Origin of the sequence: Limimaricola variabilis (genome assembly GCF_034371605.1) — a bacterium.
GTDB lineage: Bacteria > Pseudomonadota > Alphaproteobacteria > Rhodobacterales > Rhodobacteraceae > Limimaricola > Limimaricola variabilis.
The window spans coordinates 385,304-432,500 of record NZ_CP139691.1; the positions used below are offsets into that span (position 1 = coordinate 385,304).

The 47,197-nt window shown below is 68.6% G+C and carries 40 protein-coding genes and 1 riboswitch (1 of these 41 only partly in view); of the genes, 16 read left to right on the forward strand and 24 right to left on the reverse strand.

What is annotated here, in order from left to right:
- The first annotated feature begins 84 nt into the window (after window positions 1–84).
- The 3 genes from T8T21_RS01940 to T8T21_RS01950 are packed head-to-tail and all read left to right on the forward strand — an operon-like array spanning window position 85 to window position 1,734.
- Window positions 85–489: a flagellar biosynthesis regulator FlaF gene (locus T8T21_RS01940; protein ID WP_322336584.1), complete on the forward strand. Its 405-nt coding sequence runs from the start codon at window positions 85–87 to the stop codon at window positions 487–489.
- A gap of 1 nt (window position 490) precedes the next feature.
- Window positions 491–916, forward strand: a complete 426-nt coding sequence (locus tag T8T21_RS01945) for a flagellar biosynthesis repressor FlbT (protein ID WP_322336585.1) — start codon at window positions 491–493, stop codon at window positions 914–916.
- Complete coding sequence (locus tag T8T21_RS01950) at window positions 913–1,734, forward strand: DUF1217 domain-containing protein (RefSeq protein ID WP_322336586.1); 822 nt, start codon at window positions 913–915, stop codon at window positions 1,732–1,734. Before T8T21_RS01945 ends, T8T21_RS01950 begins: the two co-directional genes overlap by 4 nt.
- A 10-nt stretch (window positions 1,735–1,744) precedes the next feature.
- Here T8T21_RS01950 and T8T21_RS01955 read toward each other — a convergent pair whose 3' ends face one another.
- Genes T8T21_RS01955 through fliF form a run of 5 tightly spaced genes read right to left on the reverse strand, consistent with a single transcriptional unit; the run spans window position 1,745 to window position 6,380 of the window.
- The gene (locus tag T8T21_RS01955; protein ID WP_322336587.1) at window positions 1,745–2,827 is read right to left on the reverse strand and encodes a flagellar motor switch protein FliG; all 1,083 of its coding nucleotides are present in this window, start codon (window positions 2,825–2,827) and stop codon (window positions 1,745–1,747) included.
- Window positions 2,828–2,829: 2 nt separating this feature from the next.
- Window positions 2,830–3,636: a flagellar type III secretion system pore protein FliP gene (gene fliP / locus T8T21_RS01960; protein ID WP_322336588.1), complete on the reverse strand. Its 807-nt coding sequence runs from the start codon at window positions 3,634–3,636 to the stop codon at window positions 2,830–2,832.
- A gap of 8 nt (window positions 3,637–3,644) precedes the next feature.
- A complete protein-coding gene (locus T8T21_RS01965; protein WP_322336589.1) occupies window positions 3,645–4,004 on the reverse strand; it encodes a FliM/FliN family flagellar motor switch protein in 360 nt (119 codons plus the stop codon).
- A complete protein-coding gene (locus tag T8T21_RS01970) occupies window positions 4,001–4,651 on the reverse strand; it encodes a FliH/SctL family protein (RefSeq protein ID WP_322336590.1) in 651 nt (216 codons plus the stop codon). Before T8T21_RS01970 ends, T8T21_RS01965 begins: the two co-directional genes overlap by 4 nt.
- 1 nt (window position 4,652) lies before the next feature.
- Entirely contained in the window at window positions 4,653–6,380 is a 1,728-nt protein-coding gene (gene fliF, locus T8T21_RS01975) for a flagellar basal-body MS-ring/collar protein FliF (RefSeq protein ID WP_322336591.1), read from the reverse strand.
- A 142-nt stretch (window positions 6,381–6,522) separates the two neighbouring features.
- Here fliF and T8T21_RS01980 point away from each other — a divergent pair, with 142 nt between their 5' ends.
- From T8T21_RS01980 to T8T21_RS01995, 4 genes are read left to right on the forward strand one after another with little or no spacing between them, the layout of a single operon-like run.
- Window positions 6,523–7,083: a flagellar basal body-associated FliL family protein gene (locus T8T21_RS01980; RefSeq protein ID WP_322336592.1), complete on the forward strand. Its 561-nt coding sequence runs from the start codon at window positions 6,523–6,525 to the stop codon at window positions 7,081–7,083.
- Between the two features lie 13 nt (window positions 7,084–7,096).
- Window positions 7,097–8,053 (forward strand): flagellar motor switch protein FliM, encoded by a 957-nt coding sequence (locus T8T21_RS01985; protein ID WP_322336593.1) that lies wholly within the window; start codon window positions 7,097–7,099, stop codon window positions 8,051–8,053.
- Window positions 8,037–8,417, forward strand: coding sequence for a flagellar motor switch protein (locus tag T8T21_RS01990; RefSeq protein WP_322336594.1), 381 nt, complete (start codon window positions 8,037–8,039; stop codon window positions 8,415–8,417). The genes T8T21_RS01985 and T8T21_RS01990 overlap by 17 nt, the downstream gene beginning before the upstream one ends.
- Window positions 8,414–9,061, forward strand: a complete 648-nt coding sequence (locus tag T8T21_RS01995) for a MotE family protein (RefSeq protein WP_322336595.1) — start codon at window positions 8,414–8,416, stop codon at window positions 9,059–9,061. The genes T8T21_RS01990 and T8T21_RS01995 overlap by 4 nt, the downstream gene beginning before the upstream one ends.
- A 4-nt stretch (window positions 9,062–9,065) precedes the next feature.
- Here T8T21_RS01995 and flhB read toward each other — a convergent pair whose 3' ends face one another.
- From flhB to flgB, 8 genes are read right to left on the reverse strand one after another with little or no spacing between them, the layout of a single operon-like run.
- Complete coding sequence (gene flhB, locus T8T21_RS02000; protein WP_322336596.1) at window positions 9,066–10,187, reverse strand: flagellar biosynthesis protein FlhB; 1,122 nt, start codon at window positions 10,185–10,187, stop codon at window positions 9,066–9,068.
- A gap of 9 nt (window positions 10,188–10,196) precedes the next feature.
- Entirely contained in the window at window positions 10,197–10,952 is a 756-nt protein-coding gene (locus tag T8T21_RS02005; protein WP_183474968.1) for a flagellar biosynthetic protein FliR, read from the reverse strand.
- Between the two features lie 4 nt (window positions 10,953–10,956).
- Window positions 10,957–13,056: a flagellar biosynthesis protein FlhA gene (flhA, locus tag T8T21_RS02010; RefSeq protein WP_322336597.1), complete on the reverse strand. Its 2,100-nt coding sequence runs from the start codon at window positions 13,054–13,056 to the stop codon at window positions 10,957–10,959.
- Window positions 13,057–13,063: 7 nt separating this feature from the next.
- Entirely contained in the window at window positions 13,064–13,885 is an 822-nt protein-coding gene (locus T8T21_RS02015) for a lytic transglycosylase domain-containing protein (protein ID WP_322336598.1), read from the reverse strand.
- Window positions 13,882–14,151 carry a flagellar biosynthetic protein FliQ gene (locus T8T21_RS02020; protein WP_183474971.1) on the reverse strand — a complete coding sequence of 90 codons (270 nt, stop codon included), beginning with the start codon at window positions 14,149–14,151 and terminating at the stop codon, window positions 13,882–13,884. The genes T8T21_RS02015 and T8T21_RS02020 overlap by 4 nt, the downstream gene beginning before the upstream one ends.
- 37 nt (window positions 14,152–14,188) lie before the next feature.
- Window positions 14,189–14,512 carry a flagellar hook-basal body complex protein FliE gene (locus T8T21_RS02025; RefSeq protein ID WP_183474972.1) on the reverse strand — a complete coding sequence of 108 codons (324 nt, stop codon included), beginning with the start codon at window positions 14,510–14,512 and terminating at the stop codon, window positions 14,189–14,191.
- A gap of 13 nt (window positions 14,513–14,525) precedes the next feature.
- Window positions 14,526–14,936 carry a flagellar basal body rod protein FlgC gene (gene flgC, locus T8T21_RS02030; RefSeq protein WP_183474973.1) on the reverse strand — a complete coding sequence of 137 codons (411 nt, stop codon included), beginning with the start codon at window positions 14,934–14,936 and terminating at the stop codon, window positions 14,526–14,528.
- A 14-nt stretch (window positions 14,937–14,950) separates the two neighbouring features.
- Complete coding sequence (gene flgB / locus T8T21_RS02035; protein ID WP_322336599.1) at window positions 14,951–15,394, reverse strand: flagellar basal body rod protein FlgB; 444 nt, start codon at window positions 15,392–15,394, stop codon at window positions 14,951–14,953.
- Window positions 15,395–15,412: 18 nt separating this feature from the next.
- Here flgB and fliI point away from each other — a divergent pair, with 18 nt between their 5' ends.
- Entirely contained in the window at window positions 15,413–16,807 is a 1,395-nt protein-coding gene (fliI, locus tag T8T21_RS02040) for a flagellar protein export ATPase FliI (protein ID WP_322337442.1), read from the forward strand.
- An 82-nt stretch (window positions 16,808–16,889) separates the two neighbouring features.
- On the forward strand, window positions 16,890–18,143 hold the full coding sequence (locus tag T8T21_RS02045; RefSeq protein WP_322336600.1) for an Hsp70 family protein: 1,254 nt from the start codon (window positions 16,890–16,892) through the stop codon (window positions 18,141–18,143).
- A gap of 64 nt (window positions 18,144–18,207) precedes the next feature.
- Here the strand turns inward: T8T21_RS02045 and T8T21_RS02050 are convergent, their stop codons facing one another.
- The 5 genes from T8T21_RS02050 to T8T21_RS02070 all read right to left on the reverse strand — a co-directional run bounded on the left by T8T21_RS02050 (window position 18,208) and on the right by T8T21_RS02070 (window position 22,879).
- Window positions 18,208–19,188, reverse strand: coding sequence for a branched-chain amino acid ABC transporter permease (locus tag T8T21_RS02050; protein ID WP_407660088.1), 981 nt, complete (start codon window positions 19,186–19,188; stop codon window positions 18,208–18,210).
- A complete protein-coding gene (locus tag T8T21_RS02055; protein ID WP_322336601.1) occupies window positions 19,188–20,075 on the reverse strand; it encodes a branched-chain amino acid ABC transporter permease in 888 nt (295 codons plus the stop codon). The genes T8T21_RS02050 and T8T21_RS02055 overlap by 1 nt, the downstream gene beginning before the upstream one ends.
- Window positions 20,076–20,147: 72 nt before the next feature.
- Window positions 20,148–21,350, reverse strand: a complete 1,203-nt coding sequence (locus tag T8T21_RS02060) for an ABC transporter substrate-binding protein (RefSeq protein WP_322336602.1) — start codon at window positions 21,348–21,350, stop codon at window positions 20,148–20,150.
- Window positions 21,351–21,393: 43 nt separating this feature from the next.
- Window positions 21,394–22,137 carry an ABC transporter ATP-binding protein gene (locus T8T21_RS02065; protein ID WP_407660089.1) on the reverse strand — a complete coding sequence of 248 codons (744 nt, stop codon included), beginning with the start codon at window positions 22,135–22,137 and terminating at the stop codon, window positions 21,394–21,396.
- A complete protein-coding gene (locus T8T21_RS02070) occupies window positions 22,130–22,879 on the reverse strand; it encodes an ABC transporter ATP-binding protein (RefSeq protein WP_322336603.1) in 750 nt (249 codons plus the stop codon). The genes T8T21_RS02065 and T8T21_RS02070 overlap by 8 nt, the downstream gene beginning before the upstream one ends.
- Window positions 22,880–23,199: 320 nt before the next feature.
- Between T8T21_RS02070 and T8T21_RS02075 the strand changes: the two genes are divergently transcribed.
- Both T8T21_RS02075 and T8T21_RS02080 read left to right on the forward strand, forming a co-directional pair.
- Complete coding sequence (locus T8T21_RS02075) at window positions 23,200–23,772, forward strand: TRAP transporter small permease subunit (RefSeq protein WP_322336604.1); 573 nt, start codon at window positions 23,200–23,202, stop codon at window positions 23,770–23,772.
- A gap of 1 nt (window position 23,773) precedes the next feature.
- A complete protein-coding gene (locus T8T21_RS02080; RefSeq protein WP_322336605.1) occupies window positions 23,774–25,159 on the forward strand; it encodes a TRAP transporter large permease in 1,386 nt (461 codons plus the stop codon).
- Between the two features lie 81 nt (window positions 25,160–25,240).
- On the opposite strand, the gene T8T21_RS02085 is transcribed toward T8T21_RS02080, so the two are convergent.
- Window positions 25,241–26,326, reverse strand: a complete 1,086-nt coding sequence (locus T8T21_RS02085) for a TRAP transporter substrate-binding protein (protein ID WP_183474983.1) — start codon at window positions 26,324–26,326, stop codon at window positions 25,241–25,243.
- 196 nt (window positions 26,327–26,522) lie between these two features.
- Here T8T21_RS02085 and T8T21_RS02090 point away from each other — a divergent pair, with 196 nt between their 5' ends.
- Entirely contained in the window at window positions 26,523–31,667 is a 5,145-nt protein-coding gene (locus T8T21_RS02090; RefSeq protein ID WP_322336606.1) for a DUF4011 domain-containing protein, read from the forward strand.
- A gap of 150 nt (window positions 31,668–31,817) precedes the next feature.
- Window positions 31,818–32,780 carry a DMT family transporter gene (locus tag T8T21_RS02095; RefSeq protein ID WP_322336607.1) on the forward strand — a complete coding sequence of 321 codons (963 nt, stop codon included), beginning with the start codon at window positions 31,818–31,820 and terminating at the stop codon, window positions 32,778–32,780.
- Window positions 32,781–32,831: 51 nt separating this feature from the next.
- On the opposite strand, the gene thiC is transcribed toward T8T21_RS02095, so the two are convergent.
- From thiC to T8T21_RS02120, 5 genes are all read right to left on the reverse strand, one after another.
- Window positions 32,832–34,643: a phosphomethylpyrimidine synthase ThiC gene (gene thiC / locus T8T21_RS02100; RefSeq protein ID WP_322336608.1), complete on the reverse strand. Its 1,812-nt coding sequence runs from the start codon at window positions 34,641–34,643 to the stop codon at window positions 32,832–32,834.
- Between the two features lie 76 nt (window positions 34,644–34,719).
- Window positions 34,720–34,850: riboswitch (TPP riboswitch) on the reverse strand.
- Between the two features lie 29 nt (window positions 34,851–34,879).
- Window positions 34,880–36,691, reverse strand: coding sequence for a 4-alpha-glucanotransferase (malQ, locus tag T8T21_RS02105; protein WP_322336609.1), 1,812 nt, complete (start codon window positions 36,689–36,691; stop codon window positions 34,880–34,882).
- Window positions 36,692–36,763: 72 nt separating this feature from the next.
- Window positions 36,764–38,989 (reverse strand): 1,4-alpha-glucan branching protein GlgB, encoded by a 2,226-nt coding sequence (glgB, locus tag T8T21_RS02110; RefSeq protein ID WP_322336610.1) that lies wholly within the window; start codon window positions 38,987–38,989, stop codon window positions 36,764–36,766.
- Window positions 38,986–42,264, reverse strand: coding sequence for a maltose alpha-D-glucosyltransferase (treS, locus tag T8T21_RS02115; RefSeq protein WP_322336611.1), 3,279 nt, complete (start codon window positions 42,262–42,264; stop codon window positions 38,986–38,988). Before treS ends, glgB begins: the two co-directional genes overlap by 4 nt.
- Window positions 42,264–44,297, reverse strand: a complete 2,034-nt coding sequence (locus T8T21_RS02120) for an alpha-1,4-glucan--maltose-1-phosphate maltosyltransferase (RefSeq protein WP_322336612.1) — start codon at window positions 44,295–44,297, stop codon at window positions 42,264–42,266. Before T8T21_RS02120 ends, treS begins: the two co-directional genes overlap by 1 nt.
- 194 nt (window positions 44,298–44,491) lie before the next feature.
- On the opposite strand from T8T21_RS02120, the gene osmF reads away from it, so the two are divergent.
- The 3 genes in view from osmF to T8T21_RS02135 are tightly spaced (at most 8 nt apart) and all read left to right on the forward strand, a layout consistent with a single transcriptional unit that may run on beyond the window.
- Window positions 44,492–45,403 carry a glycine betaine ABC transporter substrate-binding protein OsmF gene (gene osmF, locus T8T21_RS02125; RefSeq protein WP_322336613.1) on the forward strand — a complete coding sequence of 304 codons (912 nt, stop codon included), beginning with the start codon at window positions 44,492–44,494 and terminating at the stop codon, window positions 45,401–45,403.
- Window positions 45,404–45,411: 8 nt separating this feature from the next.
- On the forward strand, window positions 45,412–46,560 hold the full coding sequence (locus T8T21_RS02130) for an ABC transporter permease (protein ID WP_322336614.1): 1,149 nt from the start codon (window positions 45,412–45,414) through the stop codon (window positions 46,558–46,560).
- Window positions 46,557–47,197, forward strand: partial view of an ABC transporter ATP-binding protein gene (locus T8T21_RS02135; protein WP_322336615.1) — the 5' portion only. 319 nt of this gene lie beyond the right edge of the window; the window shows 641 of its 960 coding nt (coding positions 1–641); the start codon lies at window positions 46,557–46,559; the stop codon falls past the right edge of the window. The genes T8T21_RS02130 and T8T21_RS02135 overlap by 4 nt, the downstream gene beginning before the upstream one ends.

Here is a 47,197-nt window from a genome sequence, read left to right on the forward strand (position 1 = left end):
CGTCTGCGCGATCCTTGAGACCTGTCCGCGTCCGCCGCCCACACCCCCGCCAGAAGCGCGGGGCCAAGAGCGAGAGCAGAACGCATGAGCATCGCCGCCTACAAGACTACCATCCGCGAAAGTGAAACACCTCGGCAGATCGAACGCCGGGTGCTGGCCGGGGTAACCGGCCGGCTTTCTGAGCGGGCCGAAGCCTTTGACCGGGCCGACGACTTGATTACCCGTAGCACGCTGCTTGGCGGCGGACTGCGCGAGGATCTCGCCCTCAACCAGAAGATCTGGACCGAACTGAAACACGATCTTGTTCAGCCTGGCAACGCGCTGCCAGCCGAGTTGCGGGCCGGACTGATTTCGTTGGCCCTATGGGTTGACCGTCAGACTGTAACCGTATTGGGCGGAAAGCCGGGGATCGCCGCGCTGATCGATATCAATCGCTCGATTATCGCTGGTTTGGCGGGGCAGGCCCCATCGGCTGCGGAGGTTGCGTGAGATGGCTCTCAAACTAACGTTGCGGCCAGACGAACGGATCGTCGTCAATGGCTGCATGATGCGCAATTCCTCGCGTCGCCATGTGCTTACTATCGAGAGCCACGCTGACGTGGTGCGAGGTCACGACCTTCTAGATGAGGACGCGCCCGTGACGCCGGTGACGCGGGTCTACTACCTGATCCAGAATGCGCTCATCCATGCCAAGCTGCGTGGCGATCTGGTACCAATCATCCAGCGCGAGCTGGCAGTACTGGCGACGACCTTCGGTCACCCCAGCCTCGGCCATGTGTTCAACGCGGCGAATTTCATCAGCACCGGCGATTATTACAAGGCAATGCGCGAGTTGCGGCCCGTCATCGAACACGAGGGACAGCTGTTCGAGCACCTCGCCGCCTCCGGTGAACCCACCCCGATGGCGGCGGAATGATCTCACTATCGGGTATGAATGCCCGAATGGGTCTTAGCTTGGTGGACGCTACCCGCGACCGCCAAGAAGAGCTGATTCGTAACCAGCCTGAGCACAAACGTGCGATCGCAGCTTTCGAGGAACGGATCGGCAAAGTTCAGACGGTTGATCAGCTGATGGAGGACCGCGAGCTCTACGTCTTCGTGATGAAGGCCTTCGACTTGGAGGACCAGATCTTCGGCAAGGCGATGATCTCCAAAATCCTTAAGGGCGACAGCAGCGACCCTAAGGCACTGGTCAACAGGCTCACCGACCCCCGTTTCAAGGAGATGCACAAGGCGCTAGGTTTCACAGATGAGGGCACCAATAACATCAAAACTTTCGCCGCCTCCTGGCGACGAGAGATGGTGGACCGTTATGTCGGGCAGCGCTTCGAGAGCGCCCAGACCGAGCAAAACGCGACAGTGGGTACTGTGCTCGAATTCCGGCGCAAGGCAGGGGATATCAAGAACTGGTTCGACGTGCTCAAGGATGCCGAGCTGTCGGAGTTCATGCGCACCGCGCTCGGCGTGCCGAGCCAGAGCGCCGGGCTCGACATCGACAAGCAGGTTGAGCTGCTCAAGACCAAGTTCGACCTCACCAAGCTCAAGGACCCTGTCGAACTCGAAAAGCTCGAGCGGCGCTACGTGGCGATCTCCGACGCCAAGGCGGGGGTGCAATCCTCATCCAACGCCGCGCTGACGCTGCTGAACGCCGCCGTCAGCGCCGGGGCCGGGGGGCAGTTCACCCCGATCACCATCGACATCACGGCGATCACGGCGCTGCGCAAGGGCTACTGAGCCCGGCCCCTCATTCGAGGATATCCTCCTCCTCGTCGCCGGCGCTCGGCAGCTCGATCGAGCCTTCCTCGGCGAGTTGGCGGGTGTAGTCGACGATCATCGTCTGCGCCGCGCGCGCGTCGCGGCCCCGGACCGGGCCCATCGTGTTCATCTCGTCGAGCAGCATGTCGCGCGCCCGCGCGGTCAGCGCGTCGAGGAAATGCTCGCGCATCTCCTTGGAGGCGCCGCGCAGCGCCAGCGGCAGCGTGTTGCCGGTCAGACCGCGCATCACCCGTGCCAGGCTCTGTGCATCGAGACGGATCAGGTCCTCGAAGGTGAACATCTTGGCCATGATGCCGTCGAGCGCGCCCGGCTTGCGGGCGTCGATCGCCTGATGCAGCCCGTCGAACACGTCGCGGTCGAGCTTGTTGAACAGGTCGGCCATGCGCTGCTCCATCTCGACGGCGCTGGACTGGCCCCCGGCGGAAAGCATGTCGGCCTGCAGCGTCTCCTCGATCTGGGCCATCATCTTGGGCGGGACCGCTTCCATGCGGATCATCCGCTCGACCACGTCGCGCATCATTTCTTCGCCCAGGAGCGGAAGCACCTTGGCGGCGACCTCGGTGTCGACATTCGACAGGATCGCGGCCGCGGTCTGTTCGTGCTCGCCCTTGAGATAGGTGGCGATCACCGCCTCGTTCATCGCCGAGAACTTGGCCCAGAGGTCGCGTTCCTTCATCGGGCCGCGGATGTCGCGCAGGATTGCCTCGACCTGCTCCTCGGGCAGGAAGGCGCGCAGCATCGCCTCGGCCGAGGCGAGCGAGCCGACCACGCCGCCGCCGGCATCGACGCCTTCGGAGAACTCGGCCAGAACCATCTCGACCAGCTCTGCCTGGACCACGCCCAGCCGCGCCACCGCACGGGTGATCTTGGCGATGTCCTCCGGCGAGAGCTTGCGCATCAGCTCGGAGCCGCGCTCCTCGCCCAGGCACAAGAACAGGATCGCCGCCTTCTCGGCACCGCGCAGCCGGCGCAGCGGCGGGGTCGGGGGCTGGGCCGCGGCGCGCACCGGGCTCGGTTCGGGCGGACGGGTGGCAGGGGTCATCGCATTCATCGTCATCCTCCGGCCAGCGGCACGTAGCTTTCCATCAGGCTGCCCGCCAGCATGTACCAGCCGTCGATCAGCACGAAGAAGATCACCTTGAAGGGCAGCGAGATCAACACCGGCGGCAGCATCATCATGCCGGCGCTCATCAGCACCGAAGCGACGATCAGGTCGATCGCCACGAAGGGCAGGTAGATCAGGAACCCGATCGAAAAGGCGCGGCGCAGCTCCGAGATCATGAAGGCCGGGATCAGCGACCGCCAGGACGCCTCCTCGGCGGTCTCGGGCAGCGGCGCGGGTTCGGCACGGTCGGAGCGCGCGGCGAGATTCTGGAACAGCTCGATGTCGCGCGGCCGGGTGTTGGCGAACATGAAGGCGCGGAACGGATCACCGATCCGCGCGATCGCCTGCTCCTCGGTGATCGCGTTGTTCATCAGCGGCTGCAGGCCGCCCTCCCAGGCATCCTCGAAGACCGGCTGCATGACGAAGAAGGTCATGAACAGCGCCATGGAGGACAGGACCATGTTCGGCGGCGTCTGGTTGAGACCGAGCGCCGAGCGCAGCATCGAGAAGACGATCACGAAGCGGGTGAAGCTGGTCATGATCATCAACAGGCCCGGCGCGATCGACAGCACCGTCATCAGCGCCACGAGCTGGATGATCCGCCCCGACAGCGTGGCGCGCTGATCCGTACCCGGCGCCGCATCCGACAGCACCCCCCCCAGCGCGTCGAGCACGCCGGCGCCGTCCTGCGCCGAGACGGGCAGGGCCATGAGCGCCAGCGCGGCGGCGGCGACGAAGGGGAGGGTGCGGATCATGCTGCTGGTCAGTCGCCCGAAACGTAGTCCTTGACGATCTCGGTCAGCGACACGCCGATCCGCGCCTCGCCGAGCTTGACCAGATCGCCCCGGGCGACCAGCCGATCGTTGATCATCACCTCGACCGGCTCGCCGATCTTCTTGTCGAGCTCGATCACCGAGCCGCGGCCGAATTTCAGCAGCTGCGAGATCGGCAGCCGGGCATGGCCGAGCACGATCTGCACGTCGAGCCCGACATTGAGCATCGCCTCGATGTTGCGGCCGCCCTTGGGGGCTTCGGCCTGCGGGGCGTCTTCGAAGATCCCGGCGGCGTCGTCCTCAATCTCCGGGAACTCGGCGCCGGTGGCCTTGGTGGGGGTGTCCGTCACGTGCGGTCCTCCGGTTCGGGGTGGGTGCGGGTGCGGGCCCGCAATGTGCCGAGGATCGCGTCGCAGATCCCGGCAAAGCTGTAATCGAGCCGTCCGCCATCCCAGACGACGCGCGCGTCGCCCGGAGCGAGCCCGGCATCCTCGGTAAGCGTGGTGCGGCCCGTAAGGCCTTGCGTCGCCAAGAGCGCCTCGACCTCCGCGCGCAGCTCTTTCGCGCCCGGGGGCAGGGCGATCTCGAGCCGAGAGCTGTCCAGCCCGAGCCTCAGCCCGCGCCGGATCTGCGCCAGCGCCCGGACCTCGGCCCGGCCGGCGAGGATTTCGGGCAGCACCGTCTCGGCGGTGGCGGCGGCGTAGGACAGGAGTTGTGTTTCGAGTGCGGCGCGATGCCGTGCCGCGTCATCCATCACTTCGCCCAGCCGCGCGGCGATCCGCTCGAGCGCCGCGGCACGCGACGCGGCTTCGGCCGCGCGCGCTTCGGCCTCGGCCTCGGCCCGGCCTTGGGCGCGGCCCTGCGCCAGAGCGGCCTCGCGCGCCTCGGCCACCGCCGCCTGCAAGGCGTCGTCGCTGTGGCGGGCCGTGGCCCCGCGTCGGGCGAGCTGGCGCTCCTGGGCGATCTCGCTGTCGAAATCCCGCTCGAAGATCGACATCTCAGGCCTCCTCGGCGAGCCAGCTCTGGACGACCTTGAGCGAGGCCTCCGGCTCGTTCTCGACCATCTCGCCGACCGAGACGAGACGGCGCATGCCGATCTTGCCGTCGACCGAGGCGAGGCTCACCATTTCGTCGCCGTCATAGGTGGCGATCTGCTGCTCGTAGGGCAGCATCGCCTGCTGGCTCGGACCGCGTGCACCGGGCTGTTGGGCTAGCGCGCCCGGCTGGCCGGCGGCGTCGCGCGCCGCGCCCGGAAGTTGTGGCGCCTGGCCGGGGGCGGCTTCGTAGCCGAGCTGCCCGGCACTGCCGGCGCCGGCGGTCGCACCCGCGAGCGCCAGGCCGGTCCCGGTTTCAGGGAGCACCCGGCGCAGCATCGGCCTCAGGCCGAAGCCCAGCACCGCCGCGACCAGCGCCAGCGCGAAGGTGCCACGCAGGATCGCGCCGAAGTTCTGCGCGATGGTCTGGCCGAGCGACAGGCCGATCGGCGCGCCGACATCCATCGAGTAATCCATGAAGCGCAGGCTATCGACCGAAACGGTGTCGCCACGCGCCTCGTCGAAGCCCACCGCCGAACGCACCAGCGCGGTCAGCCGCTCCAGCTCCTCGGGGCTGCGCTCCTCGTAGACCGTCTCGCCATTCGCGGCGACGTTGTAGATGCCGTTGACCAGAACCGCGACCGAGATCCGTTCCACCGAGCCGGGCTCGCGCACCGTCTCGCGCTGGGTCGAGCCGATCTCGTAATTGACGATCTCGTCGGTGCGGGTCGAGGTCGAGGCCGACTGCTCGCCGCCAGCGTCGCCGCCGAGCTCGGGCGGCAGGTTGTTGGCCACGCCAACCTCGGTCTGGGTCCCCTCGCGGTCCTGCGCCTCTTCCTGACGGGTCTCGGTCGAGCGGACCACCTGCTGATCTGGATCGAAGCTCTGCTCGCGGATCACCTGCCGCTCGGTCGAGAGGTCGACATTGACCTGCACCCGGGCGTTGCCCGCACCGACGCGGGCGGTGAGCATCTCGGTGATCGAGCGCTGCAGCCGCTCCTGCATCGAGGCGCCTGCGGCCTGCACGCCTGCGTCCCCCTCGGTCTCCTCGCTCAGGATGGTCTCGCCGCTGGCCGACAGGACGGTGACCCGCGAGGGGGCGAGATCGGGCACCGCCGAAGCCACAAGCGCCCGGATCGCAAGGCCCTGCCGGCGCGAGATCGAGGAGGTGGCGCGGCCCCGCACGATGACAGAGGCCGACGGCTCGGGGCGGGTGCGCGAGAAGGCCTCGCGTTCGGGCAGCACGAGATGCACCCGGGCCGCGTCGATGCCGTCGATGGTCTGGATCGATCGGGCGAGCTCTCCTTCGAGCGCGCGCAGGCGGCTGACCTGCTGCATGAAGCTGTTCATGCCGAGGCCGGAGGACTGGTCGAAGATCTCCCATCCCGCGCCGCCTTCGCCGGGCAGGCCCTGCTCTGCCAGCGACATACGCGCCCGCGCCACGTCATCCTGTGGGACCGACACGATGGTGCCGCCGCCGGACAATTCGACATCAAAGCCATCCTGTTCGAGCGCCGAGACGACCCGCCCGGCGGTGGCCGGAGACAGGTCCGAATAGAGCGGGGCGAAGCTCGGGGCGAGGACGAGGTTGAGGCCGACCGAAAGGGCCAGCACGAGCCCCAGCCCGGTGGCGCCCAGAGCGATCAGCCGCGTCCGGCCGAGGCCCGCGAGATTATCGATGATGGATTGCACAAGGGCCTCGTCCTAGCCGGTCGTTGTTGCAAAACTATCCCCAATCCATCGGTTCGAACAAGTATAGTCATGGATAACTTCTTGCCTGTTCGGCCCATATGACACATGTTGTCCATGATCCGACGATCGGCGGGAACCCCGGATGAGCGAAGCGGCAGCGAAGACGACAGGCAAGGAAAGCGGCGCCCGGCCCGGGCGGCTGCGATTCATCTTGATGCTCCTTGTGTCGGTGCTGGCGCTCGGTGGCGGGCTGATCGCGGCGGTCGGGCCGTCGCGGCTGGCGGAACTGGCCGGGCTGGGCGGCGCGGTCGACGAAGCGGCGCCGGAAACCCCGGCCGAACCCTCGACCGAGGAGATGCGCGCCGCGCTGGCCGCCGATCCGGGCCGCATGGCGCTGCCGCTCGAGGAGATCATCGTCAACATCACCGCGACGACCGCGACCGGCCGGCAGACCAGCCGGTTCCTCAAGCTCGACCTGGCGCTGATCTACGACGCGGCCGCTCCCGATGCGGCGCGGTTGGCCGAGCGGGAGATCTACATGCGCGACAGCTTTCAGGACTACCTGCGCACGCTCGATGAGCGCGACCTGCGCGGCAGCCTCGGCCTGGCCGAACTTAAGTCCGAGTTGCTGCGCCGGGCGCGTGCGATCTCGGGCGGCGAGGCGCCGCGCGAGATTCTCATCTCCGACATGATCGTGCAGTGAGGAGGGGCGCATGATGAGCAGCCAGCGCACACTGCGCCAGCCCGAGGGCGGCCTTGCCGACGGTCCGATCGAGGAACAGATCATCCAGATGGCCTCGCTCAGCTACGAGCGGCTGCCATTGCTGGAGGCAATCTTCGAACGCTACGCCCTGTCGCTGGGCGCCGCCTTCAAGGGCTTCGCCGCGATGCCCGCCGAGGCGGTGCTGACCGCCTTCGAGTACCTGCCCTGCGGCGCCGCGCTCGAAGGCATTCCGGCGCCGGCCCTGACCGCCGTGGCGCGGGCCGAAGCATGGGACGGGCGGATCGGGGTGGCGCTGTCGCCCGAGCTGCTGTTCTCGATGCTCGAACTGATGCTGGGCGGGCGCAATGCCAGCGGCCGGCCCTGGACGCCGCGCAGCTTCACCGCGATCGAGCGTCGCTTCGGTCAGCGGCTGGCTGAACTGGTCCTGGCCGATCTGGCCAACGCCTTCGCCACTGTGGGCGCGGTCACCTTCCGGGTCGACCACCTCGAGAACAGCCCGATCAACGCCGTGCTGGCGCCGCCCAACTCGGCCGCAGTCCGCGTCACGCTCTCGGTCGGCCTCGAGGGGCGCGGCGGCACGCTGACCTTCGTGATCCCGGATGCCGCCATCGACAGCATCCGGCCGCTGCTGGTCCAAAGCTTTCCGGCGGGCGAGACCGGCAGCGACAGCGGCTGGCGCGCCGCCTTGGGGCGCTCGATCGAGGGGTCGGAGGCCAAGCTGACCGCCGTTCTCCACGAGGTTCGGATCGGCATGCGCGAGGTCCTCGCCTGGAAGCCGGGCGATATGATTGATCTCGGCATCGACATGGAGCATGAGGCTACCGTATCCTGCAACGGCCGTGCGCTGTTTCGCGCGGCCATGGGGCGGCGCAGGAACGGCGCGGTGGCGCTGCGCGTGACCGACGATCTGGGCGAGGAAAAGGAGCGCGACGATGGCGGTGTTGATTGACGCCATGATCCTGCTGCTGTTGGCCGGGGTGTTGGCCTATGCGCTCATGGTCGATCGCCGTGTGCGACGCCTGATGGAGACGCTGCGCGAGCTGCAACCCGCGATCAACGCCTATTCGGCGGCCGTCGACCGTTCCGAGGAGTCGGTGCGCGGCCTGAGCAGCGCCGCGCGTGGCCTGGAGGAGGCCGAGACCCGGCCCGCTGCCAAGCCGGCCGCACCTGCCGCGAAGACCAGCCCCCGCGCCGGCGACAAGGCGGCGCGCACCGCCCGCGCCCGCGCCCAGGCTGCCGGCGTGACCCGCGTGACCGGCAAAACCGAACTGGTGCAGGGCTTCTTCGACAGCGTGCGCGAGCGCGATCAGTGACGAAACCGCGTCCTTTCCACATCGTTCTCGGCGCCTTGGCGCTGGCCGGGGTCGCCAAGGCGGCGCTGCTGGTCGGCGACACTACCGCGCCGCCGCAGCCGCGTCCCGGCCTCTTCGTGGGCGCCGCGAACGCCGCTGCCGGCGATGCCGAGGCCCCGGCAGAGCCCGCGCCTGCCGCGGAACCGGCCCCGGCCGCGATCCCGCAAAGCTGCGCCGCGCCCGAGGAGGTGCTCTCGGCGATCGCCACCGAGCGCGGCCTGCTCGAAGAGCAGCGCGACACGCTCGATGCCCGCGCGGCCGAGATCGCGCTGGCACGCGAGACGCTGGCGGTCGAGACCGCCCGGCTCGAGGAGTTGCGCGGTGCGCTCGAGGGGTTGCTGGTCGAGATCGACGCGGCCCGGCAGGCCGATGTCGACCGGCTGGTCGCGCTCTACGTCAACATGAAGCCGCGCGAAGCCGCGACGATCATGAACGATCTCGACATCGAGGTGGCGGTGACGGTGCTGGGCGCCATGCCCGAGCGCGACGCCGCGCCGATCCTGGCCGCGATGAACGTCGTGCGGGCGCAGGCGATCTCGATGATCATCCTCGAACGCTCCAAGCTTCCGGGCGACCAGCGGCTCGACGGCATCCGCCTGCAATAACGGCTCAGTCCTCTTCGTGCAGCTTCGACCCTTCGGGCGGGGCGCGGCGGATGCGGCGCTTGAGATCCATGATGTAGCCGATGATCTCGGCCACGGCCTGCCAATGCTCGGCCGGGATCGCGTCGTCGACCTCGACCACCGCGTGCAACGCCCGCGCCAGCGGCTTGTTTTCGACGATGCTGACGTCGTTCTCGCGCGCGATGCGGCGGATCTGGGCGGCGATCAGGTCGGTGCCCTTGGCAACGCAGACCGGGGCCGGGTCCACCCCCGGCGTGTAGCGCAGCGCCACCGCGTAATGGGTTGGGTTGGTGAGCACCAAGGTCGCCTGCGGCACAGCCACGCTGATCCGCTGCTGCGCACGCTTGCGGCGGATCTGGGCACGCTTGCCCTTGATATGCGGGTCGCCTTCGCTGTCCTTGTGCTCGTCGCGGATCTCCTTGAGGCTCATCCGCTGTTTGCGGATGTAGTCGATCCGCTTCCAGATGATGTCGATCAGCGCCACGGCGGCGAGAAATGCGGTGGCCCCGACCAGCATCCGGACAATCGCGCCCTGCGCATGCGGCAGCAGCGTCTCGGGCGAAAAGCCGGGCGCTTCCCAGATCTCCATCACCGAGCCCCGCACCGCGAGTGCGGCGATGATCGCCACCACCGCCACCTTGGCGACGTTCTTGCCGAACTCGACGAAGGCGTCGGCCGAGAACAGCCGCTTGAAGCCCGACAGCGGGTTGAGCTTCGACAGCTTCGGCTTGATCCGCTCCAGCGCGACCACGGTCTGGCCCTGGATCAGCACCCCGAACAGCGCCGCGAGCACCATCACCAGCACCACCGGCGCCAGCGTGCCCGCCACCGTCGTGGCGAGCGCCTGCGCCACGCCGCTGACATCGCGCAGCCCGGCGGCGCCGTTGCCGATCTCCATCCCGCCGGCTTGGGCGATCAGCCCCGACAGGTCGCCCGCCAGCCGCGGCAACATCATCGGCAGCACGTAGAGCGAGATGACGAGCAGCGCGAAGGCGCTCATCATGTTGCCGGTTTCCTTGGAGGAGGGGACGTCGCCCTTCTCCCGCGCCTTGCGCAGTTTCTGCTCGGTCGGTTCCTCGGTCTTGCTGCTCTTGTCTTCGTCCGACATGGCGCCCCCTCAGAACTCGAAGCCGATCAGCCAGTCGGCCAGGGCCTGCACCGTCCCCGATAGCATGGCAGGCCCCGCGAAGACGAGGCCCGCGAGACCGGCGACGATCAGCAGCGGCGCCGCGACGAAGAACACCGGCAGGCTGGGCATCGCCCGGTTGGCCAGACCCATGCCGAGATTGAGCACCAGCGACAGCACGTAGAACGGCGCGGCCAGCGAGATCCCGAGATAGAAGCTCTGCGCCACCGCCCGCACCATCTGCTGAGCGAGGTCGCCCAGCATCAGCCGCCCCGGCGGAAACAGCTCGTAGCTGTCGAGCAGCGCCCGGATCATGACGTGATGCAGCTCGGTCGCGAAGACCAGCGCCACCCCGGCCATCAGCAGCAGCCCGGCGATCAGGGTGGAGCCCTCGAAACTGCCCTGGCTGGGGGCGAAGGCGTTCGACAGGCCCGCCACCATGCCGAGCTGGTAGCCAGCGAAGCCCAAGGCAGAGAACAGGATGCGCGCGGTGGTGCCGATCCATAGCCCGATGGTGATCTCGGTCGCGAACATCGCCAAAAGGGTGATCGGCGAGACCTGCGCCGCGCCCTCGATCGGCGCCAAGGGCGACAGGGCGGCGCTCAGTGCCAGCGCGAAGAGCAGCCGATGACGCACCGGGATCGACGGCTCACCAAAGCCGGGCAGGAACATCAGCGCCGCCCCGAAACGGGCGAAAACCAGCGCGGCGGCCAGCGCCTGCGCGACCAGCAGCTCGCCCAGCTCCACCGGCCTAGCCGCCGATCGTGGCGACGGTGCGCAGCGCGGCCTTCCGATGCACCTCGTTGTGCGAGATGACCTGCGTCATCGGGCTCACCCGTTCGAGCATGGAGCGCACGAAGCTGCGCACCTCGGGGCTGACCATCAGCGCCGGCCACTCGTCGGCCTGCGCGAAGCGCTGGATCTCCTTGCGCGCCTCGAGCACGAATTCCTGCACCCGCTGCGGCGACATCAGGAAATTGCGCTCCTCGCCGTTCATCCGGACGGCGGCGTTGAACTCGCCCTCCCAGGCCGCCGAAATGGTGATCACCGGCACGAAGCCCTGCCCGTCGGTGAGCGCGTGGCAGATCTGGTTCGACAGGCGGCGGCGGACATGCTCGGTGATCAGCGTCACGCTCGATGTGGTGCGGTTGGCCTCGGCGATCGCCTCGACGATCAGCGGCAGGTTGCGGATCGAGATCCGCTCCAGCAGCAGCGCCTGCAGCACGTGCTGTACCAGGATCGCGGGGCTGGTGCCCGAGATCTCGCCCGCGAGCTTCTGGTAGGGACGCGGGAGCTTTTCGATCAGCTCCTGCACCGCGCCATAGGTCAGCAGCTCGGGCATGTGCTGCTTGATGATCTCGGTCAGGTGGGTGGTGATGACGCTTTCGGGGTCGACCACGGTGCAGCCCGCCGCCTCGGCCGTCTCGGCGAGTTGCTGGTCGACCCAGACCACCTCGAGCCCGAAGGTCGGGTCCTTGGTGCGCTGGCCGGGCAGGTCGATCCCGGCCTCGGAGGGGTTGATCACCATCATGCCGGTGGCCCGCACCTCGGCGGTCGCGGCCCGCACGCCCTGCACCGTGATCGCATAGGCGTCCGCCGAAAGCGCCGGGTCGTCCTTGATCCGCACCGAGGGCAGCACGAAGCCGTATTCGCGCGCGAAGAGGTGGCGCAGGCTCTTGATCTTGCCGGGCAGGGCGGCGTCGGGACGGTTGATCAGCGGCACCAGCGCGCCGCCCAGATCGAGCCGCAGCTCGTCGAGCCGCAGCGTCGCGGCGACGTCGTCCTCGGCCGGGGTCGCCTCGTCGCGCTCGGCCTGGGCGGCCTGCGCCGCCTCGCGCGTCACCCGGGCCTTGGCCTCGCGGTCCATGACCCAGCCCAGTCCGACCAGCATCAGCGCCAGTATGGCGAAGACCGGCAGCGGGAAGCCCGGCAGCAGGCCGATGCCGAACAGCAGCCCGCCGGCCATCCACAGTGCCTTTGGGAAGCGTCCGAGCTGGCTCAGCACCGCTTCGTTGGCCGCACCCTCGGTGCCGCCCTTGGTGACGATCAGGCCGGCGGCGAGCGAGACGATCAGCGCCGGGATCTGGCTCACCAGACCGTCGCCGATGGTCAGCGTGGTGTAGACGTTGGCCGCCTCGCCGATCGGCAGCCCGTGCTGGACCACGCCGATCAGGATGCCGCCGACAATGTTGATCATGGTGATGATCAGGCCGGCCACGGCGTCGCCGCGCACGAATTTCGAGGCACCGTCCATCGCCCCGAAGAAGCCGCTCTCGTCCTCGAGCTCCTTGCGCCGCGCCTTGGCCTGCGCCTCGTCGATCAGCCCGGCACCGAGATCGGCGTCGATCGCCATCTGCTTGCCCGGCATCGCGTCGAGCGAGAACCGCGCCGAGACCTCGGCGATGCGGGTCGAGCCCTTGGAGATGACGATGAAGTTGATCACCACGAGGATCGCGAAGATCACGATGCCGATCACGAAGCTGCCCGCGACGATGAAGCGCGAGAAGCCCTCGATCACCCCGCCCGCGGCGCCGGGACCAGTGTGGCCCTGGCTCAGGATCAGCCGGGTCGAGGCGACGTTGAGCGACAGCCGCAGCATGGTGACCACCAGCAGCAGCGTCGGGAAGGAGTTGAAGTCGAGCGGGCGTGGAATCCACAGCGCCACCATCAGGATCAGCGCCGAGAGCGCCAGCGACACCGCGAGACCGAGATCGAGCAGCACCGAGGGCAGCGGCACGAACAGCACCGCCAGCACCAGCGTCACGCCAACGGCGAAGCCGACGTCGCGGTTGGCCAGGCCCAGTGCCAGCATCCTGGCCCCGTTGGGCCTGCGGGTGGGTTCGCTGCTCATGACCGGCTCACGACGACGGCGCCGCGCGACCGATCATCGGTCGGAACGGCGCGTCTGAATAGATGCCGAAGCGGGCGCCATCGCCGCCACCCACCGACCAGCCGCGCCGGGTCGTGCCGGGTACGGGGGCAGGGGCCGCCGAGGCTCCGGCATTGGAAACCGGTGCCGCGCTCCGCATGCCCGGCGCGGCCATGTCCCTGAAGCCGGCGATGCGCTCGTTGGCGACCTCGATATTGCCGCGTAGCGCCGCGAGATAGATCTTCTGCGCCTCGGGGGTGCGCGAATGATACGCGCCGGCGGCGGCGGTCCAGTCGCCGAACTCCTCATAGAGACCGCGCAAGAAGCGGGCGGCGTATTCGACGTTGCGGGCCGGATCGAAGCCCTGTGCGACGCCGTCGAAGGCGTCGGGGTGCCAGCGCAGATTGATCTGCATGCAGCCGACATCGATGCTGTCGATTCCGGCGGCGCGGCGCGCGGCGATCCAGGCGAGCGCCTGATCGCGGTTGTCGAACAGCCGGCCTTCGCCGGCGGCGTTGACCGCCCAGGGCCAGATCGTTAGATGGCCACCGCGCGTCACACCGGCCTCCTGAATGCCGATCGCCAGAAGCAGGTTGCCGGGAATGCGATGGCGCAGTTGGGCGCGCAGGATCTCGGCCACGCAGACGCCGCGCTCGAGCGGCGCGCCCGCCACCGGCGCGCCGGCCGCGGAGATCGTCTCGCGGCCCGCGTTCAGCGCCTCGCTGCCGCGATAGAAATCGCCCCAGCCGGCGAGGCCGGTCTGGGGGGCGAGCGCCGCCACCAGCGCCAGGGCGAGGCCAAGCCGCCTCACGCGCCGCCGCTCGCGATCAGGTCGAACACCCGGTCCGACAGCCGGGTCAGCGTGGCGTAGATGAAGGGGGTCGCCGCCAGCAGCCCGAGAAAGATCGCCACGATCTTGGGCACGAAGGTCAGCGTCATTTCCTGGATCTGGGTCAGCGCCTGAAAGAAGGCGATGGCAAGGCCGACGCCGAGCGCCAGTGCCAGGATCGGGCCGGAGCCGATCAGCACCGCGAGGATGGTGTCCGACAGGATGTCGTAGGTGTCGCTCTCGGTCATCGCCGGGCCCCCTCGCGCCGCCCGATCGCCAGCGCGATCAGATCGGCATCCGTATGATTTCCTGGTAGGCCTCGACCACCTTGTCGCGCATCGAGATCATCACCTTGACGGTGCTCTCGAGCTCGAGCGTCGCTTCGACCACCTGCTGTGCGCCGACCTTGCCGGTCAGCCCCTGCTGCGCGACGGCCTCGGCCTGGCGCGTGGTCTCGACCGTCGACTGCGCGGCGTTGCGCAGCACGTCGGCAAAGCTTTCGCCCGTGCCTTGCGGCTCCGGCGCAACGGGGGAGGTCGTCAGCTCCTGCGACGACTTGTAGGCGCCGCGGATGTTGGAGGTGGAGAGGATCGAGGAAAACTCGGTCATCGGTCAGTCAGCCCTATCGCAGGAGGTCGATCATCTGGTTGCGCATCTTTCGACCCGCTTCGAACATGTTCATGTTCGCCTCGTAGCTGCGCGACGCCTCGCGCATGTTGCTCATCTCGAGGATCGGGTTGACGTTCGGCATCTTGACCATGCCTCGCGCGTCGGCCGCCGGGTGGGCGGGGTCGTGAACGAGCGTGAACGGGCTGTCGTCGCGGCCGATCTTCTCGACCCGCACCATCGACGCACCCAGTTCGCGGTCGAGCATCTCCTCGAAGGCCAGCGTCTTGCGGCGATAGGGATCGGCACCGGGCGCGTTGCCGGTCGAATCCGCGTTGGCGACGTTCTCGGAGACGATCTTGAGGCGTTCGCCCTGCGCCCGCATGCCGCTGGCGGCAATGGCGCTGATCGAGGAAAGCGGGTCCATCTGTTACTCCTTGCTCAGCGCAGGCCGGTTGCCGACATGGTCAGCAATTCGTGGCCCTTGCGGTAGAGCTGCGTCGCGAGGCGGTAGCTTTCGCTGACCTCGGCGGACTTCACGGTCTGCTGTTCGAGCACGACGGTGTTGCCGTCGAAGCTGCGCTCCCAGGCGGCGGGGTCGTCCATCACCCGCGGGCCGCCCTGCGATCCCCCGGTCGAGGTGATGTGGCGCGGATCGGTCGTGGCCACGCCGCCTGAGCGGGCGCCGGCCATCACCGTCTCGAACCCTGCCACTTCGCGCGCACGGTATTGCGGCGTGTTGGCATTGGCGATGTTCTCGGAAATCACCTTCTGCCGCGCCGCGAGCCAGTCGAGCCGCTTGGAAGCAAGAGCAAAGAAGGACATGCCGTCGAGCATAAGCTTTTCCTTTTGGACGAGCCATGAATAGCATGTATAAATTGTCATGACTACGGGATGAGCTTCATGCAGACCGCCTTTTCCGAGCTGACGTCACTTGCGCGCAACGCCCCCGAGGCGAGCATCACCGGTGAGGTGCGTGCCGTTCTGGGCCTGTCGCTGACGGTGAGCGGCCTCGAACGCGCGGTCGGCATCGGCGGGCGCTGCACCGTGCATGGCGCGCGCGGCCCGGTTCTGGGTGAGGTGGTCGGCATCGACGCGCGCGGCACGCATCTTCTGCCCTTCGGCTCCTGGGCGGGCGTGGTGGTGGGCGACCGGGTGGAGCACAGCCCGCGCGGCGACCTGGTGCGGCCCGACGCCTCGTGGATCGGCCGGGTGGTCGACGCGCTGGGCGCGCCGCTCGACGGGCGCGGCCCGCTGGTCGAGGGCGAGCGCCCGCGCCCGGTCCGTGCCAGCCCGCCCTCGGCCTTCGCGCGGCGTCGGGTCGGTGCCCGGCTCGATACAGGTATCAAGGCGCTCGACGTCTTCGTGCCGCTCTGCTGCGGCCAGCGCATGGGCGTCTTCGCCGGTTCGGGCGTCGGCAAGTCGACCCTGATGGCGATGCTGGCGCGCGGCGCCAAGGCCGACGTGATCGTCGTCGGGCTGGTGGGCGAGCGCGGACGGGAGGTGCAGGACTTCATCCAGGAGGATCTGGGCGAGCAGGGCATGGCCCGCACCGTCATGGTGGTCTCCACCGGGGACGAGCCGCCGCTGATGCGCCGCCAGGCGGCCTGGACCGCGACCGCCGTGGCCGAGCATTTCCGCGACCAGGGGCTCGAGGTGCTGCTGCTTCTCGACAGCGTCACCCGCTTTGCCATGGCGCAGCGCGAGATCGGGCTGGCGGCGGGGGAGCCGCCGACCGCCAAGGGCTATCCGCCCACCGTCTTCGCCGAGCTGCCGCAGCTTCTGGAGCGTTCCGGCCCCGGCGCCGCGGGGCAGGGCGACATCACCGGGCTCTATACCGTGCTGGTCGATGGCGACGACATGAACGAGCCGGTGGCAGACGCGGTGCGCGGTGTGCTCGACGGCCACGTCGTGCTCGACCGCGCGATCGCCGAGCAGGGCCGCTTTCCTGCCGTCAACATCCAGAAGAGCATCTCACGGATGCTGCCCGGCTGCCATTCGCCGGCCGAATACGCGGTATTGCAGGCCGCCCGTCGCAGCCTCGCGCGCCATGCCGACATGGAAGAGCTGATCCGCATCGGCGCCTACAAGGACGGCTCCGACGAGGAGGTCGATGCCGCGATCCGCTTCGCCCGCCCCGCCGATGTCTTCCTCAGCCAGCGCAAGGGCGAGGCGATGGGCGCCGATGAGAGCTTTGCCGAGATCTACCGCATGTTGGGCGAGGCGGGCATCAACGTGACGCTGCCCAAGGCGCCGCAACCGCCCGCGCCGCTGCGCCGCGCCGATCCGGCCGGCTGAGGGGCTTCCCCTGGCGCCCGCGCGGGGCTAGACCGGTCCGCTCGGTTTGGCCCGCGTGGGCCGTTCAGTACGGAGCGCATGCATGACCCCCACCGCCTGCGGCATCGATTTCGGCACCTCCAACTCAACGCTGGGGCTCGGCCGCCCGGATGGCGCGCAGCTGATCGCGCTCGAAGGCGAGGAGGCGACGCTTCCTAGCGCGGTGTTCTGGGAGGTGGACGACCCGGCGCCGATCTTCGGTCGCGCCGCGATCACGGCCTATGCCGAGGGCGAGGACGGGCGGCTGCTGCGCGGGCTCAAGAGCACGCTGGGATCGTCGCTGATCACCGAGCGCACCGCCATCGGTCGCAGGTCGGTCAGCTTCGTCGAAATACTGGGGCGCTATTTCGGGCATCTGCGTGCGCGGCTCGACGCGGTCGCGCCGGGGATCGAGCGAGCGGTGCTGGGCCGTCCGGTCCATTTCGTCGACGATGACCCGGAGGGTGACCGCGCAGCCCAAGGCGCGCTGGAGGAGATCGCGCGCGGCGCGGGGTTCACCGAGGTCGGCTTCCAGTACGAGCCCATCGCCGCCGCGCTGCATTACGAGAGCGGCATCTCGGAAGAGGAGCTGGTGCTCATCGTCGATATCGGCGGCGGCACCTCGGACTTCTCGGTGGTACGGGTCGGCCCCGGTCGCAGGGCCCGTCCCGATCGAGCCGACGACATCCTCGCCAATGACGGCATCCGCGTCGGCGGCACCGATCTCGACCGGCTGCTGAGCCTCGCCGCAGCGATGCCGCACTTGGGCCTCGGCAGCCCGATCCGGGGCGGTAAGGGCGAGATGCCGCGCCATTACTACGTCGATTTCGCCACCTGGCATCGCATCAACCGGCTTTATGCGGCCCGCGCCCTGTCGGACCTGAAGGCACTGCTGCGCGAGGCGGATGCGCCCGAGCGGGTGGAGCGAATGCTGCGCGCGGTCGAGGACCGGCGCGGCCACGCCATCGCGATGGCGGTCGAAGGGGTCAAGGTCGCGCTCTCGGAGACCGAGGCAGCGCGACTTGAGCTCAAGCCGCTGGTCGGCGGGCCGAACCCGGTGGTCTCGCGCGAGGCCTTCGAGGCGGCGATCGCGGCGCCGCTGGCGCGGATCGGGGCGCGGATTGAGACCGTGCTGGCGCAGGCTGGGGTCGGCGCGGCGGCGATCGGCACCGTGTTCATGACCGGAGGTTCGTCGCGCCTGCCGGTGCTGCAGGGCTTGGTTCAGACGCTTCTGCCGGAGGCACGGATCGCCACGGGCGACATGCTGGGCTCGGTCGGGACCGGGCTGGCGCTCGACGCCGGGCGGCGCTTCGGCTGAGCGGTCCTGAAACGCAAAGGACCCGGGGCTTGGCCCCGGGTCCTTCATCGTTCTGCTGGTGGTCTCAGAGCGGCCGCTTGATCCAGCGCGAGATCACGCCGACCACGCCTTCGCGGAACAGCAACACCCCGAGCACGAAGATCACGCCCTGGATCACCGTGACCCAAGCCCCCATCGAGGCGAGGTAGTTCTGCATCGTAACCACGATGGTCGCCCCCATCAGCGGGCCGAAGATCGTGCCGACGCCGCCCAGGAGCGTCATCAGCACCACCTCGCCCGACATCGACCAGTGGACGTCGGTCAGCGAGGCGAGCTGGAACACCTGGCTCTTGGTTGCGCCAGCGAGCCCGGCGAAACCGGCGGAGAGTACGAAAACCAGAAGCTTGTAGCGGTTGACCCGGTAGCCCAGCGAGATCGCGCGCGGCTCGTTCTCGCGGATCGCCTTGAGCACCTGCCCGAAGGGCGAATGCACGATCCGGTAGAGGAACAGGATGCCGCCGAAGGTCACGGCCAACACGAGGTAGTAGAGCGCCTCGTTGCTGTTGACCGGGAACAGGCCGAACAGCTCGCCACGCGGCACCGACTGGATGCCGTCCTCGCCACCGGTGAACTCGGCTTGCAGCGCGAAGAAATAGACCATCTGCGCGAAGGCCAGCGTCACCATGGCGAAATAGATGCCCTGCCGCCGGATCGCCAGCGCACCGATCGCAAGGCCGAGCAGCGCGGCGGCCGCCGTGCCCACAAGGATCGAGGCCTCGGGCGTCCAGCCCCAGACCTTGGAGGCATGGGCCGCCACGTAGCTCGCGCCGCCGAAATAGGCGGCGTGGCCGAAGGACAGCAGCCCGCCGAAACCGAGGAGCAGGTTGAAGGCCGCCGCGAAGAGGGCGAAGCACATCACCTTCATCGCGAAGACCGGGTAGACCAGCATCGGCAGCACGGCGAGCACGATGAACAGCACCGCGAAGATCGCCATGTGCAGTTTGGACATGCCGATCGTCGCCGGGCGACGCTCGTTCTCAGTGGCCTGGATGTCGCTCACGCTCATCACGCGTTCCTCCCGAACAGGCCCTCGGGCTTGATCATCAGCACGATCGCCATGATCACGAAGATCACCACCGCCGAACCGGCCGGGTAGAACACCTTGGTCAGGCCTTCGACCACGCCAAGCCCGAAGCCGGTGACGATCGCGCCCATGATCGAGCCCATGCCGCCGATCACCACGACCGCGAAGACGACGATGATGAGATCAGCGCCCATGTTCGGGTTGACCGAGTAGATCGGTGCCGCGAGCACGCCCGCGAAGCCCGCCAGCGCCACGCCGAAGCCGTAGGTCAGCATGATCATCAGCGGCACGTTGATGCCGAAGGCGCCGACCAGCGTCGGGTTCTCGGTCGCGGCGCGCAGGTAGGCGCCGAGCCGGGTCTTCTCGATCACAAACCAAGTGCCGAAGCAGACGATCACCGAGGCGACGACCACCCAGGCGCGGTAGTTCGGCAGGAACATGAAGCCGAGATTCTGCCCGCCGGAGAGCTGGGAAGGAATCTGGTAGGGCAGGCCCGAGATGCCGTAATAGTTGCGAAACAGCCCCTGGATGATCAGCGCGACGCCGAAGGTCAACAGCAGGCCGTAGAGATGGTCGAGATGGTAGAGCCGTCGCAGCGCCAGCTTCTCGAGCACCACGCCGGTCGTGCCGACCACCACCGGCACGAGGATCAGCGCCCACCAGTAGTTGATCCCGAGATATTCGAGCAGCATCCAGGCGACGAAGGCGCCGAGCATGTACTGCGCGCCGTGGCTGAAATTGATGATGTTGAGGAGGCCGAAGATCACCGCCAGCCCGAGCGACAGCACCGCGTAGAACGAGCCGTTGATCAGCCCGAGCAGCAGCTGCCCCATCAGGACCTGCGGCGGAATGCCTAGAAGGTCGAACATGCCTGTCCCGTTCTTGTCAGTTGGCCCGCGCACGGGCGGGGATGGGCGCGCCTGAGGCGCGCCCGGTCAGGATCAGCTTTCGTTGGCGAAGGCGCAGCCCGAGCCTTCCATCGGCAGGAAGGCTTCCTCGCCGGGGATGGTCGAGACGTGCTTGTAGAGATCCCACTCGCCGGTCGACTCGTCCGGCGTCTTCACCTCGTAGAGGTGCATGTCGTGGATCACCCGGCCGTCCTTGCGGACATAGCCTTCGCCGAACAGCGGATCGTCGAAGGAGTTGGCCTTCATCCATTCCGCCACGACGTCGCCATCGGTCGAGCCGGTGGCCTCGACGGCGCGCAGGTAATGCATCGTACCCGAGTAGACGCCGGCATGAACCATGGTCGGCTTGGAGCCGAACTTCTCCTCGAAGCGGGCGGACCACTCGCGGGTGTCGTCGTCGTGATCCCAGTAGAACGCCTCGGTCAGCACCAGCCCCTGGGCCGTCTCGGCGCCCAGCGCGTGAACGTCGGTGATGAACATCAGCAGCGCGGCGAGCGACTGGCCGGCCTGGGTGATGCCGAACTCCGAGGCTTGCTTGATCGCGTTGACCGTGTCGCCGCCAGCGTTCGCAAGACCGATCACGTCGGCGCCCGAGCCCTGCGCCTGCAGCAGGAAGGAGGAGAAGTCGGTGGCCGGGAAGGGGTGGCGCACCGAACCGACGACTTCGCCGCCGGATTCCTCGACGATCTTCATCGTCTCTTCCTCGAGCGAATGGCCGAAGGCGTAGTCGGCGGTGAGGAAGAACCACTTGGTGTCGCCGCGCTCGGTCACGGCGCCGCCGGTGCCCTTGGCGAGCGCTGCGGTGTCATAGGTCCAGTGGATGGTGGTCGGCTGGCACTGCTCGCCGGTGAGCGCGGTGGAGCCGGCGCCGCTGTCGATCAGGATCTTGTTGGCCTGCGCGGTGATGTCGGCCACGGCGAGCGCGGTCGAGGAGGTCGGCACGTCGAGGATCGCGTCGACGCCGTCCTGATCGTACCACTGGCGGGCGATGTTCGAGGCGATGTCGGGCTTGTTCTGGTGGTCGGCCGAGATCACCTCGACGTCGAGGCCTTTGGAGGCGGCGTCGAAATCCTCGACCGCCATGCGCGCGGCCACCACCGAGCCTTCGCCCGAGAGGTCGGCATAGACGCCCGAGCGGTCGTTGAGGACACCGAGCGTGACCTCGATGTTGTCCTGGGCCATGGCGGGCAGGCCGAAGGAGGCGACGGTCAGCGCCCCGAGTACCGTTTTCTTCATGTTTTCCTCCCAGTAAACGGCGCTTTTCATGCGCCTTGAAACGTCAGACGCCTAGATAGGCGTGCAACTTGTCGATGTTGGCGTCGAGCTCGGCGTTGGGGATCATGTCCACCACGCGGCCCTGGTCGACGACGTAATGCCGGTCCGCGACCGAAGCCGCGAAGCGGAAGTTCTGCTCGACCAGCACGATGGTGAAGCCCTCCTGCTTCAACTCGCGGATCGTCGCGCCGATCTGCTGGACGATGACCGGGGCGAGCCCCTCGGTCGGCTCGTCGAGCAGCAGCAGCTTGGCGCCGGTGCGCAGGATCCGGGCGATGGCGAGCATCTGCTGCTCGCCCCCCGACAGCTTGGTGCCCTGGCTGCGCTTGCGCTCCAGCAGGTTGGGGAACAGCTGATAGATGCGCTCCACCGACAGACCACCCTCGGCGATCTTGGGCGGCAGCATCAGGTTCTCCTCGACATTGAGGGAGGAGAAGATGCCGCGCTCCTCTGGGCACAGCGCAATGCCGAGCTTGGCGATGTGGCGCGGCTCGAGCCCGACGGTCTCCTTGCCCCGCATGGTCACCGAGCCGGTGCGCTTGGACAGGATCCCCATGATCGCCTTGAGCGTCGAGGTCTTGCCGGCGCCGTTGCGGCCCAGCAGCGTCACCACTTCGCCTTCGCGCACTTCGAAATCGATGCCGTGCAGCACGTGGCTTTCGCCGTACCAGCCCTGCAGCCCTTCGACCTTGAGCAGGGCCTCGCCGGTCGCGGCGGGGCGGTGGGTCATGGTGGCGGCGTCAGTCATGTCCGGCTCCGATATAGGCGTCGATCACATCCGGCGATTTCGACACGGTAGCGTAATCGCCCTCGGCCAGGATCTCGCCACGGGCAAGAACCGTAATCTTGTCAGATAGATCCGCGACGACCTTAAGGTTGTGCTCGACCATCAGGATGGTCCGGTTCGCCGCGATCCGCTTGATCAACGCCGAGGTCCGCTCGACATCTTCCTGACCCATGCCGGCCATCGGCTCGTCCAGCAGCAGCATCTCCGGATCGAGCGCCAGCGTGGTGGCGATCTCCAGTGCGCGCTTGCGTCCATAGGACAGCTCGCCCGCGCGGGTGTCGGTAAAGGACGACAGGCCCACCGCGTCGATATGCTCGCGCGCCTCGTCGTCGAACCGGCTCAGCCCGCGCTCCGAGCGCCAGAAGTCGAAGCTGTCGCCACGCTTGCGCTGCAGCGCCACGCGGACGTTCTGCAGCACGCTGAGATCCGGGAACACCGCCGAGATCTGGAAGCTGCGCACCATGCCCAGCCGCGCGATGTCGGCCGGCGCCATCTTGGTGATGTCGCGCCCGTCATAGGTGATCGTCCCGCGCGTCGGCTGCAGGAACTTGGTCAGCAGGTTGAAGCAGGTCGTCTTGCCCGCCCCGTTGGGCCCGATCAACGCGTGGATCGATCCGCGCTCGACCGCGAGGTCGACCTTGTTGACCGCGACGAAGCCCTTGAATTCCTTGGTCAGCCCTTCGGCCCTGAGAACAGCATCCATCAGCGTCGGCCCTGCATGCGCGGACCGGCTATCGTGATCAAGCTCACGGCCTTCCTCCCGTTTGACGCCGTCTCCGTTTCCCCCGGACGGCTTGCTCGGAGGCTAGGCGGGTGGCGGTTCGACTGTCAACTGCCGGTTGGCTCGGGGATGCCGCATACGCGAGGTCAATACGCCGCTGCGCAGAAAGTCGGCGCCCCTAGCCGCGCGATTGCCGAAGCCTCGGGCATTTTTCCGGGGCGTGGCTCAAGCCGGGCGTTGCGGCATGCACGTCCGACATGTCATGAGAGCGCGCAAAGCAAGGGACCCCGAGGGAGGACAGGATGCGCGCGCTCGCGGCGGTGGTGACCGCCATATCGGCCTTGAACCGGATCGTCGGACAGGTCTTTTCGTGGCTGGCACTGGGGATCGTCGCGGTCTGCTTCACCGTGGTGGTGCAGCGCTACGTCTTCGCGGTCAGCTATGTCTGGATGCAGGACCTCTACATCTGGCTCAACGGTGCGATGTTCACCGCCGTGGCCGGTTTCGCGCTGTTGCGCGACGACCATGTCCGCGTCGACATCTTCTACCGCCCGGCATCGATCCCGCGCAAAGCGCTGATCGACCTGATCGGCGTGCTGGTATTCCTGCTGCCTTTCTGCGTGATCGTCTACGTTTACGCGATACCCTTTGTGCAGCGCAGCTGGGGCTATCACGAGGCCTCGGCCAATGTCGGCGGCATGCCGGGGCTGTTCATCCTCAAGAGCTTCATCATCGGCTTCGCGGTGCTGGTCGGGCTGCAGGGCCTCGCCATGGCGGGCCGCGCGATCCTGACGCTCGCGGGGCGCGACGGGCTGCTGCCCGAGCGCCTGCGCTACACCCTCAAGACCGACCACCTGACCGAGGCCGCCGAATAACATGGATCTAGTGCTCATCGGAGAGATCCTCTCGGGTCTCATGTTCTTCGGCATCATCGGTTTCCTGATGCTGGGCTTTCCCGTGGCCTTCACGCTTGCGGGTGTGTCGCTGCTGTTCGGCCTCGTCGGCTGGTGGATCGGGGTGTTCGACCCCTCGAACTTCGGCAGCCTGCCGAGCCGCTATATCGGCTTCATGACCAGCGAAGTGCTGGTCGCCGTGCCGCTGTTCATCTTCATGGGGGTTATGCTGGAGCGGTCGCGGATCGCCGAGCAGCTCCTGCTCACCATGTCCAAGCTGTTCGGCAACCTGCGCGGCGGGCTCGGCCTGTCGGTGGTGATCGTCGGCGCAATGCTCGCGGCCTCCACCGGCGTGGTCGGGGCGACGGTCGTCACCATGGGCCTGATCTCGCTGCCGGCGATGCTGCGCGCGGGCTACGACCCCAAGCTCGCGACAGGCGTGATCTGCTCCTCCGGCACGCTGGGCCAGATCATCCCGCCCTCGACGGTGCTGATCTTCATGGGCGACATGCTGTCGGGCATCAACAGCCAGGTGCAGATGGAGAAGGGCAACTTCGCGCCCACGCCGGTCTCGGTCGGCGACCTCTTCGCCGGCGCGCTGCTGCCGGGCGTCATGCTGGTCGGCCTCTATTCGCTGTGGATCATCTTCAAGGCCATCACCGATCCCGAGAGCTGCCCCGCGACTCCGGTGCCGCTGAACGAGAAGCGCGGCCTGTTCAAGGAGGTGCTGGTCGCGCTGCTGCCGCCGCTTCTGCTGATCATCGCGGTGCTGGGCTCGATCCTGGGCGGCGTGGCAACGCCGACCGAGGCGGCCTCGGTCGGCGCGGTGGGCGCGATCATCCTCGCGGCGCTGCGCTGGCGGCTGTCGTTCCGGGTGCTGCACGAAACCGTTGTGGCCACCGCGACCATCACCTCGATGGTGTTCATCATCCTGTTCGGCGCCTCGGTCTTCTCGATCGTGTTCCGGCTGATGGGTGGCGACAACCTGGTGCACGAGTTCCTGTCGAACCTGCCGGGTGGCGCGGTCGCGGCGGTGATCGTGGTGATGGCGATCATGTTCGTGCTGGGCTTCATCCTCGACACCTTCGAGATCATCTTCATCGTGATCCCGATCACCGCGCCGATCCTGCTGGCGCTGGACATCGATCCGATCTGGCTCGGCGTGCTGGTGGGGATGAACCTGCAGACCTCGTTCCTGACGCCGCCCTTCGGCTTTGCGCTGTTCTATCTGCGCGGCGTGGCACCGGACGACCTGCCGACCTCGGCAATCTATCGCGGCATCATTCCCTTCGTGGTGCTGCAGCTGATCGGCATCGCCGCGCTGTTCTTCTTCCCGCAGATCGTCACCTGGTTGCCGACTGTGTTGTAACACCGAGGGCAACGCCGCTGACGGAACGAAAAAGCCCGGATCTTTCGATCCGGGCTTTCTCTTTTTCCGACGGGGTCGGGATCACATCTCGAAATACTGCTCGCGCGCGCGGATGAAGTTGGCGTCCGCGGTCTGCGCCTTGGTGCGCAGCAGCTTGAGCGACTCGATGAAGCTCTCGGTGGTGCGCTTGGTCAGGTCATCGCCGCTGTCGCGCAGCTCGGTCAGCACTTCCTTGGAGGCGGTGGCCGCGGCCTCGAGCACTTCCTCGGGGAACTGTTGCACCTTCACGCCGTGCTCGTTCACCAGCGTGTTGAGTGCGCGCGGGTCGTTGGCGGCGAAGTCCGAGGCGACCATGTCGTACTCGGCCTGCGAAACGTCGCGGATGATCGCCTGCAGATCCTCGGGCAGCTCGCTGTACTTCGCCTTGTCGACCACCAGCTCGGTGGCGAGGCCCGGCTCCACGAAGGAGGGGAAGTAGTAGTTCTTGGCGACCTGGTGGAAGCCCAGCGCGAGGTCGTTGTAGGGGCCGACGAACTCGGCTGCGTCGAGCGTGCCCGACTGCAGCGCCTGGAAGATCTCGCCTGCGGCCATGTTGGTCGCGGTGACGCCGAGCTTCTCCCAGACCCGGCCGCCGAGGCCCGGGGTGCGGAAGCGCAGGCCCTTGAGGCTGTCGAGACCGGTGACCTCGTCGCGGAACCAGCCGCCGGCCTGGGTGCCGGTGTTGCCCGATAGGAAGCCCTTCACGCCGAACTGGTCATAGACCTCGTCCCACAGCTCCTGGCCGCCCATGTGGCGCATCCAGCCCGCGAGTTCGGTCGACGTCATGCCGTAGGGCACGCCGGTGAAGAAGTTCAGCGCCGAGGACTTGTTCTGCCAGTAATAGGCGGCCGAATGCGACATCTCGGCGGTGCCGTCGATCACCGCGTCGAGCGACTGCAGTGGCGGCACCAGCTCGCCGGCCGAGTAGACCTGGATCGTCAGCCGGCCGCCCGAGGCGGCGGTGATCCGGTCGGCCAGGCGCTGGGCGCCGACGCCGAGGCCCGGAAAGTTCTTCGGCCAGGTGGTGACCATGCGCCAGGTGATGTTGCCCTGCGCCACGGCGGGGGCGGCCAGTGCGGCCGCGCCTGCGCCGAGACCGGCCTTGGTGATGAACGAACGACGATCCACGCGTTTCTCCCTGTTGTCTCTCATGTCCCGCGCCCCTCCCGGGTGCGGGCCCTCGGGCGAGATAAATCCATGCGCGGGGGGCTTGTCCAGCCTCTCGCGCCGCACGCGGATCGGCGGGGCCCTGCCGGGTGGCGGCGAGGCTGTTGACGACAAAGGGCAAATGGATTCATGTCCGCCGAAGCGCAGGAGAGAACGGATGACGAACCCAGACAGCCAGCTTCCGGTCGCCGCGCCGTGCCTCGCCATCGAGGTCGACGCCGCCAGTCGGCTGGGCTTCGTCAGCGCCCGGCACGCGGTCTCGGTGCTGCGCGCGCTTACGCTGCGCCATGAGGGGCCCACCGCGCTGGCGGGGATCGAGTTGCATCTGTGGAGCGAGCCTGCCGTGTTGCGCCCGCGGGTCTGGCGGATCGACGCCATCGGCCCGGGCGAGGTGCTGGAGATCGCCGATCTCGCCGTGTCGATCGACCCGGTGCCGCTCGCCACGCTGGAGGCGGCGACGCCTGCCATGTTCCGGCTCGAGGCGCGGCAGGGCGGGCAGGTGCTGGGACGTGCCGCGCATGAGCTGACGCTTCTGGCCCGCGACGAGTGGGGCGGCCTGGGCGAGATGGCGCATCTGCTGCCCGCCTTCGTGCGACCGGAGCCCGCGCTCGCGGTGGGGCTGGCCGACGAGGCCACGGCGCTCTTGGAGCAGGCGGGGCGGGGCGTGCCGGACGGCTATCGCTCGGGCGATCCAGGCCGTGCCTGGATGCAGGCGGCGGCGGTCTGGTCGGTGCTGGCGGGCTGGGGGCTGCGCGGCGCGGTGGCGTCCGGCCATGTCGCCGCGCGCGGCCAGCCGCTGCGCGCCACCGCCACGATCCGTGAGGACGCGCTCGCCACACCGCTGGAGGCGGCGCTCCTGTTTGCGGCCGGGGCCGAGGCGCTGGGCCTGCACCCGGTGGTGGCCTTTGCGCAGGGACGGATCTGGTGCGGCGTCTGGCTGCTGCCGCGCGATTTCGGCCGCGTGGTCGAGCCGGACGCGGTGGCGCTGCGCAAGGCGGTGGCCGCGCGCGAGTTCCTGCCCCTTGACCCCGAACGGCTGCTCGGCCCCAAATCCGGCTTCGAAGCGGCGATCGCCGCCGGGCGGGCCCTAGCGGACCCGGCGCAGGAGCAGGGCTTCCTTGCCGCCATCGACGTCGCGGCGGCGCGCCAGGCCGGAATCACCCCGCTCGAGGATACGCGGCTCGCGACCGCCTCCGGGCCCAGCCCGGTCGCCGCTGCGCTGCCCGAAGGGCCAACGGCTGCCGACCTGCCGCTCGACGACATCGAGCCTGCCCCGACCACGCCCGAAGGGCGGATCGAGCGCTGGCAGCGGCGGTTGCTGGATCTCAGCCTGCGCAACCGGCTCCTGAATTTCCGCGACGGGCGCGGCGCGGTGCCGCTGCTCTGCGCCGACATGGCCGCGCTCGAGGATCGGTTGGCCGGAGGCGCTTGGGCAGTGCCGGTCGCGCTCGAGGAGGCGGACAGCCTTTCGGGAGACGAGCTGGCGCATCGTGCCGCGCAGGCGCAGGAGCGCGGCCGGCTTGCCGCGCCGCTGGCCGAGACCGAGCTGCAGGCAAGGCTGATCGCGCTGCATCGCCGCGCGCGCAGCGACATGCAGGAGGGTGGCACCAACACGCTGTTCCTTGCCGCGGGCTTCCTGCGCTGGTGCCGGCCGGGGGAAACCCGGGCCTATCGCGCGCCATTGCTGCTCATCCCCGCGCGGCTCGAACGACGCTCGGCCAGCTCGGCCTTCCGGATCGGTCATCTCGAGGACGAGGTGCGGATCAACGCGACGCTGCTGGAATTCCTGCGTCGTGATTTCGCGCTATCGGTGCCGGGGCTCGACGGCGAGCTGCCACGGGATGGCAGCGGCATCGATCTGGCGCGGATCTTCGATCTGGTGCGGCTGGCGGTGCGCGACATGCCGGGTTTCGAGGTAATCGAGGAGCTGTCGCTTTCGACCTTCTCCTTCGCCAAGTTCCTGATGTGGGAGGATCTCGTCGCGCGCGAGGCCGAATTGCGCGACAGCCCGTTGGTGCGCCACCTGCTCGACGGGCCGGAGACGGCCTATCCGCAGCCTGACCTGCCGGCGATCGGCCCGCGCGACCTCGACCGGGCGCTGGCGCCCGCCGATCTGGTGTCGCCGCTTCCGGCCGACAGCAGCCAGCTCGCTGCCGTGGCAGCGGCGACGCAGGGCCGCGACTTCGTGCTGATCGGCCCGCCCGGCACCGGCAAGAGCCAGACCATCGCCAACATCATCGCGCAGGTCATGGCGCAGGGCCGGACCGTGCTCTTCGTCGCAGAAAAGGCGGCCGCGCTCGAAGTGGTGCATCGCCGCCTCGCGGCCTGCGGGCTGGGAGATGCCTGTCTCGAGCTGCATTCGAACAAGACCGACCGCGCCTCGGTGCTGGCGCAGCTGGGGCGCGGCTGGGACCGCGCGGCGGCCGGCGACGAGGCCAAGTGGGTCGAGGTGACCGAGGACCTGCGGCTCACCCGCGACCAGCTCAACGCCTATGTCGCGGCGCTGCACCGCAAGGGGCGGCAGGGGTTCTCGGTGTTCGACGCGATCGGTCGTGTGGCGGCCGGCGAGCCGGACTTCCGGCTCGTCTTTCCCGCGCCGGACGCGCATGATTTCGCCAGCTATGCGCGGCTGCGCGACATGGCAGGCGACCTGGAGCGTCTGGCCGAGGTCGCCGGACGCGATGCGCCGGTCGATCTGCTGGCGGGGGCGGAGTGGTCCTTCGACTGGCAGGAACGGTTTCTCGCTGCTGCGGCGGCGCTGGGCCGCGCGGCGCGGGGACAGAACCGGGCGCTTGGCGGGCTCTGCGACCGGCTCGGCCTTGCGCCCGAGGCGGCGCGCATGACCGCGCGATGCAAGCTGCTGATGGGCCTCGTGCCGCTGGCGGTGGAGGACGCGCCGGATCTGTCGCGGCTGCCCGATCTGCCGCTGGCGGAGCTGGAGCGTGCGGTCGAGGCGCGCCGTGAGGCCGAGGCGGAGATGGCTTCCGCGCGCGGACGGCTGGCCGCCGACTATCCCGAAGATGTCGATACCCGGATCGACGTCTCGGCCCTCGATGCCGATTGGCGCGCCGCCGAGGCCGGGATTTGGCCGCTCTCGGCGCTGGCGCGGCGGCGCGTGCGCGGCGTGCTGCAGAGCCATGCGCGCTCCGGCACCGTCGATCCGGGCGGCGATCTCGACGCGCTGCACTGGCTTGCCCGCGCGCGGCGCACGCGCGACGCCTCGCCGCTGGCGCAGCTGCCGGGCGACCGGCTCGACGAAATGGTCGCGGCGCGGCGGGCGTTGGAGACGGCACTGGCCGGGCTCGCGGGTGAGGGGGTGGAGCCCGCGCGCCTCGGTGCGGTGCGGGCCGAGTTGATGCAGCCGGGAGCCGGGCCAGTGCGCGCGGGCCTGAAGGCGCTTGCCGAAGCCGATAGGGAGATGACGACGGCCCGCGAGGCCTTTGAGTCCTTGGGCGGGCGGGTGCCAGACGACGCGGCCCCCGCCGAACTGGCCAAGGCGCTGGACGCGCTGCAGAGCCAGGCCGCCAGGCTGGCGGACTGGACCCGTTGGGTGGCGCTGCGCCACAGGGCCGAGGTCGCAGGTCTCGGCCCGTTGATCGTGGCGATCGAGGCGGGGCGGCTCGACCGACCGGCTCGCGCCGCTTTCGAGGCCGCCTATGCCGCGTGGTGGTTGCCGCGGGCCATGGATGCCGACCCGCTGCTGCGCGACTTCGCGCATTGGGCGCAGGACGATCTCGTCGCCCGGTTCCGGATGCTCGACGCGCGCGCCGCCGCGCTCGCCTCGAACGAGGTGCTGCGCCGGATCGGTGGCGGTCTGCCCGCACGCGATGCCGTGCCGCGCGCCTCGGAACTGGGCGTGCTGCGCCACCAGCTCGGGCTCAAGCGGCCCTCCATGCCGATCCGGCAGCTGCTAGGCCAGATGCCCGAAAGCCTGCCGCGCCTGGCGCCCTGCGTGCTGATGTCGCCGCTCTCGGTCGCGCAGTACCTGCCGGCGGGCCAGCCGGCCTTCGACGTGGTGATCTTCGACGAGGCGAGCCAGATTACCACCTGGGACGCGATCGGCGCGATCGCCCGCGGCCGCCAAGCGATCGTGGTCGGCGACCCCAAGCAGCTGCCGCCGACCAATTTCTTCGGCCGCGCCGAGGAGGAGGACGATGAAGAGGACGTGGCGCTGCGCGACATGCCCTCGATCCTCGACGAGGTGGCGGCGTCGGGCGTGCCGGTGCGGCGGCTCGACTGGCACTACCGCTCGCGCGACGAGGCGCTGATCGCCTTCTCGAACCACTTCTACTATGACGGCGGCCTCGTCACCTTTCCCTCGCCCGGCGGCGCGGGCGACGCGTTGCGGCTGCACCGGGTCGACGGCCGATACGGCCGGGGGCGGGGACGCAGCAACGCGGAGGAGGCGCGCGCGGTCACCGCGATGTTGCGCGCGCGGCTCGCGGCCGAGCTGGAGCGTCCCGAGGCGGCGCGCCGCAGCTTCGGCGTGATCACCTTCAACGGCGATCAGCAGGCGCTCATCCTCGATCATCTCGACGCGCTGCGGCGCGACGCGCCCGAGCTGGAATGGTTCTTCGACGAGGCGCGCGAGGAGCCGGTGATCGTCAAGAACCTCGAGAACATCCAGGGCGACGAGCGCGACGTGATGCTGTTTTCGGTCACCTTCGGGCCTGATCTCGCGGGCAAGCTGTCGATGAATTTCGGCGCGCTCAACGCCGAAGGCGGCGAGCGGCGGCTCAACGTCGCGATCACCCGCGCGCGGCGCGAACTGCATGTCTTCGCCTCGCTGGGGGCGGGGGATATCGATCTGGGCCGATCGCGCGCGCGCGGCGTGGCCGATCTCAAAGCGTTCCTCGACTATGCCGAACGCGGTGCCGTGGCGCTGCCCGCGCGCGACGCGGGCAGCCTCGGCCCGGCCGAGAACCCGTTCGAGGAGGCGGTGGCGCGCAGCCTCGAGGCGCGGGGCTGGGAGGTCCGGACCCAGATCGGCGTCTCGGGCTTCCGCATCGACCTCGCGGTGGTGCATCCCGACCGGGGCGGCGCCTATCTGGCCGGGGTCGAATGCGACGGGGCAAGCTATCATTCCGCCGCCACCGCGCGCGACCGCGACCGGATCCGGCAATCGGTGCTGGAGGGGCTCGGCTGGCGGATCGAGCGGGTCTGGTCGACCGACTGGTTCCGTGCGCCCGCCCATGTCGCCGACCGGATCGACGGCCGGCTGCGCCAGATGCTCGCCGTCGATCGGGCGCAGGCCGAGACGGCGCGCCCGCGCCGGCTGGCGCTGCCGACACCGCAGGCTTGACCGGCGCGGCGCCACCTCCTAGCCATGGTCTGCGGCCGGTGTGACGGCGGGCGATGGCGTCGCCCCGACCCGTGGGCCGCATCCTGCAGATGTCCCGGACGCCCGGACCGCCGCGCCCATGCCGATGGGCGCGCATGTTGGGAGACGTCGATGATCCGACCCCGTTCCAAGAGCCCCGTCGCGCGGCCGCGCCGCGGTCCCAGCGGCGAGATCGGCACCGGCATGGCGCTGATGGTGGTGGCGATGGCGCTGCTGCCGGTGGGCGACACGCTGGCCAAGCTGCTGACCGGGGTGCTGCCACCGATGGAGGTGGTGGCCTGGCGCTTCGTGTTCCAACTCGCCGCGCTGTCGTTGCTGGCGCTGCTGCTGCGCCATCGGCTGCGCGGGCCGATCTTCTCGCCGCTGCTGGCGCTGTCAGGGCTCTGCGCGGTGGTCACCATGTCGGGCCTCGTGGCCGCCTTCGCTGTGATGCCCATCGCCACCGCCATCGCGGTGTTCTTCGTCGAGCCGTTGATCCTCGTGCTGCTGGCCGCGCCGCTCCTTGGGGAACGGATTGGGCCGCGCCGCTACGCCGCCGTTGCGGTCGGCTTTCTCGGCGCGCTGGTGGTGATCCGGCCCGGCCTCGACGGCTTCACCCCGGCGGCGCTGCTGCCGCTGGCCTCGGCCACCGGCTACGCGGTCAACGCGGTGATCCTGCGCCACGCGGCGCGCAGCCGTTCGGCGCTGACGATCCAAACCGGTGCCACGTTCTACGCCACCTTGATCTCGCTGTGCCTGCTCGCGCTGCTGACCGCCACGGGGCTGGTTGCGCCGCTCTCGGCCAGCGCGCCGGGCTGGGTCTGGGGCATGCTGCCGCTGGTGGGGATGCTGTCGGCCGCGACCTTCCTGATGATCGCCGAGGCGTTCCGCCGTGCCGAAGCAGGGCTGCTGGCGCCGTTCCAGTATCTGGAGATCGTCGGCGCGGTGGGCTTGGGCTTTGCGGTCTTCGGCGACCTGCCGGACGCGATGACGGCGCTGGGCACTGCCATCATTCTCGGCTCGGGCGCCTATGTGGTGCACCGCGAGCGGGCGGCCGGGCAGGGCGCGGCCGCCCAGACCGCGCCGCAGGGCTGAAGCCACGGGCCGGGGTGATCCCCGGCCCGGGCGCCCGCCCAGAGGGCGACGTCAGCTTTCGGCTTCGGGCAGGTAGAGCTCGCCTCCCTCCCGGAACTTCGCCGCCATCTTCTCCATGCCCTCCTTCTGCGCCTCGGCGCGGATGTCGTGGCTGATCCGCATCGAGCAGAACTTGGGCCCGCACATGGAGCAGAAATGCGCCGTCTTGTGCGCCGCCGCGGGCAGCGTCTCGTCATGCATCGAGCGGGCCGTGTCGGGATCGAGCGCGAGGTTGAACTGGTCTTCCCAGCGGAACTCGAACCGCGCCCGGCTCAGCGCGTCGTCGCGGATCTGCGCGCCCGGATGCCCCTTGGCGAGATCGGCGGCATGGGCCGCGATCTTGTAGGTGATGACGCCGGTCTTGACGTCGTCGCGGTCGGGCAGGCCGAGATGCTCCTTGGGCGTGACGTAGCACAGCATCGCGCAGCCGAACCAACCGATCATCGCCGCGCCGATGCCGGAGGTGATGTGGTCGTAGCCCGGCGCGATGTCGGTGGTGAGGGGTCCGAGCGTGTAGAAGGGCGCCTCGTCGCAGCAGGCCAGCTGCTTGTCCATGTTCTCCTTGATCTTGTGCATGGCGACGTGGCCGGGGCCCTCGATCATCACCTGGCAGTCATGCTTCCAGGCGATCTGGGTGAGTTCGCCCAGCGTCTCCAGCTCAGCGAACTGCGCGGCGTCGTTGGCGTCGGCGATCGAGCCGGGACGCAGCCCGTCGCCCAGGGAGAACGACACGTCGTAGCGGCGGCAGATCTCGCAGATCTCCTCGAAATGCTCGTAGAGGAAGCTTTCCTTGTGATGGTGCAGGCACCACTTCGCCATGATCGAGCCGCCGCGGCTGACGATGCCGGTGGTGCGCCCCACGGTGAGCGGCACGTGGTGCAGGCGCAGACCCGCATGGATGGTGAAGTAGTCGACGCCCTGCTCGGCCTGCTCGATCAGCGTGTCGCGGAACACCTCCCAGGTGAGGTCCTCGGCGATGCCGCCAACCTTCTCCAGCGCCTGGTAGAGCGGCACCGTGCCGATCGGTACCGGAGAGTTGCGGATGATCCAGTCGCGGATGTCGTGGATGTCGCGCCCCGTGGAGAGGTCCATCACCGTGTCGGCGCCCCAGCGGATCGCCCAGACCATCTTCTCGACCTCCTCCTCCATCGAGGAGGTGACCGCCGAGTTGCCGATATTGGCGTTGATCTTCACGAGGAAGTTGCGGCCGATCACCATCGGCTCGAGCTCGGGATGGTTGATGTTCGACGGGATGATGGCGCGGCCCCGGGCGATCTCGTCGCGCACGAATTCGGGCGTGACCTGGTCGGGAATCGCGGCACCGAAGCTTTCGCCGTCGCGCGCCCGCGCCAGCGCGGCGTCGCGGCCCATGTTCTCGCGGATTGCCGCGTATTCCATCTCCGCCGTGACGATGCCCGCGCGCGCATAGGCGAGCTGCGTGACGGCGCGGTCGCCGGTGGCACGGCGCGGCAAGTGGCGGGTCGGGAAGGGGCGCAGCCGGTCCGAGGCGGCGGCGCGGCCGTTATCCTCGGGGCGCGTGGTGCGGCCTTCGTAGCGCTCTGTATCGCCGCGCGCATCGATCCAGCTTTCGCGGTTCCGCGCGAGGCCCGCCGAGGTGTCGATTGCGGTCTCGGGGTCGGTATAGGGGCCCGAGCTGTCATAGACCCGGACATCCGGCTCGCCGGCGCTCGGGTGCAGGGCAATCTCGCGCATCGGCACCCGGATCTGGGCAAACAGGCGGCCCGGGACATGGATCTTGGTGGAGGCGGGCAGCGGGCCCGTGGTGACCTTGGGCAATTCGGGCGGGGTGGTGTTGATCGTCATGCGGCGTCCTCTCGCGTCGGTGACGATCCAGCATGACAGCGGGGGGGAGTTGCGGATTCGGGCAGGCATGTAGAACGCCCGAGGCCGCGCACCGTCCCTACGCCAGTATGAACTGGATCAGGTTCGAAGGGTCCGCGCGCGCGTGGGTCCAAAGGACCTCGCCCAGCGCCATCTCAGCCCCTTGCCGGGGCCCCCCTGGTGAAGTGCCGCCACCCTGCCGCCGGGTCAGTCGCCTGTCAAGCGCGTCGCGGGCGGGTTCTGCGCATCATCGCGGTCACCGCGCCGAAGTCGGGATGCGCCTCGATCTCGGACAGGTCGAGCCGGGCGCGCGGACGCCAGTTCGGATACTCGTCCATCGTGCCGGGCATGTTGGTCGGGGCCTGCGGTCCGACCATGTCCGCCAGCCGCACGCCGACCAGCGCCGCCGGCGTCTTTGAGAGGTAGCGATAGGCCGCGACCAGCACCGCGCGGGGCATGTCCTTCTGACGTGGCAGCCGGCCGCGCAGTGCCCCGGTGGCGCGCAGCGCGTCGAGCAGGGCCCGGCGCTCGCGGGTGCGCTCGCGGGCATGGGCGTCGCTGTCCTCCTCCCCCACGAGGCCGAGTTCGCGCCGCAGCGCGATGTCCTCGCCCGCCCACCAGCGCTCCAGCACCGGCAGGTCATGGGTCGACAGGCAGGCCAGCGCCCGGGCGCGGTATTCCTCGGGGCGCTTGAAGCGGTGACCGTCCTTTTCGAAGTAGAGGATTGAGTAGGACAGGATATTGGCCGCCTGCATCGCCTCGCGGAAGCCGTCGGGCACGAAGCCCAGATCCTCGCCGATCACCACCGCGCCCTTGTCGCGGCTTTCGGCCGCCAGGACGCGCAGCAATTCGTCGAAGGGATAGCGAAGATGCGCACCGGCGCTCGCCGGTTCGCCCTCGGGGATCAGGAAGAGCTGCCACAGCGCCATGGCATGATCGATCCTGAGCGCCCCGGCATGGGCGAGCTGCGCCGCGATCATGTCGCGGAAGGGCGCGAAGTCGCGGGCCTTGAGCGCGCCGGGGTTGAAGGCCGAGAGGCCCCAATACTGGCCGTCGGCCGCGAACATGTCGGGCGGGGCGCCGACCGCGAGATCGGTCATCTGGGCCGCGCCGTCGCCCCAGCGGGCCGAGCCGTCGGGCGCTTCGCCCACCGCGAGATCGAGATAGAGCCCGATCCGCATCCCCGCATCGATGGCGGCGCGCTGGGCGGCGTTGAGCTGGCGCGCCGCCTGCCATTGCAGCCAGAGGTGAAACCGGACCGCATCGGCCTCGTCGCGGGCAAAGGCGGCGACCGCGTCGCTTTCGGCGTCGCGCAGCGGCGCGGGCCAGTTCGCGAAACCCGCGCCATGCCCCTCGGCCGTCATCTTGAGCGACAGCGCCTCTAACAGCGCATGGCGGCGCAGCGCTTCGCCGCCGCGCGCGACGAAATCGTCGAACTCGGTCTCGTCGCCGTCGAAGGGGCGACGGTCATAGGCGTGTCGTAGCGCCGCGAGCTTGGCCGGCAGGACGGCGTCGTAATCCACCAGATCGCCGTCGCGCAGCGGGGCTGCGTCGATATCGGCCGGGTCGTGGCCGGGCAGATCGTCGAGCGCGACATAGGCCGGGTTGAGAAAGCTGCGGGTCGAGGGGAAGAACGGGCTGCGTCGCCCCGGATCGCCCCAGAACAGCGCGTGGAGCGGGTTCACCCCGAGAAAATCCGCTCCCGCGCGCGCCGCGATCCGCGCCATCTCGGCGAGGTCGCGGAAATCACCGATGCCGTGATTGCGCTCCGAGCGCAGCTCGTAGAGCTGGCAGAAGATCCCCCAGGACGGCGCGTCTTCGAGCCAGTTCGGAAAGTGGCAGACGCCGTCCTCGGGCACCCGCATCTCGGTCGGTGCCGGATCGCCCGAAATCGGCGCATCGGGATCGACGCCGATCTTGTTCAGGATCAGCCGCAGCGTGGCCTCCGGTACCGGCCGGGTGCCGCCATGCGGGTCGTCGTATTCTGTGGTGATCCCATGATGACGGGCGAGGGCGGCGAGGTCTGACATCAGGGCTCCGTGATGGGGCCCGGGCATGGCCCGGGCCGTGAGAGTTGAGGGCGGGCCCGAGGGCCCGCGCCGTCAGCGGTCGGGGACCAGGACGACGGTCGCCAGCGGCGGCAGCGTCAGCGACAGCGAGACCGAACGGCCGTGACATTCCTCGGGACGCGCGGTGATGCGACCGGAATTGATCACCCCAGAGCCGCCATATATCTCGGCGTCGGTGTTGAGCAGCTCCATCCACTCGCCGCCCTCGGGCACGCCGATGCGGTAATCCTCGCGCACGACGGGGGTCATGTTGGAGATCACCAGCGCCGGGCGCGATCCGCTGCGGCCCTTGCGCAGGAAGGCGAAGATCGACTTCTGGTCGTCGGCGCCGTCGACCCACTCGAAGCCTGCCGGGTCGCAGTCGAGCACGTGCAGGGCCCGCTCGTCGCGGTAGATCCGGTTGAGATCGCGCACGAGGTTCTGCGCGCCCTTGTGCTTCTCGTCCTCGAGCAGGTGCCAGTCGAGCGACTGGTCGTGGTTCCACTCGCGCTCCTGCCCGAACTCGCAGCCCATGAAGAGCAGCTTCTTGCCGGGGTGGGTCCACATGAAGCCCAGATAGGCCCGCAGGTTCGCGAATTTCTGCCAGCGGTCGCCCGGCATTTTGTTCAGCAGCGAGCCCTTGCCATGCACCACTTCGTCATGGCTGATCGGCAGCACGAAATTCTCCGACCAAGCGTAGTGGATCGAGAAGGTCATCTGGTGGTGATGATACTTCCGATTGATCGGGTCCTCCTGGATGTAGGACAGCGAGTCGTGCATCCAGCCCATGTTCCACTTGAAGTCGAAGCCCAGGCCGCCTTGGTCGACCGGACGGCTCACGCCCGGAAAGGCGGTGCTCTCCTCGGCGATGGTGGCGGCGCCCGGCGTACGCAGCTGCACCTGATGGTTGGTGTTCTTGAGGAACTCGATCGCGTCGAGGTTCTCGCGGCCGCCATACTGGTTGGGGATCCACTCGCCTTCGTTGCGGGAGTAGTCGAGGTAGAGCATCGAGGCGACCGCATCCACGCGCAGCGCGTCGATGTGGTACTTGTCGAGCCAGAAGGTGCCCGAGCAGCGCAGGAAGTTCGCGACCTCGTTGCGCCCGAAATTATAGATCAGCGTGTTCCAGTCCTGATGGAAGCCCTGCCGCGGATCGGCGTGCTCATAGAGCGCGGTGCCGTCGAAATTGGCGAGGCCATGCGCGTCGGTCGGGAAATGCGCCGGCACCCAATCGACGATGACGCCGATCCCGGCCTGGTGGAGCCGGTCGACCATCGCGGCGAACTGCTCCGGCGTGCCGTAGCGCGAGGTCGGCGCAAAAAGCCCGACCGGCTGGTAACCCCACGACCCGGTAAAGGGGTGCTCTGAGACCGGCATGAACTCCACATGGGTGAAGTTCATGTCCCGCAGGTAGTCGACCAGCATCGCGCCGATCGTGTCGTAGTCGAGCACCTCGCCATCGGCACCACGGCGCCAGCTGCCTAGATGCACCTCGTAGATCGACACCGGTTTTTCGTGCAGCGTGGCCTCGTTGCGGCGCGCCATCCACTCAGCATCCTGCCATTCGTGGCGATGCATGCCGTGCACGATCGATCCAGTGGACGGCGGCTGCTCCTGGCGGAACGACATCGGATCGGCCTTGAGCGGCTGCAGGTCGCCATGCGCGCCGACGATCTCGAACTTGTAGAGATCGCCGATGGCGAGGCCGGGCACGAACAGCTCCCACAGCCCGGCGCCGAAGCGGCGGCGCAGCGGGTGACGGCGGCCGTCCCAGGCGTTGAAGTGGCCGACGACGCTGACCCGGCGGGCATTGGGCGCCCAGACCGCAAAGCAGACGCCATCGACGCCCTCATGGCTGATCGGATGGGCGCCGAGCCGCTTCCAGATCTCTTCGTGGCGGCCCTCGGCGACGAGATACTCGTCCATTTCACCCAACACCGGGGTGAAGCGGTAGGGGTCGTCGCGCTCCCATTCATGGGTGCCGGCCTTCATCCGCAGCCGGTAGGGCGTGCCGAATTCGAAGCCCTCGGGCAGCTTGCCCCAGAAGACGCCCTCGGGATTGACCCGCTCGAGCGGGGCGAGATCGTCGCCCTCGGGCGTCACGGCGGTCACCTTTGCCGCATCGGGGGCGAAGACGGTCAGGGTCATCGTGCCATCCGCGTCCCGGTGCGGCCCGAGAAGCTCGAACGGGTCGCCCATCCGGCCGCGGATGATGGCCTCGATGCGCGCGGCGTCCGGGGCGGCCTTGTTGGGCTGGGCCTCAGTGTCGCTCATGGTCATGAATTGTCCTTTTCGTCGATCAGGTCGAGCAGACCGCTCAGCGGAATGTCCACCCATGCCGGGCGACTGGCAAGCTCGTAACCCACTTCGTAGACAGCCTTCTGGATCAGGAAGAGATCGAGCAACGCATCCGCGAAGCTCTCCTCGGTCGGATGCGCCGGGCTGTCGGCGATCACCTCGCGATAGGCGGCCATGAAATCGACGACCGCGCGGTCGTGCCAATCATGCACCAGAACCGCCGCATCCTCGCCGTCATTGGCCGATTGCTCGGCCCAGCGCAGTGCCGATTGCGCGGCGTAGTCGAGCGAGCGCAGCATTCCCGCGACGTCGCGCAGCGCGTGGCTCTTGGCACGGCGCTCGTCGAGGCTGCGGCGCGGCTCGCCCTCGAAATCGATGACCATCACGTCGTTCTGGGCCATCAGCACCTGGCCGAGATGATAGTCGCCATGGATGCGGGTGCGCATCCCCGAGGGCGCCATCTGCGACACCGCGTCGATCCGCGCGATCAGCTTGTCGCGGTTGCTCTGGATCTCCCGCGACAGGGCGGAGGCCCGCTCGGAGAGGTCCTTCATTCCCTGCAGTCGGTCGAGCATCGCCACCGTCTCGGCCCGCACCTCGTCGCACAAAGCGGCAAGCTCGGCCGAGGTCAGCGGCTCGGCCGCAAAGGCCGGGTCTTCGGTCGGATGCGCCAGAGCGCGGTGCATCTCGGCGGTGCGGCGGCCCAGGATCCCGGCGACCTCGAGTACCGGCATGTAAGAGGGCATCTCCTCCTCGTTGCCGGTGGCCGCATCCTGCAGGTAGCGGTCGAGCGCGCCGGTCAGCGCTCCCCAGGCGTCGCCCTGGTTGGCGACATAGGCGAAGGCCACGCCCAGCGCCGTGGTCTCCCCCCCGTCGGGGCGCAGCGCGATCTCGCCCAAGAACGCGGGGGTGTTCTCGAAGCCCGCCACGTCGGTGAGGAAGCGCGACACCTCGATGTCGGGCTGGGTGCCGGCGCGAAGCCGGCGGTAGATCTTGAGGATGACCTTGTCCGAGAAGGCGACCGTGGCGTTGGATTGCTCGACATTGAGCAGCCGCGGCTCGCCCGGATCCTCGATCTCGGCCATGGCGGCGCTGGGCGCGAAGACCAGCCGGCCGCGCGGCGTGTCGGTCTCGTAGCCTTGGCGCAGCGCTTCGAGCAGCTCGCCCATCAGCGTCTCGTCGACCGTGCCGTCGATCAGCCCGCCGACCCGCGGCCCCTTGCGCAGCTTGGCCATGGTGTAGCCCAGTGTCGCGGAGCCGAAGCCCACGCTGTCCTCGCCCCAGACCGCGGCCAGCGGCAGCAGGTAATGCTGCGTCTCGCCACCGACCTCGACCTCAATCAGCCCGAGCGCGCCATTGCCGCCGATCTCGGCGATCGGCTCGATGCCGACCCGGCTGATGCGCGCGTCCTTGGCCGCGAACCAGCGTTGCAGCGGCAGGAACTTGGGCAGCACGTCGTTGCCCAGGAGCCGCCCGTCGCGGCCCGAGATCGCCGAGGAGACCCGGCCGTCACGGGTGGTCAGCGTCACGAATTCCGGAAGGATCTGCTGCGCCGGGGTGTGCCAGGCCGGTGCCTGGTCCTCATCGGCCAGCAGGAACCAGTAGAAGCCGTAGGAGGGCAGGGTGATCAGGTAGGGCAGCGCGCCGACCGGCGGGAAGGCCGAATGCCCGGTGAGCTCGATCGGCACCCGGCCCTGATAGCCGGACAGGTCGATCTCAACCGCCTGCGCGGTACGGCCCAGATTGGCGACGCAGAGCACCGCCTCGCCCTCATGCTCGCGGATATAGGCGAGCACCCGGCGGTTCGACGGGTAGAGCAGCTTCATTTCGCCGCGACCGAACACCGTATGGTTCGAGCGCACCTGCACCATCCGCCGCATCCAGTTCAGCAGCGAGGATGGGTCCTTGGCCTGCGCCTCGACGTTGAGGGCCTGGTAGCCGTAGATCGAGTCCTGGATGGTCGGCAGGTAGAGCCGCTGCGGGTCGGCGCGGCTGAAGCCGGCGTTGCGGTCTGGCGACCACTGCATCGGCGTGCGGACCCCGTCGCGGTCGCCGAGATAGATGTTGTCGCCCATGCCGATCTCGTCGCCGTAATAGAGGATCGGCGTGCCGGGCATCGACATCAGCAGCGAGTTCAGAAGCTCAATCTTGCGGCGGTCGTTCTGCATCAGCGGCGCGAGGCGGCGGCGGATGCCCATGTTGATCCGCGCGCGCTTGTCACTCGCATAGGTGTCCCAGAGGTAATCGCGCTCCTTGTCGGTCACCATTTCGAGCGTCAGCTCGTCATGGTTTCGCAGGAAGATCGCCCATTGGCAGTCCTCCGGGATCTCGGGCGTCTGGCGGATGATGTCGGTGATCGGGTGCCGGTCCTCCTGCGCCACCGCCATGTACATGCGCGGCATCAGCGGGAAGTGGAAACCCATGTGGCACTCGTCGCCGTCGCCGAAATAGGGGCGGGTGTCCTCCGGCCACTGGTTGGCCTCGGCGAGGAGCATCTTGTCGGGGTAATGCGCGTCGAGATCGGCCCGGATCGCCTTCAGCACGTCATGCGTCTCGGGCAGGTTCTCGTTGTTGGTGCCGTCGCGCTCGACGAGATAGGGGATCGCGTCGAGCCGCAGCCCGTCGACACCCATGTCGAGCCAGAAATGCATGACCCGCAGCACTTCCTTGAGAACCTCGGGGTTGTCGAAGTTCAGGTCGGGCTGGTGGTCGAAAAAGCGGTGCCAGTAGAACTGCCCGGCCACCGGGTCCCAAGTCCAGTTGCTGTCATGGGTGTCGTTGAAGATCACCCGCGTCTTGTCCATCCACTTGGTCGGATCGTCCGACCAGACGTAGAAGTCGCGCTCGGGGCTGCCCTTGGGGGCATGGCGGGCGCGCTGGAACCACTCGTGCTGGTCCGAGGTGTGGTTGATCACCAGCTCGGTGATCACCCGCAGGCCACGGCGGTGCGCCTCGTCGACGAAGGCGCGGAACTCGTCCATGTTGCCGTATTGCGGGTTGATCTCGGTGTATTCCTGGATGTCGTAGCCGTCGTCGCGCAGCGGCGATGGGTAGAAGGGCAGCAGCCACACGGCCGTCGCGCCCAGCTCCTCGACATGGTCGAGCCGGCTCATCAGGCCGGCGAAGTCGCCCATGCCGTCGCCGTTGCTGTCCTGATAGGCCTTGACGTGGAGCTGATAGATCACCGCGTCCTTGTACCAGTCGCGCTGGGCGGTTTCGGTCGCGGCCTCGGTATCGGGGGTCACCTGGTCTTCCATCAGTCTCTCGCTCCTCCCGGCGGGATCAGCCGCCAGATCGCATAGGGCCGGCTCTCGGGATCGAGCGTCAGGCGGTGCTGCTTGCCGTGCCAGGTGAAATGGTTGCCGTGGACCGCGTCCTGCACTTCGATCGAGGCCTCGTCGGGCAGATCGAAGCGCCACAGCGGCAGGTCGAAGCCGAACTCGCGCCCGTCATGCGGATCGAGCAGCACGTGGAACAGCAGGTAGCTGTCGGCCTCCCGGTCGAAGCGGCCGTAATAGAGCACCACGTCGTCATGCGCGTCGAAGAACTCAAGATTGGTGAAGTCGCGCATCGCGGCGTGCTGGCGGCGAATGCGGTTCATCAGCCGGATGTCGTCCTTGATGTGGCCCGGGCGATCGAAGTCCCAGTCCTTGATCTCGTATTTCTCGCTGTCGAGATACTCTTCCTTGCCCGGAAGCGGCGTGCCCTCGCAGATCTCGAAGCCGTTGTAGACGCCGTAATTCCCAGCCAGCGTCGCGGCGAGCGCGAGCCGGATGCGGTGGCTGGGCCGCCCGGAATCCTGCAGGAAGTGCGGGTTGATGTCGGGCGTGTTGACGAAGAAGTTCGGCCGCATGAAGTGGCGGCACTCCTCCTGCGTCAGCTCGGTTAGGTACTCGGTCAGCTCGGGCTTGGTCGTGCGCCAGGTGAAGTAGCTGTAGGACTGGTTGTAGCCCAGCTTGGCGAGCCGCTTCATCATCTTCGGTCGGGTGAAGGCCTCCGACAGGAACACCGCACCGGGATATTTCGCGCGCACCTCGTCGATGATCCACTCCCAGAAGGGGAACGGCTTGGTGTGCGGGTTGTCGACCCGGAAGTTCAGCACGCCGTGATCCGCCCAGTAGAGGAACATGTCGCGCACCGCTTCCCAGAAAGGAGCATTGGGGCTGCCATCCTCGCGGTAGTAGCGGAAGTTGACGATGTCCTCGTATTTCTTGGGCGGGTTCTCGGCATAGGCGATGGAGCCGTCGGGCCGCCATTCGAACCAGTCCGGGTGTTCCTTGATCCACGGGTGATCGGGCGAGGCGTTGAGCGCGATGTCGAGCGCGATCTCGAGCCCGTGGTTGCGGGCCTCGGCGACCAGCGCATCGAAATCATCGATGGTACCCAGCTCTGGGTGGATCGCGGTGTGCCCGCCTTCGTCGGAGCCGATGGCATAGGGCGAACCGACATCGCCCGGCTCCGCCGTGAGCGAGTTGTTGCGGCCCTTGCGGTTGGTGCGCCCGATCGGGTGGATCGGGGTGAAGTAAAGCACGTCGAAGCCCAGATCCTGCACGTAGGGCAGGCGATCGATCACGTCGCGGAACGTGCCGTGGCGCAGCCCCGGCGCGGCGGAGCGCGGAAACATCTCGTACCAAGCCGAGAAGGCGGCGAGTTCGCGATCGGCCCAGACCGCGAGGTCGCGATCGTATCGGGTGAGCCCGTATCGCCGCCCGGCGCGGGTCATCAGCGCCAGCGTCTCGTCGTTCATCAGGACCGAGATCCGCTCATCGGTGGTGCCGTGATTAGTGGCGTGCACCAGGCTTTCGAGCGCGGCGCGCCCCTCGCCCTCGGGGGCATGATCGCGCGAATTGGCGACCAGCCGATGGCCGATCTCGGCCTCGACATCGACGTTCAACCCGGCGGCGATCTTCTTGGTGGTGTCCTTGCGCCAGCCGAGGAAATCGTCGCGCCAGCCGATCAGCGTGTAGCGGTAGAGCGCGTTCTCCGGAGGGGTGAAGCCCCCCTCCCAACGGTCGTTGACGAGAAAGCGCATCGGCTCTTCATGGACCTCGTCCGATCCCTGTCGCCACCACAGCAGCGCGGCGCGGATTGTGTCGTGCCCCTCGCCGAAGATGTCGGCCTGGATGGTGAAGCGGCGGCCGGCGACGCATTTCGCGGCAAAGCGCCCGCCATCGATTTCGGGATCGATGCCCTCGATGCAGATCCGCGACTTCGCCAGGTGCTGCAGCCCCCTTGCGCTGTCGATCACGTCGCGGCCCGTCTCGCCCGGGCGCGGCTTCTCGTCATACATGAACCAAGGTCCCTCTTCTTGGCTGTGGGTCTGGCTCAACCGGCCCGGGCGCTGCCGGTTCCCGCGGCGTCACAGGTTCCGTCACTTGCGGTCACCTTTTCGCTTGAAGCCTCGCAGCCATCGCCTACCCTTGGGGCGCGTCGCTGCCGCGAGGGGCGGAAGTGGCCGTTATCATTCGCACAAAGGGCCACGTCATGCGCAACACCCCGCTTTTCGCAGCTACCCTCGCCGCCGCCATCACCGGCGCCTCGACCGTCTCGGCCGAGATCGTGGTCGGTTCGAAGATCGACACCGAGGGCGGGCTGCTCGGCCAGATGATCAAGCTGGTGCTCGAGGATGCCGGCATCGAGGTCGAGGACCGGATCGGCCTGGGCGCCACGCCGATCGTGCGGCAGGCGATCACCGGGGGCGAGATCGACATCTATCCCGAATACACAGGCAACGGCGCCTTCTTCTTCGATCAGGCCGAGAGTGAGGTCTGGCGCGATGCCGATGCCGGTTATGAGGAGGTGTCGAAGCTCGATGCAGAGGCCAATGACATCGTCTGGCTGACCCCGGCGCCGGCCAACAACACCTGGGCGATCGCGCTGCGCCAGGATCTCGCCGAGGAGAACGGCCTCGAGACCATGTCCGACATGGGCGAATTCATCTCCTCGGGCGGCGATCTCACGCTCGCGGCCAGCGCCGAGTTCGTCAATTCCGACGCCGCGTTGCCCGCTTTCCAGGAGACCTATGGCTTCGAGCTGTCGGGCGATCAGCTGGTGATCCTGTCGGGCGGAGACACCGCCGCCACGATCCGCGCCGCGGCCGAGCAGATCGACGGCGCCAATGCCGCGATGGTCTATGGCACCGACGGCGCCATCGCCGAGGTGGGGCTGCGGGTGATGGAGGACGACAAGTCGGTGCAGCCGGTCTATCGCCCGGCGCCGATCATCCGCCGCGAGGCACTCGAGGAATATCCGCAGGTCGAGGAACTGCTCGCACCGGTCTTCGAGGGGCTCGATCTCGAGACGCTGCAATCGCTCAACGCCCGTATCCAGCTCGGCGGCGAAAACGCCGCCGACGTGGCGCGCGATCACCTGACCGAGGCGGGGCTGCTGGACTGAGCCGGGCCGTGTCCGCGCCCGCCCGGCGCGCCGCGCTGGTCTATGCCGGGCCGGCGCTGGGCGGGCTGGCACTGCTGCCGCTTCTCGATTTCCGCGCCAATCGCATCGTCGGCGGCGACGGGGTGATGGCCTGGGCCGCGACCGGTGGCTCGGCCTATGCAACCGCGCTGCTGGCGGCGCTGGCCTTGGGGACGATCCTGAGCGGGTCGCAGGTTCTGCGACTGGCACTGGCCCTCGCCGCGCTGGCGCTGCTCGGCTGGATGGCCGGGCAGGGGGCGGAAGCGCTGATGGCCGAGGCGTCGGAGTTCGCCCGGGTTTCGCTCGGGGGCGGGTTCTGGATCGCGGCGGCGTTCCTCGCGCTGGCCGCGGCCGATGCGGCGGCGCGGATTGGCCTGCGGGCGATGGTACGGATCGCGCTGCTTGCCGGGCCGGTCGCGGCGCTGGCGCTGGCTCTGCAGACAGGCTTCTTCGACGATCTGTCGATCCTGCGCGAATACGACGCCAACCGCGACGTGTTCGACGCGGCGCTGGCCGGACATCTGCGTCTGGTGCTGGGCGCGCTGGTCCCCGCGCTGTTGATCGGCTTGCCGCTGGGCTGGCTCTGCTTTGCCCGCCCGCGTGCCCGCGCCGTGATCCTGCCGGTGCTCAACATCCTGCAAACGACGCCGAGCATCGCGATGTTCGGCCTGTTGATGGTGCCGCTGGGTGCGCTGGCCCGCAGCTATCCCGGGCTGCGCGACTGGGGAGTGGGCGGCATCGGCGCGGCGCCCGCCATCGTGGCGCTGGCGCTCTACGCGCTGCTGCCGATCGCCGCCAACACCTATGCGGGGCTCTCGGGCGTGCCGGCCGCGATGCGGGAGGCCGGGCGCGGCATGGGGCTGTCGCCCGCGCGCCTGCTGGCGCAGGTCGAACTGCCGCTGGCGCTGCCGGTCATCCTGACCGGCATCCGCATCACCGTCGTGCAAACCATCGGCCTTGCCGCCGTCGCGGCGCTGATCGGCGGCGGCGGCTTCGGCACGCTGGTGTTTCGCGGCATGGGGCAGGCGGCGATGGATCTGGTGCTGCTGGGCACGCTGCCGATCGTGGCGCTGGCGATCGCGGCGAGCCTCGCCTTCGACGCCATGATCGAGGCGACGGCAAGAGGGGAAGCGGCATGAAGGGCGCGATGATCCGGGTCGAGGGGCTGACCCGCCGCTTCGGCGACGCGGTGGCGGTGGACGCCATCGGATTCGAGGTGGCGCGCGGCGAGGTGCTGGCTCTGGTGGGGACCTCGGGCTGCGGCAAGTCGACGACGCTGCGGATGATCAATCGCCTGATCGAGCCCGATAAGGGCCGGGTCGAGATCGCCGGTCGCGACGCGCGCGAGATGGCGCCCGACGCGCTGCGCCGGGGCATCGGCTACGTGATCCAGGGCGTCGGGCTGTTCCCGCACTGGACCGTGGCGCGCAATATCTCGACCGTGCCGCGGCTGCTGGGCTGGGATCGGTCGCGCATCGCCGCCCGGGTCGATGAGCTTCTGGAGCTGTTTGGCTTCGACCCGGCCGAGGCCGGGCCGAAATACCCCGCCGCGCTGTCGGGCGGCCAGCAGCAGCGCATCGGCGTCGCCCGCGCCATGGCGGCCGAGCCCGAGATCCTGCTGATGGACGAGCCGTTCGGCGCGCTCGACCCGGTCACCCGCGCCCGGCTGCAGGACGAGTTCACCGCCATACGCCGGCGCAGCGGCCTGACCGCGATCATCGTCACCCATGACATGGACGAGGCGTTCCGCCTCGCCGATCGGATCGCGGTGATGGA

Coding starts and splice junctions, on each gene's coding strand:
- T8T21_RS02070 (WP_322336603.1), bottom strand. CDS start 22,879: ATGGATGCTGTTCTCAGGGCCGAAGGGCTGACCAAGGAATTCAAGGGC.
- T8T21_RS02075 (WP_322336604.1), top strand. CDS start 23,200: ATGCGCGCGCTCGCGGCGGTGGTGACCGCCATATCGGCCTTGAACCGG.
- T8T21_RS02025 (WP_183474972.1), bottom strand. CDS start 14,512: ATGACCGAGTTTTCCTCGATCCTCTCCACCTCCAACATCCGCGGCGCC.
- T8T21_RS01940 (WP_322336584.1), top strand. CDS start 85: ATGAGCATCGCCGCCTACAAGACTACCATCCGCGAAAGTGAAACACCT.
- fliI (WP_322337442.1), top strand. CDS start 15,413: ATGCAGACCGCCTTTTCCGAGCTGACGTCACTTGCGCGCAACGCCCCC.
- T8T21_RS01955 (WP_322336587.1), bottom strand. CDS start 2,827: ATGAATGCGATGACCCCTGCCACCCGTCCGCCCGAACCGAGCCCGGTG.
- T8T21_RS01990 (WP_322336594.1), top strand. CDS start 8,037: ATGGCGGTGTTGATTGACGCCATGATCCTGCTGCTGTTGGCCGGGGTG.
- T8T21_RS01970 (WP_322336590.1), bottom strand. CDS start 4,651: ATGTCGATCTTCGAGCGGGATTTCGACAGCGAGATCGCCCAGGAGCGC.
- flgB (WP_322336599.1), bottom strand. CDS start 15,394: ATGACAATTTATACATGCTATTCATGGCTCGTCCAAAAGGAAAAGCTT.
- T8T21_RS02065 (WP_407660089.1), bottom strand. CDS start 22,137: ATGACTGACGCCGCCACCATGACCCACCGCCCCGCCGCGACCGGCGAG.
- T8T21_RS02120 (WP_322336612.1), bottom strand. CDS start 44,297: ATGTATGACGAGAAGCCGCGCCCGGGCGAGACGGGCCGCGACGTGATC.
- thiC (WP_322336608.1), bottom strand. CDS start 34,643: ATGACGATCAACACCACCCCGCCCGAATTGCCCAAGGTCACCACGGGC.
- T8T21_RS02050 (WP_407660088.1), bottom strand. CDS start 19,188: ATGAGCGTGAGCGACATCCAGGCCACTGAGAACGAGCGTCGCCCGGCG.
- flhB (WP_322336596.1), bottom strand. CDS start 10,187: ATGTCGGACGAAGACAAGAGCAGCAAGACCGAGGAACCGACCGAGCAG.
- T8T21_RS02020 (WP_183474971.1), bottom strand. CDS start 14,151: ATGACCGAGAGCGACACCTACGACATCCTGTCGGACACCATCCTCGCG.
- T8T21_RS02060 (WP_322336602.1), bottom strand. CDS start 21,350: ATGAAGAAAACGGTACTCGGGGCGCTGACCGTCGCCTCCTTCGGCCTG.
- T8T21_RS02045 (WP_322336600.1), top strand. CDS start 16,890: ATGACCCCCACCGCCTGCGGCATCGATTTCGGCACCTCCAACTCAACG.
- fliP (WP_322336588.1), bottom strand. CDS start 3,636: ATGATCCGCACCCTCCCCTTCGTCGCCGCCGCCGCGCTGGCGCTCATG.
- T8T21_RS02095 (WP_322336607.1), top strand. CDS start 31,818: ATGATCCGACCCCGTTCCAAGAGCCCCGTCGCGCGGCCGCGCCGCGGT.
- glgB (WP_322336610.1), bottom strand. CDS start 38,989: ATGACCATGAGCGACACTGAGGCCCAGCCCAACAAGGCCGCCCCGGAC.
- T8T21_RS01950 (WP_322336586.1), top strand. CDS start 913: ATGATCTCACTATCGGGTATGAATGCCCGAATGGGTCTTAGCTTGGTG.
- T8T21_RS02090 (WP_322336606.1), top strand. CDS start 26,523: ATGACGAACCCAGACAGCCAGCTTCCGGTCGCCGCGCCGTGCCTCGCC.
- T8T21_RS02055 (WP_322336601.1), bottom strand. CDS start 20,075: ATGTTCGACCTTCTAGGCATTCCGCCGCAGGTCCTGATGGGGCAGCTG.
- T8T21_RS01945 (WP_322336585.1), top strand. CDS start 491: ATGGCTCTCAAACTAACGTTGCGGCCAGACGAACGGATCGTCGTCAAT.
- treS (WP_322336611.1), bottom strand. CDS start 42,264: ATGGAAGACCAGGTGACCCCCGATACCGAGGCCGCGACCGAAACCGCC.
- osmF (WP_322336613.1), top strand. CDS start 44,492: ATGCGCAACACCCCGCTTTTCGCAGCTACCCTCGCCGCCGCCATCACC.
- T8T21_RS02080 (WP_322336605.1), top strand. CDS start 23,774: ATGGATCTAGTGCTCATCGGAGAGATCCTCTCGGGTCTCATGTTCTTC.
- flgC (WP_183474973.1), bottom strand. CDS start 14,936: ATGGACCCGCTTTCCTCGATCAGCGCCATTGCCGCCAGCGGCATGCGG.
- T8T21_RS01980 (WP_322336592.1), top strand. CDS start 6,523: ATGAGCGAAGCGGCAGCGAAGACGACAGGCAAGGAAAGCGGCGCCCGG.
- malQ (WP_322336609.1), bottom strand. CDS start 36,691: ATGTCAGACCTCGCCGCCCTCGCCCGTCATCATGGGATCACCACAGAA.
- T8T21_RS01985 (WP_322336593.1), top strand. CDS start 7,097: ATGAGCAGCCAGCGCACACTGCGCCAGCCCGAGGGCGGCCTTGCCGAC.
- flhA (WP_322336597.1), bottom strand. CDS start 13,056: ATGAGCAGCGAACCCACCCGCAGGCCCAACGGGGCCAGGATGCTGGCA.